This is a genomic window from Olsenella uli (genome assembly GCF_016900775.1).
Taxonomy (GTDB): Bacteria; Actinomycetota; Coriobacteriia; order Coriobacteriales; family Atopobiaceae; genus Thermophilibacter; species Thermophilibacter uli_A.
Genome location: NZ_JACJKN010000001.1, coordinates 1 through 54,548, shown reverse-complemented (window position 1 = coordinate 54,548; position 54,548 = coordinate 1). Strand labels below are relative to the sequence as shown.

General features: G+C 66.9%; 64 protein-coding genes and 1 tRNA gene (1 of these 65 running past the window's edge). 5 read left to right on the top strand and 60 right to left on the bottom strand.

Translation table 11 applies throughout. The features are described 5' to 3' along the window. Nucleotides 1–264: the start of a hypothetical protein gene (locus H6A23_RS00320; protein ID WP_204830212.1), read on the bottom strand. Its footprint begins 282 nt before the window's first position; the window shows 264 of its 546 coding nt (coding positions 1–264); the start codon lies at nt 262–264; the stop codon falls past the left edge of the window. A 380-nt stretch (nt 265–644) separates the two neighbouring features. Between H6A23_RS00320 and galE the strand changes: the two genes are divergently transcribed. From galE to H6A23_RS00305, 3 genes are read left to right on the top strand one after another with little or no spacing between them, the layout of a single operon-like run. Continuing rightward, nucleotides 645–1,700 (top strand): UDP-glucose 4-epimerase GalE, encoded by a 1,056-nt coding sequence (gene galE / locus H6A23_RS00315; protein ID WP_204830211.1) that lies wholly within the window; start codon nt 645–647, stop codon nt 1,698–1,700. A 15-nt stretch (nt 1,701–1,715) separates the two neighbouring features. Further along, entirely contained in the window at nt 1,716–2,759 is a 1,044-nt protein-coding gene (locus H6A23_RS00310; RefSeq protein WP_204830210.1) for a polyprenyl synthetase family protein, read from the top strand. A 35-nt stretch (nt 2,760–2,794) separates the two neighbouring features. Beyond that, nucleotides 2,795–3,715 (top strand): peptidoglycan-binding domain-containing protein, encoded by a 921-nt coding sequence (locus tag H6A23_RS00305; RefSeq protein WP_204830209.1) that lies wholly within the window; start codon nt 2,795–2,797, stop codon nt 3,713–3,715. Nucleotides 3,716–3,857: 142 nt separating this feature from the next. Here H6A23_RS00305 and H6A23_RS00300 read toward each other — a convergent pair. From H6A23_RS00300 to guaA, 7 genes are all read right to left on the bottom strand, one after another. After that, nucleotides 3,858–3,932, bottom strand: a tRNA-Gln gene (locus H6A23_RS00300). A gap of 48 nt (nt 3,933–3,980) precedes the next feature. Then, nucleotides 3,981–6,140: a Tex family protein gene (locus H6A23_RS00295; protein WP_204830208.1), complete on the bottom strand. Its 2,160-nt coding sequence runs from the start codon at nt 6,138–6,140 to the stop codon at nt 3,981–3,983. A gap of 194 nt (nt 6,141–6,334) precedes the next feature. Then, nucleotides 6,335–6,706 carry a Fic family protein gene (locus H6A23_RS11770; protein ID WP_435793488.1) on the bottom strand — a complete coding sequence of 124 codons (372 nt, stop codon included), beginning with the start codon at nt 6,704–6,706 and terminating at the stop codon, nt 6,335–6,337. Then, nucleotides 6,706–6,945 (bottom strand): hypothetical protein, encoded by a 240-nt coding sequence (locus H6A23_RS11765; protein ID WP_435793487.1) that lies wholly within the window; start codon nt 6,943–6,945, stop codon nt 6,706–6,708. Before H6A23_RS11765 ends, H6A23_RS11770 begins: the two co-directional genes overlap by 1 nt. An 83-nt stretch (nt 6,946–7,028) precedes the next feature. After that, nucleotides 7,029–8,078: an alcohol dehydrogenase gene (locus H6A23_RS00285; RefSeq protein ID WP_204830207.1), complete on the bottom strand. Its 1,050-nt coding sequence runs from the start codon at nt 8,076–8,078 to the stop codon at nt 7,029–7,031. 829 nt (nt 8,079–8,907) lie between these two features. Beyond that, complete coding sequence (locus tag H6A23_RS00280; RefSeq protein ID WP_204830206.1) at nt 8,908–10,176, bottom strand: ATP-binding protein; 1,269 nt, start codon at nt 10,174–10,176, stop codon at nt 8,908–8,910. A 103-nt stretch (nt 10,177–10,279) separates the two neighbouring features. After that, nucleotides 10,280–11,869, bottom strand: coding sequence for a glutamine-hydrolyzing GMP synthase (guaA, locus tag H6A23_RS00275; protein WP_204830205.1), 1,590 nt, complete (start codon nt 11,867–11,869; stop codon nt 10,280–10,282). Between the two features lie 193 nt (nt 11,870–12,062). Here guaA and H6A23_RS00270 point away from each other — a divergent pair, with 193 nt between their 5' ends. Beyond that, nucleotides 12,063–13,616, top strand: coding sequence for an LCP family protein (locus H6A23_RS00270; RefSeq protein ID WP_204830204.1), 1,554 nt, complete (start codon nt 12,063–12,065; stop codon nt 13,614–13,616). A 196-nt stretch (nt 13,617–13,812) separates the two neighbouring features. Here the strand turns inward: H6A23_RS00270 and ychF are convergent, their stop codons facing one another. The 3 genes from ychF to H6A23_RS00255 all read right to left on the bottom strand — a co-directional run bounded on the left by ychF (nt 13,813) and on the right by H6A23_RS00255 (nt 17,299). Next, nucleotides 13,813–14,889, bottom strand: a complete 1,077-nt coding sequence (ychF, locus tag H6A23_RS00265) for a redox-regulated ATPase YchF (RefSeq protein WP_204830203.1) — start codon at nt 14,887–14,889, stop codon at nt 13,813–13,815. Nucleotides 14,890–14,899: 10 nt separating this feature from the next. Further along, a complete protein-coding gene (locus H6A23_RS00260) occupies nt 14,900–16,207 on the bottom strand; it encodes a 4Fe-4S dicluster domain-containing protein (protein WP_204830202.1) in 1,308 nt (435 codons plus the stop codon). 99 nt (nt 16,208–16,306) lie between these two features. After that, nucleotides 16,307–17,299, bottom strand: coding sequence for a glycosyltransferase (locus tag H6A23_RS00255; RefSeq protein ID WP_204830201.1), 993 nt, complete (start codon nt 17,297–17,299; stop codon nt 16,307–16,309). Between the two features lie 94 nt (nt 17,300–17,393). Here H6A23_RS00255 and H6A23_RS00250 point away from each other — a divergent pair, with 94 nt between their 5' ends. Next, complete coding sequence (locus tag H6A23_RS00250) at nt 17,394–18,512, top strand: glycosyltransferase family 2 protein (RefSeq protein ID WP_204830200.1); 1,119 nt, start codon at nt 17,394–17,396, stop codon at nt 18,510–18,512. A gap of 94 nt (nt 18,513–18,606) precedes the next feature. Here H6A23_RS00250 and H6A23_RS00245 read toward each other — a convergent pair whose 3' ends face one another. The 49 genes from H6A23_RS00245 to accB form a co-directional block, all read right to left on the bottom strand. After that, a complete protein-coding gene (locus H6A23_RS00245; RefSeq protein ID WP_204830199.1) occupies nt 18,607–19,458 on the bottom strand; it encodes a radical SAM protein in 852 nt (283 codons plus the stop codon). 23 nt (nt 19,459–19,481) lie between these two features. After that, nucleotides 19,482–21,818 carry a formate C-acetyltransferase/glycerol dehydratase family glycyl radical enzyme gene (locus H6A23_RS00240; protein ID WP_204830198.1) on the bottom strand — a complete coding sequence of 779 codons (2,337 nt, stop codon included), beginning with the start codon at nt 21,816–21,818 and terminating at the stop codon, nt 19,482–19,484. 36 nt (nt 21,819–21,854) lie between these two features. Beyond that, nucleotides 21,855–22,919 (bottom strand): glycosyltransferase family 2 protein, encoded by a 1,065-nt coding sequence (locus H6A23_RS00235; RefSeq protein ID WP_204830197.1) that lies wholly within the window; start codon nt 22,917–22,919, stop codon nt 21,855–21,857. A 159-nt stretch (nt 22,920–23,078) separates the two neighbouring features. Beyond that, entirely contained in the window at nt 23,079–23,864 is a 786-nt protein-coding gene (locus H6A23_RS00230) for a hypothetical protein (protein WP_204830196.1), read from the bottom strand. 36 nt (nt 23,865–23,900) lie between these two features. Beyond that, on the bottom strand, nt 23,901–24,800 hold the full coding sequence (locus H6A23_RS00225; RefSeq protein WP_353652983.1) for a putative manganese transporter: 900 nt from the start codon (nt 24,798–24,800) through the stop codon (nt 23,901–23,903). Nucleotides 24,801–24,834: 34 nt separating this feature from the next. Further along, nucleotides 24,835–25,632 (bottom strand): tRNA pseudouridine(38-40) synthase TruA, encoded by a 798-nt coding sequence (gene truA, locus H6A23_RS00220; protein ID WP_204830194.1) that lies wholly within the window; start codon nt 25,630–25,632, stop codon nt 24,835–24,837. Between the two features lie 56 nt (nt 25,633–25,688). Then, on the bottom strand, nt 25,689–26,447 hold the full coding sequence (locus H6A23_RS00215) for an energy-coupling factor transporter transmembrane component T family protein (RefSeq protein WP_204830193.1): 759 nt from the start codon (nt 26,445–26,447) through the stop codon (nt 25,689–25,691). After that, nucleotides 26,440–28,002, bottom strand: coding sequence for an ABC transporter ATP-binding protein (locus H6A23_RS00210; RefSeq protein WP_353652987.1), 1,563 nt, complete (start codon nt 28,000–28,002; stop codon nt 26,440–26,442). Before H6A23_RS00210 ends, H6A23_RS00215 begins: the two co-directional genes overlap by 8 nt. 132 nt (nt 28,003–28,134) lie before the next feature. Continuing rightward, entirely contained in the window at nt 28,135–28,599 is a 465-nt protein-coding gene (gene rplQ / locus H6A23_RS00205; RefSeq protein ID WP_204830191.1) for a 50S ribosomal protein L17, read from the bottom strand. Nucleotides 28,600–28,626: 27 nt separating this feature from the next. Next, nucleotides 28,627–29,568 (bottom strand): DNA-directed RNA polymerase subunit alpha, encoded by a 942-nt coding sequence (locus H6A23_RS00200; RefSeq protein ID WP_204830190.1) that lies wholly within the window; start codon nt 29,566–29,568, stop codon nt 28,627–28,629. A 24-nt stretch (nt 29,569–29,592) separates the two neighbouring features. After that, on the bottom strand, nt 29,593–30,186 hold the full coding sequence (rpsD, locus tag H6A23_RS00195; protein WP_204830189.1) for a 30S ribosomal protein S4: 594 nt from the start codon (nt 30,184–30,186) through the stop codon (nt 29,593–29,595). A gap of 15 nt (nt 30,187–30,201) precedes the next feature. After that, complete coding sequence (rpsK, locus tag H6A23_RS00190; protein WP_075279274.1) at nt 30,202–30,603, bottom strand: 30S ribosomal protein S11; 402 nt, start codon at nt 30,601–30,603, stop codon at nt 30,202–30,204. 10 nt (nt 30,604–30,613) lie between these two features. Continuing rightward, nucleotides 30,614–30,985, bottom strand: a complete 372-nt coding sequence (rpsM, locus tag H6A23_RS00185) for a 30S ribosomal protein S13 (protein WP_075279273.1) — start codon at nt 30,983–30,985, stop codon at nt 30,614–30,616. Between the two features lie 15 nt (nt 30,986–31,000). Then, nucleotides 31,001–31,114 (bottom strand): 50S ribosomal protein L36, encoded by a 114-nt coding sequence (gene rpmJ, locus H6A23_RS00180; protein ID WP_013252436.1) that lies wholly within the window; start codon nt 31,112–31,114, stop codon nt 31,001–31,003. Between the two features lie 84 nt (nt 31,115–31,198). Then, complete coding sequence (gene infA / locus H6A23_RS00175) at nt 31,199–31,417, bottom strand: translation initiation factor IF-1 (RefSeq protein WP_072374229.1); 219 nt, start codon at nt 31,415–31,417, stop codon at nt 31,199–31,201. Nucleotides 31,418–31,533: 116 nt separating this feature from the next. Continuing rightward, nucleotides 31,534–32,325, bottom strand: coding sequence for a type I methionyl aminopeptidase (map, locus tag H6A23_RS00170; RefSeq protein ID WP_204830188.1), 792 nt, complete (start codon nt 32,323–32,325; stop codon nt 31,534–31,536). After that, nucleotides 32,322–32,948, bottom strand: a complete 627-nt coding sequence (locus tag H6A23_RS00165; protein ID WP_204830187.1) for an adenylate kinase — start codon at nt 32,946–32,948, stop codon at nt 32,322–32,324. Before H6A23_RS00165 ends, map begins: the two co-directional genes overlap by 4 nt. Before the next feature lie 45 nt (nt 32,949–32,993). After that, on the bottom strand, nt 32,994–34,271 hold the full coding sequence (gene secY, locus H6A23_RS00160; RefSeq protein ID WP_204830186.1) for a preprotein translocase subunit SecY: 1,278 nt from the start codon (nt 34,269–34,271) through the stop codon (nt 32,994–32,996). After that, nucleotides 34,265–34,714, bottom strand: coding sequence for a 50S ribosomal protein L15 (rplO, locus tag H6A23_RS00155; protein WP_204830185.1), 450 nt, complete (start codon nt 34,712–34,714; stop codon nt 34,265–34,267). Before rplO ends, secY begins: the two co-directional genes overlap by 7 nt. Before the next feature lie 9 nt (nt 34,715–34,723). After that, nucleotides 34,724–34,909: a 50S ribosomal protein L30 gene (gene rpmD, locus H6A23_RS00150; RefSeq protein ID WP_075279269.1), complete on the bottom strand. Its 186-nt coding sequence runs from the start codon at nt 34,907–34,909 to the stop codon at nt 34,724–34,726. A gap of 2 nt (nt 34,910–34,911) precedes the next feature. Further along, nucleotides 34,912–35,433: a 30S ribosomal protein S5 gene (gene rpsE, locus H6A23_RS00145; protein ID WP_075279268.1), complete on the bottom strand. Its 522-nt coding sequence runs from the start codon at nt 35,431–35,433 to the stop codon at nt 34,912–34,914. Nucleotides 35,434–35,442: 9 nt separating this feature from the next. Continuing rightward, nucleotides 35,443–35,811: a 50S ribosomal protein L18 gene (rplR, locus tag H6A23_RS00140; protein WP_075279267.1), complete on the bottom strand. Its 369-nt coding sequence runs from the start codon at nt 35,809–35,811 to the stop codon at nt 35,443–35,445. A 62-nt stretch (nt 35,812–35,873) separates the two neighbouring features. Continuing rightward, nucleotides 35,874–36,410: a 50S ribosomal protein L6 gene (gene rplF, locus H6A23_RS00135; protein ID WP_204830184.1), complete on the bottom strand. Its 537-nt coding sequence runs from the start codon at nt 36,408–36,410 to the stop codon at nt 35,874–35,876. Nucleotides 36,411–36,438: 28 nt separating this feature from the next. Beyond that, nucleotides 36,439–36,837 (bottom strand): 30S ribosomal protein S8, encoded by a 399-nt coding sequence (gene rpsH / locus H6A23_RS00130; RefSeq protein ID WP_204830183.1) that lies wholly within the window; start codon nt 36,835–36,837, stop codon nt 36,439–36,441. Nucleotides 36,838–36,926: 89 nt separating this feature from the next. Then, the gene (locus H6A23_RS00125) at nt 36,927–37,112 is read right to left on the bottom strand and encodes a type Z 30S ribosomal protein S14 (RefSeq protein ID WP_075279264.1); all 186 of its coding nucleotides are present in this window, start codon (nt 37,110–37,112) and stop codon (nt 36,927–36,929) included. 64 nt (nt 37,113–37,176) lie between these two features. Continuing rightward, complete coding sequence (gene rplE / locus H6A23_RS00120; RefSeq protein WP_075279263.1) at nt 37,177–37,734, bottom strand: 50S ribosomal protein L5; 558 nt, start codon at nt 37,732–37,734, stop codon at nt 37,177–37,179. 623 nt (nt 37,735–38,357) lie between these two features. Continuing rightward, nucleotides 38,358–38,675 (bottom strand): 50S ribosomal protein L24, encoded by a 318-nt coding sequence (gene rplX / locus H6A23_RS00115; RefSeq protein WP_075279262.1) that lies wholly within the window; start codon nt 38,673–38,675, stop codon nt 38,358–38,360. A 13-nt stretch (nt 38,676–38,688) separates the two neighbouring features. Continuing rightward, nucleotides 38,689–39,057, bottom strand: a complete 369-nt coding sequence (gene rplN / locus H6A23_RS00110) for a 50S ribosomal protein L14 (RefSeq protein WP_075279261.1) — start codon at nt 39,055–39,057, stop codon at nt 38,689–38,691. A 79-nt stretch (nt 39,058–39,136) separates the two neighbouring features. Continuing rightward, nucleotides 39,137–39,403, bottom strand: a complete 267-nt coding sequence (gene rpsQ / locus H6A23_RS00105) for a 30S ribosomal protein S17 (protein ID WP_204830182.1) — start codon at nt 39,401–39,403, stop codon at nt 39,137–39,139. Between the two features lie 17 nt (nt 39,404–39,420). Then, complete coding sequence (gene rpmC, locus H6A23_RS00100) at nt 39,421–39,636, bottom strand: 50S ribosomal protein L29 (protein WP_204830181.1); 216 nt, start codon at nt 39,634–39,636, stop codon at nt 39,421–39,423. A gap of 3 nt (nt 39,637–39,639) precedes the next feature. Further along, on the bottom strand, nt 39,640–40,065 hold the full coding sequence (gene rplP / locus H6A23_RS00095; RefSeq protein WP_075279258.1) for a 50S ribosomal protein L16: 426 nt from the start codon (nt 40,063–40,065) through the stop codon (nt 39,640–39,642). Further along, nucleotides 40,065–40,775, bottom strand: coding sequence for a 30S ribosomal protein S3 (gene rpsC, locus H6A23_RS00090; protein WP_204830180.1), 711 nt, complete (start codon nt 40,773–40,775; stop codon nt 40,065–40,067). The genes rplP and rpsC overlap by 1 nt, the downstream gene beginning before the upstream one ends. 7 nt (nt 40,776–40,782) lie before the next feature. After that, nucleotides 40,783–41,145: a 50S ribosomal protein L22 gene (gene rplV / locus H6A23_RS00085; protein ID WP_204830179.1), complete on the bottom strand. Its 363-nt coding sequence runs from the start codon at nt 41,143–41,145 to the stop codon at nt 40,783–40,785. 16 nt (nt 41,146–41,161) lie between these two features. After that, nucleotides 41,162–41,422 (bottom strand): 30S ribosomal protein S19, encoded by a 261-nt coding sequence (rpsS, locus tag H6A23_RS00080; RefSeq protein WP_072374173.1) that lies wholly within the window; start codon nt 41,420–41,422, stop codon nt 41,162–41,164. Nucleotides 41,423–41,452: 30 nt separating this feature from the next. Then, nucleotides 41,453–42,289, bottom strand: a complete 837-nt coding sequence (rplB, locus tag H6A23_RS00075; protein ID WP_204830178.1) for a 50S ribosomal protein L2 — start codon at nt 42,287–42,289, stop codon at nt 41,453–41,455. A gap of 139 nt (nt 42,290–42,428) precedes the next feature. Beyond that, entirely contained in the window at nt 42,429–42,728 is a 300-nt protein-coding gene (gene rplW / locus H6A23_RS00070) for a 50S ribosomal protein L23 (protein ID WP_204830177.1), read from the bottom strand. Next, entirely contained in the window at nt 42,728–43,354 is a 627-nt protein-coding gene (gene rplD / locus H6A23_RS00065; protein WP_204830176.1) for a 50S ribosomal protein L4, read from the bottom strand. Before rplD ends, rplW begins: the two co-directional genes overlap by 1 nt. A 37-nt stretch (nt 43,355–43,391) precedes the next feature. Then, nucleotides 43,392–44,012, bottom strand: coding sequence for a 50S ribosomal protein L3 (gene rplC, locus H6A23_RS00060; RefSeq protein WP_204830175.1), 621 nt, complete (start codon nt 44,010–44,012; stop codon nt 43,392–43,394). A gap of 311 nt (nt 44,013–44,323) precedes the next feature. Then, nucleotides 44,324–44,932: a histidine phosphatase family protein gene (locus H6A23_RS00055; RefSeq protein ID WP_204830174.1), complete on the bottom strand. Its 609-nt coding sequence runs from the start codon at nt 44,930–44,932 to the stop codon at nt 44,324–44,326. Nucleotides 44,933–45,161: 229 nt separating this feature from the next. After that, entirely contained in the window at nt 45,162–45,767 is a 606-nt protein-coding gene (gene thrH / locus H6A23_RS00050; protein ID WP_204830173.1) for a bifunctional phosphoserine phosphatase/homoserine phosphotransferase ThrH, read from the bottom strand. A 195-nt stretch (nt 45,768–45,962) separates the two neighbouring features. Next, a complete protein-coding gene (gene rpsJ / locus H6A23_RS00045) occupies nt 45,963–46,271 on the bottom strand; it encodes a 30S ribosomal protein S10 (protein ID WP_072374151.1) in 309 nt (102 codons plus the stop codon). 39 nt (nt 46,272–46,310) lie between these two features. Continuing rightward, nucleotides 46,311–48,407 carry an elongation factor G gene (gene fusA, locus H6A23_RS00040; RefSeq protein ID WP_204830172.1) on the bottom strand — a complete coding sequence of 699 codons (2,097 nt, stop codon included), beginning with the start codon at nt 48,405–48,407 and terminating at the stop codon, nt 46,311–46,313. A 21-nt stretch (nt 48,408–48,428) separates the two neighbouring features. Continuing rightward, a complete protein-coding gene (gene rpsG / locus H6A23_RS00035) occupies nt 48,429–48,902 on the bottom strand; it encodes a 30S ribosomal protein S7 (protein WP_204830171.1) in 474 nt (157 codons plus the stop codon). Between the two features lie 42 nt (nt 48,903–48,944). Further along, nucleotides 48,945–49,316: a 30S ribosomal protein S12 gene (rpsL, locus tag H6A23_RS00030; protein ID WP_075279247.1), complete on the bottom strand. Its 372-nt coding sequence runs from the start codon at nt 49,314–49,316 to the stop codon at nt 48,945–48,947. A 510-nt stretch (nt 49,317–49,826) separates the two neighbouring features. Then, nucleotides 49,827–50,651, bottom strand: coding sequence for a DegV family protein (locus H6A23_RS00025; RefSeq protein ID WP_204830170.1), 825 nt, complete (start codon nt 50,649–50,651; stop codon nt 49,827–49,829). Further along, on the bottom strand, nt 50,636–52,360 hold the full coding sequence (accD, locus tag H6A23_RS00020) for an acetyl-CoA carboxylase, carboxyltransferase subunit beta (RefSeq protein WP_204830169.1): 1,725 nt from the start codon (nt 52,358–52,360) through the stop codon (nt 50,636–50,638). Before accD ends, H6A23_RS00025 begins: the two co-directional genes overlap by 16 nt. Next, entirely contained in the window at nt 52,353–53,690 is a 1,338-nt protein-coding gene (gene accC / locus H6A23_RS00015; protein WP_204830168.1) for an acetyl-CoA carboxylase biotin carboxylase subunit, read from the bottom strand. The genes accD and accC overlap by 8 nt, the downstream gene beginning before the upstream one ends. A gap of 109 nt (nt 53,691–53,799) precedes the next feature. Next, nucleotides 53,800–54,213, bottom strand: a complete 414-nt coding sequence (gene fabZ / locus H6A23_RS00010) for a 3-hydroxyacyl-ACP dehydratase FabZ (protein ID WP_204830167.1) — start codon at nt 54,211–54,213, stop codon at nt 53,800–53,802. Between the two features lie 60 nt (nt 54,214–54,273). After that, on the bottom strand, nt 54,274–54,548 hold a 275-nt coding region (gene accB / locus H6A23_RS00005; protein ID WP_204830166.1), incomplete at its 5' end, for an acetyl-CoA carboxylase biotin carboxyl carrier protein.

Sequence of the window (54,548 nt, the reverse complement as noted above, 5' to 3'; positions counted from 1 at the left end):
ATCGCCCGAGACATAACCCATGCCCAGGCGGGAGAACGCCCGCTCCACCCATGCCGCGCAGAGGTCCTCCCCCGTCGGGGCGGTTCCGTGGGCGCACTCAACCAGGCGGCGCTGCAGCGGCGCCGCGTCAAGGAGCGCCTGCGGGCCGCGCCCGTCCGGCACCTCCCTCCAGGAGGGCTGCCCAAAGACGGTCGTCTCGCCACCATCGACAAGAAGCCCCCGCGCCGCAAGCGCGTTCAGCAGGCTCTGTCTTGCATCGCCCATATCCCCTCCCCGGCGCCTCGCCCACACAGCAACCCTATCGCAAGGGATTGCCCGCGCAAAAGTCCCCTTGGTGCGAAATAGCGCCGGCTCCGCGCGCAATCACCGCCTTGGTGCGAAGGCATTTCCGGGCATCCCCAAGTAGCCAACTGGCCTTTCTCAGGAACAGCGCCGCCTGATGCCCGTCAAAACCGCCTTTCCGCCCAAAAACGCTTCGCACCAAGGGGGCTTTTGCACAGCGGGCGCCCCGAATTTCGCGCCAAGGAGACTTTTGCAGAATGCGCCGCCCTCGGCCGGAAACGTTCCCGGCCGACGCGTGCCCGACGTATACTTAGCACTAGGGGAACTACGGGGAAGTATCCACCACAACCGAAAGGACTTCCATGAGCGAGAAGATCGCGCCCCAGGACACCTGCGTGCTCGTCACCGGCGGAGCCGGGTTCATCGGCAGCCATACCGTCGTCGAGCTGCTTACGCGCGGCTATCAGGTCGTCATCGTCGACGACCTCTCCAACGCCTCCGCCAAGGTCATGGACCGCATCAAGACCATCGTCGGCGAGGACGCCGCCGCCAACCTCACCTTCTACGAGGCCGACGTCAACGACCGCGCCGCCCTCACCAAGATCTTTGACGCCCATCACCCGAGCCGCGTGATCCACTTCGCGGGCTACAAGGCCGTGGGCGAGTCCGTCCACAAGCCCATCGAGTACTACTCCAACAACATCGGCAACACCCTCACGCTCGTGGACGTCATGCGCGAGCACGGCTGCAAGTCCATCATCTTCTCCAGCTCCGCCACCGTCTACGGCGACCCGGACAGCCTGCCGCTCACCGAGGAGAGCCCCAAGAAGCCCGCGACCAACCCCTACGGCTGGACCAAGTGGATGATCGAGCAGATCCTCACCGACCTCCACACGGCAGACCCGGAGTGGAACGTCGTGCTGCTGCGCTACTTCAACCCCATCGGCGCGCATCCCTCGGGCCTCATGGGCGAGGACCCCAAGGGCATCCCCAACAACCTCGTGCCCTACGTCGCGCAGACCGCCATCGGCAAGCGCGATGCCGTCCACGTCTTTGGCAACGACTACGACACGCCCGACGGCACCGGTGTGCGCGACTACATCCACGTCTGCGACCTCGCCTCCGGCCACGCCGCGGCGCTCGCCTGGATGAACGGCCGCACGGGCGTGGAGATCTTCAACCTCGGCACCGGTACGGGCACCTCGGTCCTCGAGATCATCAAGGCGTTCTCCAAGGCCTGCGGGCACGAGATCCCCTACGTGGTGGACCCGCGCCGCCCCGGCGACGTCACGGCCAACTACGCCGACTGCTCCAAGGCCAAGGCCGAGATGGGCTGGGAGGCCAAGTTCAACATCGAGGACATGTGCCGCGACTCCTGGAACTGGCAGTCCCACAACCCCGACGGCTACGAGAGCTAGACGGCGAGAAGAACCATGGAAGAGCTCTTCGTCACCTACCTAAAGGCGCGCCTTCCCCTCGTTGAGCGCGCGCTCGCGGATGCCGCCGCGACGCCCCTCACCGAGGGGCCCGCCGCCGCGGACCTGACGCGCTACCTCTACGCGCCGCTCGCGCGCTTCACCGCATCGGGCGGCAAGCGCGTGCGCCCCGTGCTCTGCCTGCTTGGCGCGGAGGCCGTGGGGGGACGCGCCGAGGACGCGCTCTCGTGCGCGGCTGCCGTCGAGCTCTTCCAGAGCGCCGCCCTCATTCATGACGACATCGCCGACGAGGGAGAGCTGCGCCGCGGCGAGCCGTGTCTCCACCGCGTGGAGGGCGAGGGCCTTGCGATAAACGCCGGCGACCTGGCGCTCACCCAGGTCTTCGAGGTGGTCCTGCGCGACGAGTCGCTCTCCGCGGAGCGAAAGCTCCGCGCGCTCGGCGAGCTCGTCCGCATGGAGCGCCACACCCTCGAGGGCCAGGCGCTCGACCTCGGCTGGGTTCGTGACGGCCGCTGGGACGTGACCTCGGAGGACTACCTCTACATGGTCACGAGCAAGACGGCCTGGTACTCGGCGGCCATCCCGCTCTACGTGGGCGCAATCGTGGGCGGGGGCTCCGACGAGGCCGCGCGCGGCCTGCTCGACCTGGGGCTCACCGCCGGCGTGGCCTTCCAGCTCGCCGACGACCTGCTCAACCTCGTGGGAGACGCCGAGGCCCAGGGGAAGGACTTCCGCTCGGACATCACCGAGGGCAAGCGGACGCTTGCCGTGGTGTGGGCGCTCGAGCACCTCGGGCGCGCCGACCGAGAGGAGCTCGTGGCGCTTCTCGGCAGCTCCGCCACCAATGCCTCCGAGCTCGCGCGAGCCGTCGAGCTCATCGAGCGGGGCGGCGGCATCGAGCACTGCCGGATGCTCGCCGAGCAGATGGCGGGCCGCGCCAAGGAGATGGCCATCGGGCTCGCCGATGCGGGTCACATCACGGTTGAGGCTCGCGACCTGCTGCTTTCTATGTCAGACTTTTTCGTGGAGCGCGCGAGCTAGGCGCGCGCCATCCCGTGTTCGCTTGAGGAGAGGCGATGGACGCTATCAGGCAAGGTGCGGCGGGTGTCGCCGTCGAGGACATTCAGGAGCGGCTCGGGTCGCTCGGCTATGCGATTGACGCCGTCGAGCGCGAGCACAGCTCGTTTGGGCCCTCGACCTCCACGGCCGTCGCGCGCTTTCGCATCGACCACGGCCTCCCCCTCGGCGACGAGGTGGACACCGCAACGTGGTCCCTGCTCGTCGACGAGTGCTACCAGCTCGGAGACCGCACCCTCTACCTGCGCCTCCCCAACTTTCACGGCAACGACGTCCGTCAGCTCCAGGAGCGCCTCAACATCCTCGGGTTCTCCTGCGGCGAGCCCGACGGCACCTACGGCGTCCACACCGAGGCCGCGGTGAAGCTCTTCCAGGAGAGCATCGGCGTGCTTGCGGACGGCATGGCCTTCCCCGACACCTTCGACGCCATCGAGCGCCTCCGTCACGTCTGGGCCGGCAAGCCCGCCGACGGCCCCCACCCGATGGGCGGCATGGGCTTCGCACGCGCGGCCAGCGTGCTCGAGAACGCACGCATCGCCATCACCGCCGAGGACCCGATCTCCCGCAACGTCGCGGGACGCATCTGGAACCTCGCGCACGCGACGATCGACTCCTGCGGGATCGACCTTCTTGGCGCACCGGAGGCCGCAAGCCCCGACGCTCAGGCCCTTCTCGTCCTCTCCGCCTCCGCGCTGCCCGAGAACGTGGCGTCCGGCGTCGGGAACGTCATGCTCGATGACTTTGAGACGCTCCCTCCGCGCCTGCGCACCGCGATCCAGAGCTCGCACGCCACGCCGCCCACGGCGCGCATCGAGCTCCCCGTTGGCAGCTCGGCCTTCACGGTGGGGGACGCCCAGACCTTCGCCGTCATCCTCCTCGACGCCATCTGCGCCGCCCTCGACGGACTCGAGCTCACCTGACAAAGGTGCCAGGGGCGTTTGTCATCATCTCCGCCGACGAGTGACGCGCGGGCGCCATCCGCGGACAAAGAAAGCCGAGGCACGCATCATCCCCATCGCAAAGCGGCCCCGCCTCCCAACGGAGACGGGGCCGCGCTACGTCTGGCAGGGGTAGTAGGATTCGAACCCACATTGATGGCACCAAAAACCACTGTCCTAACCATTGGACGATACCCCTGTGCCTGCGCATTGTACCAAGAAACGGGAGCGGCCGAGAAGGACGGCGCTACCGCTTCCCCGGCACCATGGTAAGCGAGATCTTCCCCCGGTCGCGATCCACGCGCTCAACCCAGACCTTCACGGTGTCCCCCACGGCAACCACGTCGCTCGGGTGCTTGACGAAGCGGTTGGCCAGCTTGGAGATGTGCACAAGGCCGTCCTGGTGCACGCCCACGTCCACGAACGCGCCAAAGTCGACGACGTTGCGTACCGTGCCCGTGAGCTCCATGCCAGGCTGGAGGTCGTCAATCGAGAGCGCGGCGCGGCTGAAGACGGGCTCCGGAGCGTCATCGCGCGGGTCGCGCCCCGGCTTCTTGAGCTCGGCCACGATATCAATGAGGGTGAGCACGCCGCAGCCCAGCTCGCCGGCGAGTACGCCCACACTGCCCACGCGGCGCTCGATGTCGGGCACGCCGCCGCGCGTGAGCTCGTCCGCGCCCACGCCCGCGCGCTCGAGCAGCGCCGTGGCCACGTCGTAGCTCTCCGGGTGCACGGCCGTGGCGTCAAGCGGGTTCTTGCCGCCCGTGATGCGCAGGAAGCCCGCCGCGTTCTGGAACGCCTTGGGGCCGAGCTGGGGCACCTTCTTGAGCTCGCGGCGGTCCGTGAAGGCGCCATGTTCTTCTCGGTACGCCACGATGTTGCGCGCCACGGCGGACGTGATGCCGGAGACGTAGCCCAAAAGGCTCGCGCTCGCGGTGTTGACGTCCACGCCCACGCGGTTGACCACGTCCTCCACCACGTAGCCCAGCGTGCGCGCGAGCTCCGTCTGGTCGAGGTCGTGCTGGTACTGACCCACGCCGATGGACTGGGGCGGAATCTTCACGAGCTCCGCGAGCGGATCCTGCAGGCGCCGCCCCAGGCTCATGGCGCCGCGCGTGGTGACGTCGAGGTCCGGGTACTCCTGGCTCGCGAGCTCGGAGGCCGAGTAGACCGAGGCGCCCGCCTCGTTGACGATCGTGTAGCGCAGCTCCGGCGCGGACTCGGCGATGAACTCGGAGACGACCTCCTCGGTCTCGTGGCTGGCCGTGCCGTTGCCGATGACGATGGTGTTGATCGCGTACTTCTCGGCCAGACGCCTGAGCTCGCGCTTGGTGCCCGCGACGTCGTGGCGCGGCTTGGTGGGATAGACCACGCCGTGGTCGAGCAGCTTGCCCGTCTCGTCAAGCACCGCCACCTTGCAGCCGGTGCGGTAGCCCGGGTCGAGCGAGATGATGCGCGCACCGCGCACCGGCCGCGCGGAGAGCAGCCCCTCGAGGTTCTTGGCAAAGACCTTGATTGCGTCCGTCTGGGCACGCACGGTGAGGCGGGCGCGGACCTCGCGCTCGAGCGAGGGTGCCATCAGGCGCTTGTAGCCATCCGCGATGGCGGCATCAAAGACCGGCGCAAAGACGCCCTGGCGGCGCGGCCAGCGCGCGCCGAGGCGGGCCACCGCCGCGGCCTCGTCCACGCGGACGCGCACGCGGAGCTTCTCCTCGCGCTCGCCGCGGTCGATGGCCAGCACGCGGTGGTTGGGAATCTTGGCGGCGGGCTCGGCGAAGTCGTAGTAGGGCTCGTAGGGGGTCTTCTCGTCCGCGTCCGTGGCAACGGAGACGATGTCGGCCGTGGCCTCGGTGAAGGCGCGCAGGTCGGCCACGTTCTCGGCGTCCTCGGCCACGACCTCCGCCACGATGTCCTGGGCTCCGGCGAGCGCCTTCTCCGGCGTGTCAAAGCCGGCCTCGGCCGCCTCCGGCGTCACGAAGCGCGCGGCCTCGTCGAGCGCGGAGCCCTTGGTGGACATCTGCATGAAGATCATGTTGGCCAGCGGCTCGAGCCCCGCCTCGCGCGCCTTCTGCGCGCGCGTCATGCGCTTCTTGCGGTAGGGCTTGTAGAGGTCCTCCACGCGCTGGAGCTGCGTGGCGGCCATGATCTCTGCCTCGAGCTCGGGCGTGAGCTTGCCCTGGGCGTCAATGAGGAGAAGGACGTCCTGCTTGCGCTTCTCGAGGTTGCGCAGATAGGAAAGGCGCTCGTCAAGGGCGCGCAGGGCGACGTCGTCCATGCCGCCCGTGGCCTCCTTGCGGTAGCGCGCGATGAACGGGATGGTGTTGCCCTCGTCGATGAGCTTGACGGCAGCCTCGACGGCCTCCGGCTTGAGGTTGAGCTCCTCTGCGAGCGTGGCGATAAGGTCCATGTGGTTGCAGCTCCCGTGGTTGCATGCGTGCAAGAGTCACCTAGCATAGCGGTCTGACGTTCCTCTCGCCCGCCAAACCTCGCAGGTGGTCTGAGTTTCAACGCTTTTACATTAATCTCATTAACCAGAAATTGATGCAAGAGACACTAGGTGTGAGGTTTTGAAGAGACGCGGGCGAGAAGAACGCGCAAATCCTAGCGATCCAGCTCTTCCATGGAGTAGGTCGCATACCCCTCGTAGCGATAGCTGGCGTCGATGCCCTTCATGTAGACCTGGCGGTCAACAACGGCGTCCGTCAGCGCCTCTTTGAGCGGGAGCTTTATCTCCCTATCGCGCACGGGACTCCGCTCCATGGCAAGCGGGCAGTCCCCTCGGTCCACCTGGCTCCAATCAACGACTACGCCAAGCTCATGTTTGAGCATGCAGTCGAGCCAGATGCGAGCGCTCCGTCCGTTGCCCTCCCGGAAGGGGTGGGCAACGTTCATCTCCACGTACTTCTCGACAATCTGGTCAAACGTGGACTGGGGCATCTTGTCGATTGCCCTGAGGGCCGAGTCCAGATACATCACGGATGCAAAGCGAAAGCTGCCCTTGGAGTGTTCACCGTGCGCGGCTCGCCGGCAAACTCGTAGATGTCTTGGAGCAGATAGCCGTGAATCTTGGCGATCCCGGCAAAGGTCCCGACCTCAAGGGAGCTAAGAAGCCCCGTGTCGTACAGCTCGAGGGCACGGAGCTTGGTCAGGCGCTCCCCCTCACGAGCGAGCTCGACGTCACTGGTAATCCCGAGCTTGCTCTCAAGGATCATCGAGCACACCTCCGAGGCCGCACGCTGCGAATGCTTGTATCTACTGTACCTTGCGAGGCCCAGCGAGAAGAACGCCAGCCCCGTTACTCCCGCGGCGTGATGACGACCTTGAGGCAGCCGTCCTCGTGCGCCTCGAAGGCACGATAGGCGTCCAAGATATCGTTCAGCGGGTAGCGACGCGAGATGAGGAGGCTTGTATCCAGCTTGCCCGCGGCAATGAGCGCCATCACCTCGTCGAGGCCGCACGCGTCCACGCCGCCGGTCTTGAACGTGAGGTTCTTGCCGTACATGCTCGGCAGTGGCAGGGTCTGGTCACGCTCATACATGGCGGAGAGCACCACGGCGGCGTTGGGCCGGGCGATGCGCCACGCCATCTCGAAGGTGTCGTCGCCGCCCGCAGCCTCGATCACGGCATCCGCGCCGCGCCCGCCGGTCGCCGCGCGCACGAGGCGCTCAACATCATCGAGGTCTTTCTCGGCAGGGCTGATGGCAACATCCGCAAGGCCGCGCTCCCGCGCGAGCTCAAGACGCGGCTCGTCCACATCAAGGGCAATGACCTGCGACGGGCTGGCCAGCCGCGCGCACATCATGGTGGTGAGCCCCACCGGGCCCGCCCCGATCACCGCGACGGTGGAGTCGGGCTCTATCTCCGCCAGACGCGCTCCCCACCAGCCCGTGGCCAGGATGTCACCCAGAAAGAGCGCGTCCTCGTCCGAGACGCCGTCCGGAATGCGCGTAAAGGCGTTGTCAGCATACGGCACGCGCACGTACTCCGCCTGGCAGCCGTCGATGGTGCAGCCCAGAAGCCAGCCGCCGCGCTCGCAGTTGTTGACCCAGCCGCGCCGGCAGAAGAAGCACTCGCCGCAGAAGGTCTCGCAGTTCACGGCCACGCGGTCGCCGGGCGAGAAGGACCTCACGCCCGAGCCCACCTCCTCGACCACGCCCACGAACTCGTGGCCAAGCACCGTGTCCGGCTTGGCGCGCGGCACGGCGCCGCGCATGATGTGCAGGTCGCTCGTACAGATGGTCGAGCGCGTCACCCGCACGATGGCGTCCGTGGGCTCCGCCAGCCGCGGACGCGGCCGGTCGAGAAGCGCGATGTTTCCCTGGCCGTCATGCACCAGCGCTTTCATGAGGTCCTCCTTGGCAGGATGGGCTTTGGGGCATCGTAGCACGCTGCCGGGCGGCCGAGCTGAGACGCAGTTGAAATCGCCCCGGATACAAATAAGATATTTTATCTACTTCTAGAGAATGTACCAACCGTGACTAATCGGTCATTTCCGCGCTCCGGAGTCTGATTACCACATGGTTTTGAATGTGATAAATTGTAAAATCAAATCAGCTCTTGTCCCGGGAGCACTCACCAAGGCCAGCCGCGGCGCGCACGAGAAGACCCGTGAGTGGTCGAACCTGCCGGATTCAGCCTCGCCAGCATCAGAAAGTAGAAAAGGAGGCTGCAGAACTTCCGCGACTCCCTGTCAACGCACCTAATTTGGTTAAATTTTCTATTCCTACTCAGTAATCAAATCGTGCATGCCCATGGTCTCTCGTCTACGTGGTGTGCTGTCGTCTCCCCATTTACCAAAATCAGGCGGTTTTCGGATGCCTGAACTAAACTCAATAATAAACTCAACGGAGCCGCTTCTTCTCATTGGCTTGCGGAGTTGGGACCGCCGAGCAGCGCGTCAATCGGCGTGATACAATAATCACATTGTGAAAAGCCTTTGGGCTTTTAGCGGTCGTGGGCGCCTGCGCCTTCGACCGCATTTTTGTGGCATCCACGAGCTTTTACCTACTCGGCCCAAAAGGCAGAGAGGTAAAAGTAGGTTCGAGTGGGTAAGGGTGGCCAGTAAACAACCCGACCATCATCAGAATAGAAGCCCGCAGCTCAGCTCCATGACATGCCGTCTTGCAAAGCGATTGGAGCGGGTAAGAGTAGGACAAGTAGGTAAGAGTAACTTCCTAGTAGCCTGCCCCCACTGAAACGTTCGGTTGCGCCGGCCCGAACGTCCGGCCCTCCCTGATCAGCTCCGTCACGTTCTCGTGCACGATGCCGCCGCGGTGCTGAATGGGGTCGCTACGCGTGATGACGAACTTAGGCCAGTTGTCACGAATCTGCTCGAGCGGACGGTACTCGCGGTCCTCGGTCTTCCGATCGTTCATTATGGTCATCGCCACCTGCACGTAGGCGTACTCCATCTCGGGCGACCGCAGGACGAAGTCGCACTCGAGCTTGCCGATGCGCCCCACGCTCACCTCGTAGCCCAGGCTCCGGGCGTAGTTGTATACGATGTTCTCGAGCACGGACCCATAGTTGATGCGGTTGTCCGTGTTGAGCGCGAAGTAGAAGCTGAGGTCGGCGAGGTAGTACTTCTGCTCGCCCTGGAGAGACTTGCGCGACTTCATGTCGAAGCGCGCGCATTTGCTGATGATCTTGGCGTCCTCGAGTATCTGGAGGTAGCGGTTGAGCGTCTCGCGCTTGATGCGAATGCCCTGCTGCTCGAGGTCCGAGAGGATGTTCGTGAGCGAGGTTGTCGCGCCGAAGTTGTTGATGACGTAGTCGCGCACCCGGTTGAAGACCGAGACGTTCTTCACCTTCACGCGCCGGCGGATGTCCTTCTCGAAAATCTCCCTGATGACGGAGCTCACGTAGACGCGCTTGTCGGCCATCTTGGGATAGTCGAGCGCCTTGGGAAAGCCTCCCTCAAGGATGTAGCGGTCGAGCTCGGCCACGGGGTTGGAATCGACCGCCTGCCCAAGGAAGCGCTTCATCTCTTGGTACTCCTTGAAGCTGAGCGTCTGCACCTCGAACTCGACGTAGCGCCCCGTTAGCTTGGTGGCCAGCTCGCCAGAGAGCAGGTAGGAGTTCGAGCCGGTAATGAAGATGGAGAATCCACCCTCGGCGCGGAACTCGTTCACGACCTCCTCGAAACCCTCGACGTTCTGTATCTCGTCGATGAAGAGGTACTTTATGCCATCGATCTTGAGCGCGGGCTTAATCAGCGCCTCGAGTTGGTCTGGCGTCTTCACCGAGTGGAAGCCATACCGATCGAGGTCGAGGTAGATGATGCGGTCCTCCCGGACCCCTGTCTCCTTGAGCTCCTCGGCGATGGTCTGCATGAGGCACGACTTGCCGCACCGGCGCACTCCGGTGAGCACCTTTATCACGCCGTCATCGTGATAGAACCCGCGGATCTTCTCGAGGTAGTTATCTCGCTTGAACAAACGCATACTGGCCCCAATCTCTCAATTGGGGCCAGTATAGCGAATGCCGAGTTTATCGGGGTATTTTTATCAGAATTGACGATTTATACCCCCATAACTGACAGATTTGCTATTCCCACTCTATCGTGGCGGGCGGCTTGGGCGTGACGTCATACACCACGCGGTTCACGCCCGGCACCTCGGCCACAATCCGCGAGGAGATGCGGCCGATCACATCGTACGGCAGCTTCGCCCAGTCCGCGGTCATCGCGTCGCTCGACTCCACGGCGCGCACGATCACCGGGCGCGCGTAGGTGCGCTCGTCGCCCATGACGCCCACGCTGCGGATGTCCGGCAGCACGGCAAAGTACTGCCAGCAGCTGTGCTCGGAGTTGCGCTCGCCGGTCTCCTCGAAGAGGCGCTCGTTGTAGGCGTCCAGCTCCTCGCGCACGATGGCGTCGGCGTTCTTGAGAATCTCCAGCTTCTCGGAGGTCACCTCGCCGATGATGCGGATCGCCAGGCCCGGGCCCGGGAACGGTTGACGGTAGACCATGCGGTCCGGCAGGCCCAGCGCCACGCCCAGCTCGCGCACCTCATCCTTGAAGAAGTGATCGAGCGGCTCGATGAGGTCAAAGTGCACGCCCTCGGGGAAGGGGATCAGGTTGTGGTGGCTCTTGATCGTGGACGCCTTGCCGCCCGTCTTGCGCGCGCCGGACTCGATGATGTCCGGGTAGATGGTGCCCTGCGCGAGCATCTCCACGCCGCCGATGCGCTGCGCCTCGTCGAAGAAGACCTTCCAGAACTCGGAGCCAATCCGACGGCGCTTCTCCTCCGGCTCGGTCACGCCGGCGAGCAGGCGCTCGTAGCGCTGCTCGGCGTGCACGTGCACGAGCGGCACCTGGAACTGGTCGCGGAAGACCTCCTCGACCATCTCCGGCTCGCCCTTGCGCAGCATCCCGTGGTTCACAAAGACGCAGGTCAGCTGGTCGCCAATCGCGCGGTGCACGAGCGCGGCCACCACGGAGGAGTCCACGCCGCCGGAAAGGCCCAGAATGACCTTGCGGTCGCCCACCTGCGCGCGAATCTCCGCGACCTTCTCGTCAATGATGTTGTCCATGGTCCACGTGGCCTCAAGCCCGCAGATGCCAAAGAGGAAGTTCTCCAGCAGCGTGCGCCCGTGCTCGGTGTGGCGCACCTCCGGGTGGAACTGCGTGGAGTACAGCTTGCGAGAGGCGCACTCCATGGACGCCACCGGGCACACGTCCGTGGACGAGGTGACAACAAACCCCTCGGGCACGCGGCTCACGGCGTCGCGGTGGCTCATCCACACGGTCTGCTCGTCGGGCGTCCCCGCAAAGAGCGCGGACTCGCCGCTGCGCACGACCTGCGCCGGCCCGTACTCGCCCACCTCGGAGTGCGCGACCTCGCCGCCCAGCGTCACTGCCATGATCTGGTGGCCGTAGCAAAAGCCCAGCACGGGCACGCCCAGCGAGAAGATCTTGGGGTCCACGCTCGGCGCGTCCTCGGCATACACGCTCGCCGGGCCGCCGGAGAGGATCAGCGCGGAGGGAGCCATCGCCGCAAGCTCCTCGGCCGAGATGTCGCAGGGCACGATCTCCGAGTACACGTGCAGGTCGCGCACGCGGCGCGCGATCAGCTGCCCGTACTGGGCGCCAAAGTCCAGGACCGCCACGAACTGCTTGGGCGTAGCCTCGCTCATAGAACCTCCGGTCTTCTCGCCACGCGCCGCCGGCGCGCGATGGGCACAAATCTTTACCATTATTGCATTTTCGTAAGAGTCCGCACGATTCCGCTGGTCTTCATGCGCCTTACATCTTGCTTTCGTATCATTCTGAGATTGTATCTATGCCGCTTGCGGGGCCCTCACGCCCCCTACGACAGAAGGGTCCCTCGTGCCCGACAGGAAAAAGCACAAGCGCATGACCAGCGCGGAGCAGGCGCGCCTCTCGGAGAGCCGCTACGGAGGGGTGTCGCAGCCGCAGCCCGTCGTGCAGACCCACGGCTCCGGCCGCCGCTCCGCCCCTGCGGGCAGCGCGGTGAGGAGCGCGCCCTCGCGCGCCGACGGCGTTGACGCCTACAAGCGCCGCCAGCGCCGGAAGGGCCGCGGGCGCGTCCTGAAGGTCTTCCTCATCACCGTCCTCGTTCTTCTCGCCGGCGCGGGCAGCGCGCTCGGGCTCTACCTGGCGGACATCAACAGCCGCCTCAACGAGGGCGTCTCCGCGGAGCTCCGCCAGCAGCTCGTGGCCGTGGAGCCCCAGGAGCCCTTCTACATGCTGCTCCTGGGCGTGGACAAGAGCGAGGGCCGCTCGGAGGAGTGGGGCGCGGACGCCTCCAACTTCCGCGCCGACACCATCATCCTCGCGCGCGTGGACCCGCCCGGGCAGAAGGTGACGCTCGTCTCCATCCCGCGCGACACGATGGTCGACATGGGTGCCAACGGCGAGCAGAAGATCAACGCCGCCTACTCCTTCGGCGGTGCGGCCTACATGGTCGACGTGGTCTCGGACTTTGCGGGCGTCGACATCTCCCACTATGCCGAGATTGACTTCGAGCAGCTCATCTCCATCGTCGACACCATCGGCGGCATCGAGGTCACGCTGCCCGTCGCCGTGCAGGACGACTACGCCGTCATCGACCTTCCCGCCGGCACCCAGACCCTCAACGGCGCCGAGGCGCTCGGCCTCTGCCGCGCGCGCCACGCCTACGACGAGTACGGCGGCGGCGACTTCTACCGCGCCGCCAACCAGCGCATGGTCATCGGCGCCATCGTGAAGAAGGTCCTCTCGCTCGGCGACCTCACCACCATGGCCGCCACGGTCTCGGAGCTTGCCAACAGCGTGACCACGGACTTCGGCGTGACCGACATCGTGGGCCTCGTGGGCCAATTCCGCAGCTTTGACGTGGACAACAACATGTACTCCGGCCAGGTTCCCACCATCTCCGAGTACATCAACAACCTCTGGTACGAGATCGTGGACGAGGACGCCTGGGACACCATGATGGAGCGCGTCAAGGCCGGCGAGTCCCCGTACTCGGACGCCAGCCAGGACTTCACCGCGGGCGTCGCGGGCTCCATCGGCGGCGGCACCAACATCTCGGACGGCAGCGGAACCTCCGCGGACTCCAATGACTCCACCGACGCGGGCGAGCCCTCGGTCGAGCCCACCTACTCCGGGGACGTCATCGTCCTCAATGCGGCCGGCATCGCCGGGCTCGCGGGCAACACGGCGACGGACCTCGCCGTGGCGGGCTTCGACGCGGTCTCCGGCAACGCGGACGAGAGCGGCGTCACCACTACCAAGATCTACTACAACGGGGACGCCGAGGACGTCGCCGCGGGCGTGGCCAAGACGCTTGGCCTCAGCACCTCGCAGATTCACAAGAACGACGGGACCTACTCCACGGAGTACGACGTCGTCGCCATCCTGGGCTCCGACCTCGGGTAGCGCCAGACGAGAAGAACGGCGACTCGCGCCCCGCACGCACACAGCGTGTGGGGCGCACTCATTTTTCCCAGACGGTAAGGCCCGCCACTACGACGAGGCCCCGACGGCCCCACTCGCAAAGGTTCCTGAGCGCCCAGCGCGAAGCACCTTTGCGAGTGGGGCCGTCGGGGCCAACCCGCGGCGTAAATGACGGCCGCTACACGTTGAAGCGGAAGTGCATCACGTCGCCGTCCTGCACCACGTAGTCCTTGCCCTCCATGCGGAGCTTGCCGGCGTTCTTGCACCCAGCCTCGCCGCCAAGCGTGACGTAGTCCTCGTAGCTTGCCACCTCGGCCTTGATGAAGCCACGCTCAAAGTCGGAGTGGATGACGCCCGCGGCCTCGGGGGCCTTGGCGCCCACGCGCACGGTCCAGGCCTTGACCTCCATCTCGCCCGCGGTGAAGTAGCTCTGGAGGCCCAGGAGGCGATACGCCGCCTGGGCGAGCGTCTCCAGGCCGGAGCGCTCAAGGCCAAGGTCTGCCAGGTACTCGGCGGCCTCCTCGGGCTCGAGCTCGGAGAGCTCGGCCTCCACCTTGGCGCAGATGGGAATCGGCGTCACGCCGTCGATGGGGGCGAGCTCCTCGCCCAGCTGGTCCTCGTCCACGTTGGCCACGTAGAGGATCGGCTTCATCGTGAGCAGGAAGAGGCCCTTGGTCTCGGCGCGCTCCTCGTCGGTCATCTCCATCGTCGCGGCGCGGTTGCCCTCGTTCAGCCAGTCCAGCAGGCGGCGCGCCACGTCGGCCTTGGCCGCAAGCTCCTTGTCGCGCTTGGCCTCCTTCTCCAGGCGCGGCAGCTGCTTCTCCAGGGACTGGATGTCCGCGAGGATGAGCTCGGTCATGATGGTCTCGGCATCGCCCGCGGGGTCGACGAAGTCGCCCACGCGCCCCACCTCGCGCATGACGTTGGGGTCTGAGAAGTAGCGCACGACTTCGCAGATGGCATCGGCCTCGCGGATGTTGGCCAGGAACTGGTTGCCCAGGCCCTCGCCCTCGTTGGCCCCCTTCACGAGCCCCGCGATGTCCACGAACTCCACCGTGGCCGGCACGATGCGCCCGGGGTGCACGATCTCGGCGAGCTTGCCCAGGCGCTCGTCGGGCACGTCGACGATGCCCACGTTGGGGTCGATCGTGGCGAAGGGGTAGTTGGCCGCGAGGCCGCCCTTCTTGGTGAGCGCGGTGAAAAGCGTCGACTTGCCCACGTTGGGCAGGCCCACGATGCCAATGGAAAGCGACACGTCCTTCTCCTTACTTCTTGCTCTTCTCGGCGGCGAGGCTGGCGGGGGCGTCGGAGTCGTCAAGCTTCTCCAGCACGTCCGCCACGCGGTTCAGCTGCTTCTTCCCCTGGTCGAGGTACTTTGCCGCCTGCTCCTTGGCCTGCGCCTTCTTGCGCGCGACCTCCTCGGCCACCTTGTCCGGCACCACGAGCTCGTGCACGTCCATCGGCTCCATGGAAAGCGCCCCGTCCGCGCACACGGCCACGCAGGCCCCGCAGCTCACGCAGTAGGGGCTGCGTACCGTGACGCGGCCCTTCTTGTCGAGGTCGATGGCACGGGTGGTGCACGCCTTGGCGCAGTCCCCGCACATGGTGCAGAGCGACGAGTCGCACACCGGGACCTCGAGCCTCACCAGGTCGGCAAGCCCCTCGTCGTGCTGGAGCGCGCCCATCATGAGCTTGCGGCTCTGCGTGAGCATGCGCTGGCGGTTGGCGGACGTCTTGGCGCCCACGGCGGCCTCGAGCTCGCGCTGCAGGCGGTCGAGCCGCTTGGAGTGGTCGGAGATCTTCTGGGCCACCGCCTTGGCGCCGGCGAGCGCCGGGTTGGTCCGCGTGACGAGGCGCTCGGCCGAGTGGATGGCCCCGCTCACGAACTGGCTGCGCTTGTAGGCGCGCGTGAGCTCGTGCGTGAGCGCCGCGTCCTCGACCTCGAGGCCAAGCGCCGCGTCCGCCCACTCCTCCGCAGTGCCGATGGCGTCGGTGTAGACCTCCTCGCCCGTGGTGGTGCGGCAGCGATCGCAGATGCCCACCGGCAGGTAGACGTTGATGTTGTCGTAGTCCGCAAGGAGCGAGAACCACAGGTCGCGCGGGACGGCCCCCACGCACGCGAGCACGATCTCGTTCTCCTTGGGCACGCGCCTGAGCGCGCGCGTGCACGTGACGTAGCACTGCTCGTAGGCCGAGGCCGCGCGGGCGATCTTGTCATAGACCTGGCGCGGCGTGTGGCGGCGCGTGGAGAACGTCTCGGTGGGGCACACCGCGGCGCACAGCCCGCACTTGCGGCAGTCGTCGCCGAGAAGGACGGACTGGTTGTGAATCGTGATCGCGTGAACCGGACACGCCTCCAGGCAGCGCGAGCACACGTCCTCGCGCCCGGACGCCACGCGCAGGCACCGGTTGGAGTTGGCGAAGGGCTTCTCCTTGTAGTCCGCGGGGTTGAAGACCTTGCGCTCGGTCTCGCCCGTAATCGAGCTCACCATCGAGCTGGGCAGGTCCGAGAGCGCGCGCCAGTCGCTCTGCAGGTCGATAAGCTCGTCCAGAAAGTCGCGCTTCTCCGCCACGTGAGTCCTCTCCACTCGGGTCAGCGCCCCGGGGCAAGCGTCGCCCGGAGCAACATTTGATTGTACGCCATGCAGGGCCCACGGGCCCGCGCGGCGCCCCTATCCGAGCGGCGGCATCGGCTCCCAGGTGGGGTCGTGGAGGATCCGCCGGGCCTCGCGGTGCCCCGCGAGGAGCCGCCGCATGCCCGAGGCCATATGTGAGCGGTCCACGATCAAGATCCGGCAGAGCTCCTTCGCAAAGGTGAGCAGCGTCCCCAGGGCAAAGCCGGGCGCGCTGTAGTCCCCGTGGAGCATGAAGTAGCGCGCCAGGTAGCCGCGGTTGCGCGTGATGTAGTAGCGCGTCATGTCCGAGGTCGAGTTGAGCTGGCGCACGGACCCCACGGCCTGGTTGGCCACCTCGCGGCGGCGCGAGAGCACGTAGTCCGGCACGTAGTAGACGGGCGTCACCTTGCTGGCCAGGTAGCCGTAGAGGGCGTCGTCCAGGTAGATGAAGAAGCGGGCGTCCGGCAGGCCGATCTTCTCGACCACCCCGCGCGAGAAGAACCCGCCCTCAAAGCAGAGGGCGTTGCACAGCTTGTAGCGCTCGCCGGGACGCCAGCCGTCGCGCGAGAAGGGGTTGTAGATCGCCAGGCGCGGCCAGAAGCGGTGCTGCCAGAAGAAGTGCCCGTCGTCGAAGTCCCGGCGCAGGCCCATCACGGCCTCGGCCTCCTCGCTCCAGCGCCCGAGCGTCTCCAGGCCGTCGGGCTCCACGGCCACGTCGTCGTCCATGACCCAGAACCACTCGGCGCCCAGCTCAAAGGCCCGACGCACGCCCTCTGAGAAGCCGCCGGAGCCGCCGGTGTTCTCCTCCATGGGGTCGTAGGCCACGCGCGAGACGCCGCCCTCGGCGTCCGGGTCGTCCGTCGTGTCGCCCCAGAGCGCGCGGGCGCGCTCCGAGAACCCCTCCACGATCCGCGCCGTCTCGGGGGAGTTCTCGTTGTCCACCACCACCACGCGCCACGGCGCCACGGTAAGCCCCAGGATGGACTCGAGAAGGCCCGCGAGAAGGCCCTGGCGCTTGAAGGTCACGATGACGATTGCGGGACGCCTCATCCCCCCACCTCTCACTCCGCCGCGGGCCAGCGCCCGGCACGACACAGTCCGTATAGTATAGGGTACGTCTACTCGGCGGATGACAGGGGGGCACATGGGCGATTTCCAGACGCGCGGCGGGGGCGGCCTCGTCTCGGTGGTCATCCCCATCTACAACGTGGCGGAGACGCTCGACGAGTGCCTGGCGAGCGTCGAGGCGCAGACGCACGAGGAGCTCGAGATCATCTGCGTGAACGACGGCTCCGCGGACGGGTCGGCCGCCATCGTCCACGAGCACGCCGCCCACGACTCGCGCATCGTGGTCGTGGACAAGCGCAACGAGGGCTACGGCGCCTCCTGCAACCGGGGGATCTCCATCGCGCGCGGAACGTGGGTCGCCATCGTGGAGCCCGACGACGCGCTCGAGCCCACCTGGTTCGCCGACCTCGTCGCCTGTGCCGAGGCGCATGGCGGCGCCGAGGGCGTCGACGTGGTGAAGGCCCCGTACTGGCGTGAGCTCCCCGCCCAGGGCGGCGGCGCGCCCACGCGCGTGGTCTGCCCCTACGCGGGTCGGGTGCGGCCCAAGTCGCAGCCCTTCCCCATAGGCGACGGCATCGAGCTTCTGCTCCACCACCCCGCCATCTGGGCCGCGCTCTACCGGCGCGGCTACCTTGTCGAGAAGGGCATTCGCTTTCTCGAGGTCCCCGGCGCGGGCTGGGCGGACAACCCCTTCCTCGTGGAGACCCTCTGCCGCACGAGCCGCATCGCCTACACGGAGCGTCCCGGCTACCGCTATCGCGAGCGCGACCTCAACGAGGCGGAGGCCTTCGCCGCGCGCTCGCCGCTCGTCCCCCTCACGCGCTGGAACGACATGATGGACACGGCGGCGCTCGCCAACGTGAGCGACCCGCGCGTCCTCGACGCGCTCGCCGTGCGCGGCGTCAACTACGCGCTCATCACCGTCAGCGCGGTCGGCGAGAGGGACGAGGAGGTCAACGCCCTTCTCGCCAGCTCGATGGAGCGGCTTGACGAGGGCCTGGTCTTCCGCAGCGCGCGCATCAGCCCGGCCGGCAAGCGCCTCTTCGCGCGCGTGCGCGGGCTCGAGGCGCCGCGCGCGGCCAACCTCCCCTACTACGCGCACCTCGTCGGCGAGGCGGCCTATCGCCTGCGCGCCAACGGGCCCGCCTTCGTGCTCGAGACGCTGCGCCGGCGCCGCGAGGGCGGCCGGGTGTAGTCGCGGCAGGCGGACTGGCCAGGTCTCGGTCGCATAACCTGACAAATCGGGGCAATTTCGCGCGGAAATGTCGCCTTATGCGACCTCGCGCCCCCTACTCCCCGCGCACCACCGTCCTGAGGCCGGCCGCCTCGCAGCGCGCGACCACCTCCGCCACGTCCCGCTCGGAGAGCTGCGGCACGTCGCGCAGGCCGTAGGCGCGGCCGAGAGAGTCGTACTTGCCCTGCCCCAGCTGGTGGAATGGGAGCACGTCAACGCGCGTTATGCCCAGCTCGCAGATGCGCGCCACGTTGGCCTCCACGCAGGCGGTGTCGTCGGTGAACCCGGGGATGACGGGCATCCGGGCGACCACGCGCCCGCCGGCGCCAAGAACGGCGCGCACGTTGGCATCGCGCACGTCGGGGTCGATGCCCGTCGCCTCGAGGCTGCGCGCCCGGTCTGCGATCTTGAAGTCCACGAGGAACGCGTCGCACGCCGCCACGAGCCGTCCCACGTCGGCCAGCGGCACGGCAAGCGTCGACTCGATGGCCGTCGAGACGCCCTCCTCGTGGCAGGCCTCCAGAAACGCGCAGAGGAAGTCCTGGTAGAGCAGGCACTCGCCGCCCGAGACCGTCACCCCGCCGCCGCTCTCCTCAAAGAAGGACCGGTCGCGCACCACTTCGGCCACAAGCTCCCCCACGCCGCGCGTCCGGCCAAGAAGCTCCTTGGCGCCCGTAGGGCAGTCCTCGGGCGGGGTCTGGCAGAGGCCGCCCCCGACGCGCGGCGAGCAGCGGATGCAGAGCCGCTCCTTGAACGAGACCTCCGGCTCGCCCGAGAGGTTCTCGGGGTTGCAGCACCACGGGCAGCGGAAGGGACACCCCTTGAGAAAGACCACCGTGCGGATGCCCCCGCCGTCGTGAAGCGAGAAGCGCTGCACGTTGGTGATGGTGGCCACAACGGGTTTCATGACAATCGCCCCTGTCACCTTTGTCAGGAAAGCTCGTGCTCGGTGCGGTTGATGATGTCGTCCTGGATCGCCTTGGCGAGCTCGACGAACATCGCGGAGTACCCGGCGACGCGCACCACGAGGTCGCGGTGGTTCTCGGGATGGGCCTGGGCGTCGAGGAGCGTGGCGCGATCCACCACGTTGAACTGGATGTGCTGGATCTTGAGCCGGCAGAAGGCGCGCAGGTAGGCCACGAGGCGCGCGATGCCCGCCTCGCCCTCGAGGGTGGACGGCGAGAACTTGACGTTGAGGAGCGACCCGTTGGTGTCGAGCACGTTCTCCAGCTTGGAGACGGAGAGCAGGCTCGCGGTGGGGCCGTTCTTGTCGCGCCCCACCATGGGCGAGAGGCCGCCGTCGGCGAGCTGCTCGCCGGCGCGCCGACCGTCCGGCGTGGCGCCCACGGCGGCGCCGAGCGGAATGTGCGCGGAGACCGTGTAGCTGCCGGGCTGGAAGCGGCCGCCGCGCGCGTTCTCGTAGCGCGCGACCTCCTCGCCGTAGTGCGCGAGGAAGCGGCGGCCTATCTCGTCCACCTCGTCGACGTCGTTGCCGTACTTGGCGTAGCGGTTGATGAAGCGCTGGCGCCACACCTCGTCGCCCTCGCCCTGCCAGTCGCGCTCGAGCATCCCGAGCAGCTGGCGCCACGTGAGCGCGCCCTCCTCGAAGACGGCCCTCTTCACCACGTAGAGCGAGTCGGCAAGGTTGGCCGTGCCCACGCCCTGCACGCCGGACGGGTTGTAGCGGGCGCCGCCGGAGGTGATGTCCGCGCCACGCTCGAGGGAGTCGTGCACGAGCACGGAGAGCAGCGGCGTGGGTGAGGTCTCGCGATGCGCCTCGTCGCAGACGTTGCAGCCGCGCACCATGAGGGCCACGTAGTGATCGATGGTGCGCTCGACCTCGCGCTCCAGCTCCTCGAAGGAGGCAAGGCCCTCCGGGTGCGCGCGCATGGCCAGCTCCAGGCAGCGCATCATGTTGAACATGCAGATGTCATGCAGGCCGTACATGCGCCCGGGGATGGAGAGCTCCACGCAGCCCACGACGGCATAGTCGCGCGCGTCGGCAAGGCTCACGCCTCGGCGGGTGAAGGACTCGACGTTCACCTCGTCGTTGAAGCACTGCGGCAGGCCGTCCCCCAGGCGGATGATCTCGGCCGCCTTGGCCAGGAGCGCGTCGGGCGTGCCCGCGTGCAGGCGCACGCTGAGGTTGGGCTGCGGCAGACGCGTATCCCTCTGGAGGTCGAGCAGCAGCGCGGAGAGCTCATTCGAGGCGTCGCCGCCCTCGGCGTCCACGCCGCCCACCACGAGGTTGTAGCCCGTGGGAAAGCCCGCGAAGAAACGGGCGCTGTCCGTGGAGCGCACAAAGACGACCGTGTTGGTCTTGAGGTAGAAGCACTGCAGGAGCTCGCGGACCTCCCCCTCCGAGGCGCCCGCCGCGACGCTCGCGTGATAGTACGGCAGCAGGTACTGGTCCATGCGCCCCAGGGAGATGGAGCTCGCGTTGGACTCGTGCTGCAGCGCCACGCAGAGAAGCCAGGTGAGCTGGAGCGCGTCATAGAGGTCGCGGCAGGGCTCCGTCGCCACGTGGGCGAGCACGTCCGCCAGGCGGGAGAGCTCGCGAGCGCGCTCGGGCGTCGAGGCGGGCGCCACGGAGGCATTTGGATCTGCCACGGAACGCCCCAGCGCCGCGTCCCTCACAATGCGCTCGTAGCGGCGGACGTAGTCGATGACGGCACGCACGCACAGGGCGCCCGCCCGGAGGAAGTCGTTTGCGGGCGCGGCGTCGCGACGCGCCTCGACCTCGGCGAGAAGGACCCCGAGGCCGCGGTCGAGCACCTCGCCCACATCCGCGATGATGTGCCCCTGCCCCTTGTCCGTCTGCGCCACGGCGAAGACGCGGTCCCTCTCGGCGGCCGCCACCTCCTCGGGGCGGTGCGCGCGATACCAGTCGTTGAGCGAGCGGCCCGCCCAGAAGGGGTAGAGCACCTCGCGATAGGTCCGCTTGTCCTCCTCGGACACGTCGAAGGTGTCCTGCGGGCGCACGGGAAACTCGTCGAGCTCGTCGAGGATCCAGTACGGCGACATCTCGGGCGAGACCACGCCGGCGCGCGGCTCCTCCGTGCGGTTGCCCGCGAGCAGGTCGTCCCCGTCGATGACGATCCTGTGGCGCTCGAGCACGCGCCGGAACGCCTTCGCCCGGCGCATGACCACGGGCTCGCCCTCCGTCTCAAGATAGCTCTCTCGATAGAGCAGCGCCCGCTCGAGCGAGATCCGGCGCGGGCGGGCGAAGAGGGAGTCCTTGATGCGCTGCGTGCGAGGGGTGAGCATGGTTCCTCCGGCTTTCGTACGTAACCTGAAATAATTCTATACAAAGAGATCAGGCGTGACGTCCGCAATCCCGGGACGAATGAGGGAAATCAGGCGCGTCTGCGCACACACGAGGGGGATGTTCCGCGCCCGTATGGGGGCGAGCATGGCCCGAGCCGCGCTGCCCCGCGGGCGGGCAACGCTCGCCGCTACCTGGGCGCGGTCGGTGTCAATCATCTGCGCCACCAGGCGGCGCTGGTCGGCGGAGCCCATGCGGCTCCCCCTCCCGCAGATGCGCTCGACGCAGTCCATGAGCTGCTCGATATAGCGGTCCTGAATCGCCTCGACGCTTGCGGCGTCCCCGTCGAGCCCCCAGCTCTCGTAGAGGGCGAGAAGGGCGGCGTGCTCCTCCTCGAGCCGCCGATAGCCGTCCACGACGTCCCGGGGGCCGTGCGGGATGCCCCGGGAGACGTGGTAGCGGGCGCCAGCGACCACGGCAACCCGCTCGACCTCGGCGAGGCAGCGCGTCACGAAGGAGTGGTCTGACCCGCTCCCCTGCGAGAAGCGCGCGCCGCTTCGCTCGACGAGCGCGCGCGAGAAGAGCTTGCCGCTTGCGGGGAGGAGCTGCCCCTCCGCGAGGAGCTTCCAGGCGTAGGAGCGAAAGTCATGCTGCGTGGGAAAGGTGCGCGCCTCCGAGGAGACCTCGGCGCGCGCCGAGCGACCTCCGCCGATGGAGAGCGAGAGCGAGAACCCGCCGATGACAAGCTCAAGCGAGCCCGACTCCGCCCGGTCCGCGAGCTCCTCGAGCATCGTGGGGTCGGCCCAGCCGTCAGCGTCAAAGACGAGCAGGTAGTCGCCGCGGGCGCGATCGAGCGCGAGGTTGAGGGCGTCCTGGCGCCCGCACTCCCCCGCCTGCGCCACCGAGACGCGCATGTCCCGGTCCGCAAGCGCCGAGAGCAGGCGCGCCGTCTCGTCCGCCGAGCCGGCGTCCACGACGACAAGTTCGAAGTTTTGGAAGGTCTGGTTCTGGAGGCTCTCCACGGCGCGTCGCACGGTCTTCTCGGCGTCATGGGACACCATGAGCACCGAGACCTTCGGCGATGTCGGCGTGTAATGCGTCATGCCCGCGTCCTTCTGCCCCGTCGCGGGGCAACGTGCCAGACCACGAAATCTAGGGTATCAGGCACGGACGCGCAGCTGAACGCACGCGGAACGCCTTGGCAAAATGAGCACAGTGATGGACGCCGCGTGGACGTCGGGCGCCCCGCGAAAGCGACGGCCCTACGCCGCCGGAACGATGAGCCCGAGCGCGGCACAAAGCTGCACGCGGTCGACGAGCTGAAGCCCGGTCTCGGCCACGTTGCCCTCCTCGTCCGTGACGGTCTCCGGGGCAACCGGGGCCTCCACCACGGAGATGTTGGCCGTCCCCACGGAGGAGAGCGCCTCGGCGAGGGCGAGAAGGCCCGTCGCGTCCATGTCCGTCCGCATCTTGGAGAGCAGGTCGGAGGCCGAGCGCACGAGGTCGGAGGCCCCCGTCCCCGCAATGGCCGCGGCCTCCTCGACAACGTCTCCCGTCGCCACGACCACGTGGTCAAAGCCGGCGCCCGTCGCCTGTGCGAGCGGCGCCACGCACGCGGAGCCGCCGGAGGCGGCGTAGAGGTCCGCCACGGAGTAGGCCGTGTCGTTCGAGGTCACCCGCGTCGCCACCGGCACGTTGGCGAGCACGGCCGTGCCCTGGGTCCGGTTGACGTCCAAGATCCTCACCGCGGAAAGCGATCCCCCGTCGAGGCTGTCCGTCGTGAGGAGAAGGACGGTCTCATGCTCGTCCGCGGAGGCTACGTAGGAGGTTCCCTCGGTGACGTCCGAGGTGGCCTGCCCTGAGAGCGCGTCCGAGAGGCTCACGTCGCCGAGGCGGCTCTCAAGGCTCACGCGCTGCCACACGAGGCTGACCACCAGCGCCGTCGCGGCAAGCGCGACCACGCACACGATGGCGCCGACGATGTTTCGGTACGGGCTTGCCTCCGGGACGTCGGTCCTCTCGAAGCGCCCCCTCTTTCGCAGCGGCATGGGCCTCGCCCTCCCTCATCGCAGCGTTCTTCTCACCTACAACAGGATACCCGAGGCGCCCGCCACGAGGCCAACGGCCACGGCCGCGGCATACACAAAGGCCGTGATCGCCGCGTTCTGCCGCGCGTCCGCGTTGGTGCGCCACAGCACGAGCAGCCCCACGCCGCCGGAGGCGAGAAGCCCCGCGAGCATGGGGCCCGCGCCGAGCACGCCGTCGAGGTAGAGCTCCGTGATCGCCACGCTCGCCCCACAGTTGGGGATCAGCCCCACGAGCGCGGCCACGAAGGTCGCGCGCACGGGATGGTCGGCGAGAAGCGCCCCGAGGGCGTCTTGCCCCACGAGCTCTATCACCAGGCCAAAGACGAAGGTCACCACGTAGATGAAGAAGGTCACCTGTACCGTGTGGACGAGCGCGGAGCGCAGGATGGCCCACCTGCCGTGGCCGTGCTCGTGGCCGTGCCCCTCGTCGTCGCAGTGGCAGTGCTCGCGCTCGCAGAGCTCGTGGATGTGCAGGTGGCCGTCTCCCGCGCGGTGCCAGAGCCGCAGGGCAACGTCGACGAGCAGCCCCACCGCAACGCCCACGGCCACCTTGACCCCAAGGATCGCGAGCAGGCGCGCCGGGGGCTCCTGGTGCGCCAGAAACACGGGCACCATCTCGTCGGAGGTCGAGAGTATCACCGCGACGAGCGTGCCGGCCGTGACCACGCGCCCCGCGTAGAGCGTCGCCGCCATCGCGGAGAAGCCGCACTGCGGCAGCGCCCCCAGGATTGCCCCCACGACGGGGCCCGCCTTGCCCGAGCGCTCCACGGCGGCCTGCACGTGCGCGCTCGCCGAGTGCTCTATCGCCTCCATCGCAAGGTAGGTAATCAGCAGAAACGGAACGAGCTCGAGAGTGTCCCAGAGGCTGTGCTCGAGCACGTGAACGATGAGTTCCACGACGTCCTCCAAACAGGCGCGCGCCCGAAGGAGGCTACTCCCAGGGCGTCAGAGTTAGCTCGGGGTATTCTACCCCGACGAAGGTCAGTCCTTTCGCAGGCGCGCAGGGGCCGGCGGCGGCACGGTCGCGCGCCGCGAGCGCGCCCTCGACCCACGAGGGGTCCCGATGCCCGCGCCCCACCTCCACGAGCGTCCCGGCGATGGTGCGCACCATGTTGTGCAGAAACGCGTTGCCGGTCACGTCGATGGCCACGAGCTCCTCGCCCGCCTCCTCGACGCGCGTCACGTCGAGCGCGGCCACATAGCGGCACGTGGGCTTGTCCACGGCCGAGGACGCCTTGCAGAAGCTCTTGAAGTCATGCTCCCCCAGAAGGGGCTGCGCCGCCTCGGCCATGGCCTCGACGTCAAGCTCCCCCCGATACCACCACGCATGGTCCCAGGCGAGCACCGGGCGCGCCTCCGTCGTGGCGATCCGATACCGGTAGCTGCGGCTCACGGCGTCAAAGCGCGCAGAGAAGCCCTCGCGCGCCCGGTAGAGCCCCCGTATGGAGAGGTCGTCCGGGGTGAGCGCCACGAGCGAGCGCACGAGCCGTCCGGCCGGCAGCGCGAGCTCGTCCGCCGTCACGGGAACGCTCACGTACTGCGCGAGCGCGTGCACGCCGGCATCCGTCCTGCCCGCGCAGGTGAGCTCGCAGGGGCGGCGTAGCGCGGTCTCGAGCGCGCGGCGCAGCTCTCCTGCGACGGTGCGCACGCCGCCCGGCTGCTCCGCAAAGCCCGCGAAGCCCGCCCCGCGGTAGCCGAGCCGTATGACGAGGGTCCCGCCGCCTGACATAGGTCTCCTTCCTTCCCCTGCAAGGGTAGCACGGCCGCCGGACGCCTTCGGGGCGCCTAGAGCAAAAGCGTGCACACCGCCCACGCGGCCACGCCGAGAAGGACCATCCGCTCGCGGGCGGGCAGGGGCCCCTGCATCGAGGTCTGCTTGCCCGTGAAGCAGCGGTCCTCCATCGCGGCGGCAAGCTCGTCCGCGCGCCGGAAGAGGCTCACGATGAGCGGCACGAGCACCTGGCCCCATCCGGCGAGGCGCCTGATGACGCCGCCCTCGTCAAGGCGCGCTCCCCGCGCCCGCTGCGCGCACCGGATGCGCTCGACCTCCTCCGAGGCGAGCGGGATGAAGCGCAGGGCCACCGAGACCGCCATGGAGAGGCCCCCCACGGGCACCCCCAGGCGCCCGAGCGGCGCCATCAGCGCGGCAAGCCCGTCCGCGATGGCGGGCGACATGGTGGTGGACGAGAACACGAGGGCAAGCCCCACCACGATCACGATCCGCGCGATGGCGGTTGCCGAGCGCACGAGCCCCTCCGCCGAGAGCCCCGGCTGCCCCACGAGCACCACCCCGTTGGCCAGAAGCGAGATACCCAGCAGGACGAGCGCGGGCCGCAGGGCCATGAGCACCCGCACGGGCGCCGTCCCGCTCGCCTCAAGCGCCACGAGAAGCCCCGCCGCAACGAGCGCAAGGCCGAGCGGGGCGGGCGCCGCAAACGCCGTCACGGACGCCACGAGCAGCGCCACGATCTTCGTGCGCGCGTCAAGCCGGTGCACGGGCGTCGCGCCCGGACGGTACGCCCCGGGGGCGAGCGGCCTACGCATGGGAGGCTCCCTCGGCCATCGCGCGCGCCCGGACCATGAGCGGCGGCTCCATTCCCGCCGCGCGGAAGAGCTCAGGCGAGCGGAGGGCCTCCGCGGCCGCGGCGCGCCCGACCACGCGCCCGCCGGCGAGAAGAACCACGTCATCGGCAACGTCGAGCCATTCCGCGGCGTCATGGGTCACCACGAGGACCGCCACCCCCTTCCGCGCGAGGGCGCAGACGAGCTCGCGCAGCCCGTGCCGGGCGGGCGCGTCAAGCCCGGCGGACGGCTCGTCGAGGACGCAGGCGCGCGGACGGGCGGCAAGAACGCCGGCAAGGGCCACGCGGCGCATCTGCCCCCCGGAGAGCTCGAAGGGAGAGCGCCCAAGGAGGTCATCCCCCACCTCAAGCAGCGCCGCGGCCTCGCGCGCCTGGGCCTCGGCCTTATGCGCCTCAAGCCCGAGCGCGCGAGGCGCGAAGGAGAGGTCGTCGAGCACGGTGTCGGCAAAGAGCTGGTCCTCGGGGCGCTGGAAGCAGAGGCCCACGTCGCCGGCGCGCACCGCGGCGTCGTCGAGCGACGCTCGGCCGGAGTCCGGCTCGAGGACGCCGGCCAGGACGCGCGCCGCCGTCGTCTTGCCCGAGCCGGATGCGCCGAGCAGGAGCGTGACGCCCGCGCAGGAGAGCGTCACGTCGTCGAGCGCCACGAGCTCGTCGTAGCTGACGCCCGCGCCCTCGAGGGCAAGCCGATGCGCGCCCCGGCCCGCGCGGAGGCCGCCGCCAGACCGCGGCGGCGGGAGGACCCGGGCGAGCGCCGCGGCGTCCGGCCGACCGCCCAGCGTGCCGCCCTCCGCCACGAGCCGCGTCAGCGGCGCGGCGAGCGGGTCGTCCGCAAGGCCGCTCGCCGCGAGCGCCCGCTTCGAGCGCAGGAAGTCCTCGGGCGACCCCTCCCATGTCACCCACCCGCCCTCGAGCACGACGATGCGCGCCGCGCCGTAGAGGGCCTCAAGGCCGTGAGCGATCTCGAGAACCCCCACGCCCTCGTCCACGAGGCCCCTCACGAGCTCGGCGATCGCGGCGCGAGACGCCTCGTCCAGGTGCGACCCCACCTCGTCGAGCACGAGGTAGCGCGGCCGCATGGCCAGGACCCCGGCAAGCGAGAGGAGCTGCTGCTGGCCGCCGGAGAGCTCATCGGTCATACGCTCTCGCAGGCCCCAGATCCCGCAGGCGCGCAGCGCCCGCTCGGCGCGACCGTGCACCTCGCCCCTGTCGAGCCCGAGGTTTCGCGGGCCAAAGGATGCCTCGTCGAGCACGAGCGGGCTCACGATCTGGTTTCTGGGGTCCTGGCGCACATAGCCCACCACCTCGGCAAGCAAGCGCCTCGAGGACGGGGATGACACCACGCCGTCCACGACGACTCGCCCCGAGCGCGCCGTCAGGGCGCCGTTCAGAAGGCGGGCGAGCGTGGACTTGCCCGAGCCGTTGCGGCCCAGCAAAACGACGCGCTCCCCCGCCCGCACGCTCAGCGAGACGCCACGCAGCACCTCATCGCTGCCATAGGAAAAGTGCGCGTCGCACACCTCGATCAAGCGTCTCGCCTCCCGTCCGTTCTTCTCGGCTGCCGCACTTCTCGTCCCTCCCAACTCGGGAGGCACTCATACAAAGAGCCCCGGCGGTGCCGGGGCTCGAAGATGCCATCTCTGAGAGGGGCGCTACTCGGCGTCCTTCTCCTCGGTCTCGGCGGCCGCGGGCTCCTCGACGGGAGCGGCCTCGACCTTGGTGACCTTGGCCTTGGGAGCGGCCTTGGGGGCCACGGGCTCGGTCACGAGCTCGAGGATGACCACCTCGGCGGCGTCGCCCTTGCGGGGGCCGAGCTTCATGATGCGGGTGTAGCCGCCGTTGCGGTCGGCCCACATGCCCTGCGCGGCCTTCTCGAAGACCTCGCGGACGAGCTCCTTGTCGCCCACCTTGGCGATGGCGAGGCGACGGCTGGCGATGTCGCCCTTCTTGGCCCAGGTGATGACCTTGTCAACGTCGCCGCGGACGGCCTTGGCACGCTGGTCAAGGGTCTTGATGCGGTCGTTCTCAAACAGGGCACGGATGAGGCTCTTCTTCATGGCCTTGGTGTGGCTGGCGTCGGTGCCGAGCTTCATGCCCCTCTTCTTGTTGTGTCGCATTTCTTGCTTCTCCTAAATCCGGCGCGCCTAGGCCTTGAGGGACAGGCCCATGGTCTCGAGCTTGTCCTTGACTTCCTCGATGGACTTGACGCCAAAGTTTCTGATGTTGAGAAGGTCGTTCTCGGAGAACTCCACGAGCTGGCGCACGGAGTGGATGCCGGCGCGCTTGAGGCAGTTGTAGGAGCGGACGGAGAGGTCCAGGTCCTCGATCTGCTTGTCGAGCTCGACGTTGTCCTCGACGGTGCCCGTAGCGAAGATGGAGGCGTCCTCGACCGGCTCGTCCTCATCGGCCAGGCTCATGAACGCGGTCATGTGCTGGTTGATGATGTTGGCGGCCTCGACGACGGCGTCGCGCGGGGTGATGGAGCCGTTGGTCTCCACCTCGAGCACGAGACGGTCGTAGTCGGTGTGACGCCCAACGCGGCAGGCCTCGACGGACTTGGCGCAGCGCTTGACGGGCGAGTAGAGCGAGTCGACGTGGATGATGCCGATGGGGTCGCTCTCGCGCTCGTTGTCCTCGCCGGACACGTAGCCGCGGCCCACGCCGACGCGCATCTTCATGGTGAGGTGGGCGCCCGCCCCGAGCGTGCAGATGACGTGGTCGGGGTTGACGAGCTCGAACTCGGCCGGGATGTCAAAGTCGCCGCCCGTGACGGTCATCGGACCGTCAACGGAGAGGGACGCCTCGGCCTCGTCGCCGGTTCCCATGGAGCGGAAGACCAGGCCCTTGACGTTGAGCACGATGTCGGTGACGTCCTCGTAGACGCCCTCGACAGTCGTGAACTCGTGCTGCACGCCGTCAATCTGGATGGCCTCGACGGCCGCGCCAGACAGCGACGAGAGCAGGACGCGACGCAGGGAGTTGCCGAGCGTGTCACCATAGCCGCGCTCGAGCGGCTCGGCGCTCACGCGCGCGAGGTTCTCGCTGATCTCCTCTACCGACACCTGCGGTCGGATGAATTCGGACATTGCTACCTCCAAATCTGGTCGGGCTTACTTGGAGTAGAGCTCGACGATCAGCTGCGCGTCGATGTCAAGGTCGATCTGATCGCGCGTGGGGAGCTGGAGGACAGTGCCCTTGAGCTTCTCGATGTCAACCTCGAGCCAGCCGGGGACGGCCATGTGCTCGGAGGAGATGAGGGCCTCCTTGATGGGGAGCAGGTCGCGGGCCTTCTCGGCGACGGCGACGACGTCGCCGGCCCTCACCTGGAAGGAGGGGATGTCGACGCGGCGGCCGTTCACGGTGATGTGGCCGTGGCGGACGGTCTGACGGGCCTCCTTGCGGGTGCGGGCAAAGCCGAGGCGGAAGACGACGTTGTCGAGACGACGCTCGAGCAGCGCCATCAGGTTGTCGCCGGTGATGCCCTCGAGCTTGAGGGCCTTCTCGTAGTAGCCGTGGAACTGCTTCTCGAGAACGCCGTAGATGAACTTGGCCTTCTGCTTCTCGCGAAGCTGGATGCCGTACTCGCTCTCCTGGCGACGACGACGCTTGGGCTCGCGGTTGGAGGTCTTGTTGATGCCCATCACAACGGGGTCGATGCCGAGCTGGCGGCACCTCTTGAGGACCGGGGTCCTATCGATAGCCATTGATACTCCTCCTAGCTACACGCGACGACGCTTGCTCAGACGGCAGCCGTTGTGCGCGATGGGGGTCTTGTCCTGGATGCCCGAAACCTCGAGGCCGGCGGCCTGGAGGGAGCGGATGGCGGTCTCGCGGCCGGAGCCGGGACCCTTCACGAAGACGGCGACCTTGTGCAGGCCGTGCTCCATGGCCGCCTTGGCAGCCGCCTCGGCGGCGAGCTGAGCGGCGAACGGCGTGGACTTGCGGGAGCCCTTGAAGCCGACGGTACCGCCGGACTGCCAGGAAATCACGTTGCCCTGGGGGTCGGTGATCGAGACGATCGTGTTGTTGAACGTGCTCTTGATGTGGGCCTGGCCCACGGCGATGTTCTTGCGCTCGGAGCGGCGCACGCGGGTGGTGCGCTGGTTCTTCTTCTGCGGCATTGTCTACTCCCTAGCCCCTCTTCTTGGCACCGATCTGACGCTTCTTGCCCTTGCGGGTGCGAGCGTTGGTGTGGGTGCGCTGACCGTGGACAGGGAGGCCCTTGCGGTGACGGAGGCCGCGGTAGCAGCCAATCTCCATCAGGCGGGCGGTGTTCTGACGCACCTCGCGGCGAAGGTCGCCCTCGGTGGTGTAGTTCGCGTCGATGAAGTCACGAATCTTGGTGACCTCGTCCTCGGTGAGGTCCTTGACGCGGGTATCGGGGTTCACACCGGTCTCCGCGCAGATCTTGGTGGCGCGGGTCTGGCCGATGCCGTAGACGTAGGTGAGTCCGACCTCGACGCGCTTGTCGCGCGGCAGGTCGACGCCGTTAATACGGGCCAACTTGGAGCTCCTTCCTTAGCCCTGACGCTGCTTGTGGCGCGGGTTCTCGCAGATGACGTAGACCTTGCCGTGGCGACGAATGATCTTGCACTTGTCGCACATCTTCTTGACCGAAGGACGTACCTTCATGAGACTTTCCTTCCGGTTAGTGCTGATACGAACCTATCTCCTCGCCCAGCCGCTGGCGTGAATATCCCAGGCTGTGTGGGGGACCTACTTGTAGCGGTAGGTGATGCGCCCCCTCGTGAGGTCGTAGGGAGAGATCTCCACGACGACCCGGTCGCCGGGGAGGATGCGGATGTAGTTCATCCTGATCTTCCCCGAGATGGTGCAGAGAATGGTCTTGCCGTTCTCAAGCTCAACGTTGAACATCGCGTTGGGCAGTGGCTCGACGACCTTGCCCTCGAGCTCGATAGCGTCCTGCTTGCTCAAAATCACACCCTTCCCCGCTCTTACAGCGACCAACAATCATACCTAAAATTCACATGTGCGTCCACGCTGCACCAGACGCACACAACAGCGCCTGGAACAGCGCGGACGATGGACCACTAGTCCTCGACGCCGCCCTCCATGGGACACCACGGGCCCTTCTCGTCCTGGGTGAGGATGACGGGGCCGTCCTCGGTGACGGCGACGGTGTTCTCATAGTGCGCGGCCGGCTTGCCGTCACGTGTGACGACGGTCCAGCCGTTGGCGAGCGTCTCGCAGCGATAGGTGCCGAGCGTGATCATGGGCTCGATGGCGATGACCATGCCGGCCTGCAGGCGCACGCCGCGGCCACGCCTGCCGTAGTTTCTGACCTCGGGGTCCTCGTGCATGACGCGGCCGACGCCGTGGCCCACGTAGTCGCGGACCACGCCATAGCCATTCGACTCCGCGAGCTCCTGCACGGCGGCGCCGATGTCACCAAGGTGGTTGCCGGGAACGGCCTGCTCGATGGCGGCCTTGAGGCAGTCGCGCGTGCACTCGCACAGGGCGCGCCACTCCTCGGAGGGGGTGCCCACGTAGAAGGTCCACGCGTTGTCCCCCACCCAGCCCTGATAGGTGGCGCCGGTGTCGATGGAGATGATGTCGCCCTCCTGCAGCACGACCGCGGGAGACGGAATGCCGTGGACAATCTGCTCGTTCACCGAGGAGCAGATGCTGCCCGGAAAGCCGCCGTACCCCTTGAAGGTGGGGACGGCGCCGTGAAGGCGGATGAACCCCTCCACGACTTGGTCGAGCTCCTTGGTGGTGACGCCGGGGCGCACGAGGGCCCCGGCACGACGAAGGGCCGCCTTGGACAGAGCCCCGGCGGCCTTCATCTGCTCGATCTCAACAGGTGACTTGATGTTGATCATAGAGCGAGGAGCGTCTTGACGTCGGCGTACACCTCGTCGACGGGACGGTCTCCGTCAACCTCCTTGAGGATTGCGTGTCCCTTGTAGTACTCGATCAGCGGCGACGTCTGGGTCTCGTAGACGTCCAGGCGGTGCTGGATCGTCTCGGGCTTGTCGTCATCGCGCTGGTACATCTCGCCGCCGCAGCGCGGGCAGATGTCCACGCCGGCGGGAGCGGTGTAGCCGCAGCCGCGGCAGGTGCGCCGCGAGCTCAGGCGCTCCACGATCACGCTCGGCTCAACGGAGATGAGCAGCGCCGCGTCAAGCGTGCGACCCATCGCGGCGAGCTCGGAGTCAAGCGTCACGGCCTGCGCGGTGTTGCGCGGGAAGCCGTCGAGGATGAAGCCCTTCTGCGCGTCGTCGGCCTCGAGGCGCTCCTTCACGAGGTCGACGACCAGGGCATCTGGTACGAGCTGGCCGGCATCCATGTAGCCCTTCGCCTTCTTGCCCAGCTTGGACCCCTCCTTGATGGCAGCCCTCAGAAGGTCGCCGGTGGAGATGTGCGCAAAGCCATACTCCGCGACGAGCTTCTGGGCCTGCGTGCCCTTGCCAGAGCCGGGAGCGCCGAGAAGAACGATGTTCATGATGCCGACCGCCTTTCTTTTTGCCTTCCTACCCTTCCACGACCGCTACTTGAAGAAGCCGTCGTAATTGTGCATCTTGAGCTGGCTCTCGATGGAGGAGAGCGTGTCCATGGCAACGCTGACCATGATCAGGACCGAGGTCCCGCCAAAGGCCTGGATGAGCGAGTTGCCGGTGAACGAGAAGATGATCGTGGGCACCACGGCCAGGACGGCCATGAACAGGGCGCCCGGAAGCGTGATGTGGTCGATCGTGCTCTTGATGTAGGCGGCGGTGGCGGCGCCGGGACGCACGCCCGGGATGAAGCCACCCTGCTTGCGCAGCTGGTCAGCCGTCTCCGTGGGGTTGAACACCATGGAGGAGTAGAAGTAGGCGAAGGCGACGATCAAGACGACGGACAGCACCCAGTTGATCCAGCCGGCGGAAAGGGCGTTGGCAAAGGCCTGGACCCAGTCCACGTTCGGGAAGAAGACCGCGAGCTGTGCCGGCAGGTACAGAATCGCCGAGGCGAAGATGATTGGCACGACACCCGCCGTATTCACCTTAATCGGGAGGTAGGTGGACTGCCCGCCCATCATCCTGCGGCCGACCACGCGCTTGGCGTACTGGATGGGAATGCGGCGCTGGCCGCGCTCCACGTACACAATGAGCGGGATGACCGCGATGATCACCACGAAGGTGACGACGGTGAGCACGATGTTGCCCACGCCGGTCACCGAGGTGATGAGCGCGGTGGGGATGCCGGACATGATGTTCGCGAAGATGATGAGCGACATGCCGTTGCCCACGCCGCGCTGGGTGATGATCTCGCCGAGCCACATGATGATCATCGCGCCGACCACCATGGTGAACACGACGATGATGTCGAGAAGCAGCTCGGGGGCGGCGATGCCCTCGAAGCTCACGCCATAGCTCCTGAAGAGGAACAGGTAGCCGATGGCGTTGAGCAGGGCGAGGCCGATCGTGAGATAGCGCGTGTACTGCGTGATCTTACGCTGGCCGGACTCGCCCTCCTTTGCGAGCTCGCCAAGGGACGGAATCACGGCCTGCAGCAGCTGCAGAATGATCTGCGAGGTGATGTAGGGCATGATGCCGAGGCTGAACACGGACATGCGGGAAAGCGCGCCACCTGAGAAGAGGTTGAGCACGGCCATGGCACCGCTCGAGGAGAGGCCGGCCTGATAGGCACCGAGCATCTCCTGGAACGGCGCGCCCGGAACGGGCAGATACGCGCCGAAGCGATACAGCAGCAGGATGCCTGCCGTCAGCAGGAGCTTCTGCCTCAGTTCCGGAATGCGAAACGCATTGGCGATTCCCTTTAGCACGCCTGCTCGACCTTTCCTCCGGCCGCCTCGATCTTAGCCTGGGCAGAGGCGGAGACCTTGTCCACCTTGACGGTGAGCTTCTTGGTCAGCTCGCCGTCGCCGAGGACCTTCACGGGAATATAGTTGTGCTTGATGACGCCCTTGGCAACCAGGGAATCGGCGTCGACGGTCTCACCGTCGGAGAACAGCGCCTCGAGGCGGGCGACGTTCACCGGAGCGTACTCGACGCGGTTGTGGTTGGTGAAGCCGGGGAGCTTGGGGAGACGCATCGCGAGCGGCTGCTGACCGCCCTCGAAGCCCTTGCCCTTGCCGCCGCCGGAACGGGAGAGCTGGCCCTTGGTGCCGCGGCCGGCCGTGGTGCCGTGACCGGACGAGTTGCCGCGGCCGATGCGCTTGCGGTTCTTGCGCGAGCCCTCCGCGGGGCGCAGATCGTTGAGCTGCATGAGTGACTCCTAGTTCTCTTCCACGGTGACAAGGTGCTTGACCTTGAAGATCATTCCACGAATGCTCGGGTTGTCCGGCTGCTCGACGACGTCGCCGATCTTGCGGAGGCCGAGGGCGCGGCAGGTGGCCGTCTGGTCCTTCTTGACGGAGGCAACGGCGCTGCGCACGAGCTTGATCTTGAGGGACTGAGCCATCGCTAGTTCTCCTTCCCGACAAACATCTCGCCCACGGTCATGCCGCGGCGCTCGGCGGCCTGCTCGGGGCTGGAGAGCTCCTTGAGGCCCTCGGCGGCGGCCTTGATGATGTTCATCGCGTTGCTGGTACCGAGGGACTTGGAGAGCACGTTGGTGATGCCAGCGAGCTCGAAGAGCGGGCGCACGGGGCCGCCGGCGATGACGCCGGTACCCTCGATGGCCGGCTTGATGAGCACGCGGCCGGCGCCGTAGTGGCCCTCGACGGTGTGCGGGATGGTGCCGTGCTCGGTCACGGGCACGTGGAACATGTTCTTCTTGGCGTCCTCGATGCCCTTCTGGATGGCCAGGGGCACCTCGGCGGACTTGCCCATGCCAAGGCCGACGTTGCCCTTGCCGTCACCGACGGCCACGAGGGCCACGAGGGACATGCGACGGCCGCCCTTGACGGTCTTGGAGACGCGGTGGATGTAGACGACGCGCTCCTGAAGATCCGTGTCCTGCTGGCGCTTACGATCTCGTGCCATTGAATCCTCCTAGAACTTCAGGCCCGCGTTGCGGGCACCGTCTGCCAGAGCCTTGACACGGCCGTGATAGATGCGACCACCGCGGTCGAAGGTGACCGTGGTGACGCCCTTCTCGACGGCACGCTTACCCACGAGCTCGCCAACGAACTCGGCCGCCTCCTTGTTGGAGCCGATCTTGCCCGTGGCGCGGAACTCGGGGTCGAGGGTCGAGGCAGAGCAGATGGTCTTGCCGTCGGCGTCGTCGATGACCTGAGCGTAGATGTTTGCGTTGGTGCGGTGCACGCTGAGGCGCGGACGCTCAGCGGTGCCGAAGATCTTGGCGCGGACGCGGCGCTCGCGGCGCTTGAGACCGGCCTTCTTCGCCTGCTGCTTGTTCATTCCTTCTCCTTAGACGTGCCATCACCTGACGGGGTGATGGTCTTTCGCTGCCTGGCCGAAGACTACTTGGCGGCCTTGCCGAGCTTCCTGCGAATGTGCTCGCCCACGTAGTGGATGCCCTTGCCCTTGTACGGCTCGGGCGGGCGCTTCATGCGAATCTCGGCGGCCACCTGGCCGACCTGCTCCTTGGAGATGCCCTTGACGTTGATGTGGGTGTTGTCGGGCACCTCGAAGGTGATGTTCTCGGGGGCCGGGTAGACCACCGGGTGGGAGTAGCCGAGCGAGAGGTCGAGGTCCTTGCCCTTGAGCGTGGCACGGTAGCCGACGCCGGTGAGCTCGAGCTTCTTCTCAAAGCCCTCGGAGACGCCGATCACCATGTTGTGGAGAAGGGTGCGGGTGAGGCCCTGCTGGGCGTTGGAGGCGGTGGACTCGTCCACGCGGACGACGAGGAGCTCCTCGCCCTCCTCCTTGATCTCGACGAGGTCGGAGAAGGTGCGGGTGAGCTCGCCCTTGCCGCCCTTGACGGTGACGGTGGTGCCGTTGACTGTCACAGTGACTCCGGCGGGAACCTGGACAGGCTGCTTACCAATACGAGACACGGTTGTCTCCTTTCATTCCTGCCGTGAGTTACCAGATGTAGGCGATGACCTCGCCGCCGATGCCGAGCTTGCGAGCATCGCGGTCGCACATCATGCCCTTGGAGGTCGAGATGACGGCGGAGCCGAGGCCGCCGAGCACGCGCGGAAGCTTCTCCGCGGTGGAGTAGATGCGCAGGCCGGGCTTGGAGATGCGGCGGATGCCACGGATGACCTTGGCGTGGCGCGCGCCGTACTTGAGCGTGATGTGGAGGGTCTTCTGCGGGGTCGTGTCCTCGACCTCGTACCCGGCGATGTATCCCTCCTCGCAGATGACGCGGGCGATCTCAACGAGCACCTTGGTCGAGGGCATGGAGACCTCGGCCTTGTTGGCGGCGTTCGCGTTGCGGATGCGCGTCAGCATGTCAGAAATGGGATCAGTGATCTTCATGGATCATTCTCCTTCGGTAATGATGAACCTGCGTGTCCGGTTCGCTCGCACCCGTGGCGCAAGCGCCTGGACGCCAGAGCCCCGGGGTCCTACCAGCTCGCCTTGCGGACGCCGGGAAGCTCGCCTTTGCTCGCAAGCTCGCGGAAGCAGACGCGGCAGAGGCCGAACTTGCGATAGACGGAGTGGGGACGCCCACAACGCTGGCAGCGGTTCTGCTTGCGCGTCGAGAACTTCGGCTCGCGCTGAGCCTTGACGATCATCGATGTCTTAGCCACAAATCCTCCTTCATTGCAATCCGGGCGCCCCGGCCGAGCCGAGGCGCCTTTGTTGGTATTTGACCTACTCAGCCTTGAACGGGAAGTGGAAGGCCTTGAGCAGCGCCTTGCCCTCCTCGTCGGTCTGAGCGGTGGTCACGATGGTGATGTCCATGCCGCGGGTGTGGTCGATCTTGTCGAAGTCAATCTCCGGGAAGATGAGCTGCTCGGTGACGCCCATGGAGAAGTTGCCACGGCCGTCGAAGCTCTTCGGGGAGATGCCGCGGAAGTCGCGGATGCGCGGGATGGCGATGGAGATGAGGCGATCGAAGAACTCCCACATGCGGTCGCCGCGCAGGGTGACCTTGGCGCCGATCGGCATGCCGGCGCGCAGGTGGAAGGTCGCGATGGACTTGCGGGCGTGGGTCACGAGGGGCTGCTGGCCGGTGATGGCGCGCAGGTCGGCGACGGCGCCGTCGATGGCCTTGGCGTCCGTGGCGGCCTCGCCGACGCCCATGTTCACGACGATCTTCTCGATCTTCGGGATCTGGTGAACGTTCTTGTAGCCAAACTGCTTCTGGAGTTCGTCACGCACGGTGGCGAAGTACTGCTCCTTGAGACGCGGTACGTACTTGTCTGCCATGTCCACTCCTTTGACTCTTGGGGTTCTCAGCACGGGGTTTCCAACCTCGTACCTCCCTGCCTTGGCGGGGCCGGGAGCCTTGTCACACGCCCGGGGCAGAATCCTCCCTACCCAGAGACGCAAGGAAACATAATACGCCCTTTCTCCACAAAAGGAAAACCGAGAAGAACGACGCACCGTTTATGCACATTCGTCTCCGCCGGCCCACGCGATACCACGTCCTTCTCACCCGCTCTTCTCGCCACTCAGTTGCGGTTCTGAGCATCACTCCCCGCTCAAATCCGCATCTGAGCACCGCTCTGTACTCATTTCCGCATCTGAGTGCCAGAGGCTGAGGGGCGACGTGCTTGAAGGCGCATTTACGCATCAACATCACGCTGATTGGCCGCTCAGATTCGCATCTGAGTCACAGCCAGTACGCACCTCCGCATCTGAGTACCGCCACCTACTCAAATCAGCATCTGGGCGCATGTCTCCAGACGGAGCACAGACCAGGGCGGCGCCAAGCGGGGCTGATGCGGCTTCGCATATGCAAGGAGGCCCCGGTTTTCCGGAGAGAAGTTTCGCGAAGCGCACTTCTCGGAGGAAAACCGGGGCCTCCCGGGCAGAGCGTCGTCAGTCCCTTAGAACTTGGCGCCGCACTTCTTGCACACGCGGACCTTCTTGCCCTCGTCGTTCACGTCGTGACCGACGCGCGTGGGCTTGCCGCAGCTCGGGCAGACGAGCATGACGTTGGAGGCGTCGATCGCGGCCTCCTGCTCGACGATGCCGCCCTGCTGGTTCTGCGCGTTGGGGCGCACGGCCTTCTTGACCATGGCGACGCCCTCAACGATGACCTTGCCCTCGGCGGGCTTGGCGCGGAGGATCTCGCCCTCCTTGCCCTTGTCCTTACCGGAGAGGACGACGACCTTGTCGCCCTTCTTGACATGCATCTTAGCCATTCGTCCTCACTCCCTAGAGCGTCTCAGGCGCGAGCGAGACGATCTTCATGTACTTGTGGTCGCGCAGCTCGCGGGCGACGGGCCCGAAGATACGGGTGCCCTTGGGCTCGCCATCCTTGTTGACCAGGACGCAGGCGTTCTGGTCAAAGCGGATGTAGCTGCCGTCCTTGCGACGGGTCTCCTTGACCGTGCGCACGATGACGCAGCGGACGATGTCGCCCTTCTTCACGGAACCGCCCGGGGTAGCCTCCTGCACGGCGCCGATGATGACGTCGGCCAGGCCGGCGTAGCGACGCTTGGAGCCACCGAGGACCTTGACGCACTTCACGCGTCGAGCGCCGCTGTTGTCAGCGACGTTGAGCATGGTCTCCATCTGAATCATTGGTGTTCCTCCGAACGTGTGCCCACCCAGAGGTGCGTCCTTTCGTGCGACGCACGTGGGCAGGGCTCGTCACTGATACTTACTTGGCGCGCTCGACGATCTCCACGAGACGCCAACGCTTGGTCTTGGACAGCGGACGAGTCTCCATGACGGTGACGGTATCGCCGATGCCGCACTCGTTCTTCTCGTCGTGAGCGTGGAGCTTCTTGGAGATGGTCATCATCTTGCCGTACTTGGGGTGACGCTTGCGGTAGTCGATCTTCACCGTGATGGACTTGTCGCCAGAGATGGAGACGACCGTCCCGGTGACGACCTTGCGCGCGTTCCTCTTCTCGGTCTCAGCCATAGTCATTCTCCTGCGATCTAGTTCTGCGCGGCGGACTGCTCAGCCGCGATCTGGCGGGCGCGCTGCTCGGTGAGAACGCGCGCGATGTCCTTCTTCACGGTCTTGACGCGAGCCGTGTTGTCAAGCTGGCTCGTGGCCATCTGGAAGCGGAGGTTGAAGAGCTCAGCGCGGCCCTCCTCCAGCTTCTTGGCGAGCTCGTCGTCGCTCATGGCCTTGATCTCGGTGTACTTCATTGCCTATTCCTCCCCGTCCTGGTCGGTGCGGGCGACGATCTTGGTCTTGATCGGCAGCTTGTGCTGGGCCAGACGGAGAGCCTCGCGAGCCACCTCGTCGGACACGCCATCAATCTCAAACATGATGCGGCCCGGCTTGACGACGGCCACCCACTCCTCGGGGTTGCCCTTGCCCGAGCCCATGCGGGTCTCGGCGGGCTTCTTGGTGATGGGCTTGTCCGGGAAGATCGTGATCCAGACCTTGCCGCCACGCTTCATGTAGCGGGTCATGGCGACACGGCAGGCCTCGATCTGACGGTTGGTGATCCAGTGGGCCTCGAGGGCCTGGATGCCGTAGGAACCAAAGTGCAGCTGGGTGTTGCCCTTGGCGTGACCCTTCATGGAGCCACGCTGGACCTTGCGGTGAAGAACGCGCTTAGGTGCGAGCATTAACGGCCCCTCCTCTCATTGCGACCGCGGCGAGGACGGCTGGAGCCCTCGAGCGCCGGGCGAGGCGTGGCCTGGCCGGGGAGCTTCTCGCCGAAGTAGATCCAAACCTTGATACCGCAGGCGCCCATGGTGGTGCGAGCGGTGGACTGGCCGTAGTCGATCACGGCGCGCAGGGTGTGCAGGGGCACGCGACCCTCGCGGTACCACTCGCGACGGCCCATCTCGGCGCCGTTGAGGCGGCCGGAGCACTGGATGCGGATGCCCTTGGCGCCGGCCTTGCGGGCGGACTGGACGGCCTTGCGCATGGCGCGACGGAAGGCGACGCGGCCCTCGAGCTGCTCGGCGATGGACTGGGCGACGAGGTTGGCGTCGAGCTCGGGGCGCTTGACCTCGATGACGTCCACGGCGACCATGCCCTTGGAGACGCCCGCGACCTTCTCGAGGTCGGAGCGCAGGACGTCGATGTCGGCGCCCTTCTTGCCGATCACGATGCCCGGGCGGGCGGTGTAGATCGTGACCTTGACCTTGTCGCCGGCGCGCTCGATGTCGACGCGGGAGAGGGCGGCCTTGGCGAGGCGCTTCTCGAGGTAGGCGCGGATGGCGAGATCGTTGCCGAGGTTCTCGGCGTAGTTCTTATCGGCGTACCAGCGGGAACGCCACTCCTCGGTGATGCCGAGACGGAAGCCAGTCGGCTGAACCTTGTGACCCATGCTTTCCCTACGCCTCCTTTCGAGGAGCGACGACGACGGTGATGTGGCTCATGCGCTTGTTGATGCGCGACGCGGAGCCCTTGGCGCGCGGGCGGATGCGCTTGAGCGTGGGGCCCTCGTCGACGTAGGCGAGCTTCACGTAGAGGCTGTCGCCGCGCAGGCCGTTGTTGTTCTCGGCGTTGGCGATCGCGGAGCGCAGGACCTTGGCCACGTCCACGGCAGCAGCGCGGGTCGAGAACTGCAGGACCTCGAGGGCCTTCTCGACGGGGAGCTCGCGGATCAGCGAGACGACGGCGCGAGCCTTGCGCGGGGCGACGCGGACGTACTTGGCCGTCGCGCGGACCTCGTTGGTGTTGGTGTTCTGAGGCATGTTCTTTCCCTACCCCCTACTTTTCCTTGTGACCACGGAAGGTGCGGGTGGGGGCGAACTCGCCCAGCTTGTGCCCGACCATGGACTCGGTGACGTACACGGGCACGTGCTTGCGACCGTCGTGGACGGCGATCGTGTGGCCGACCATCTCGGGGAAGATGGTCGAGGAGCGCGACCAGGTCTTGATGACCTCCTTGGTGCCGGCCTCGTTCTGAGCGGCGACACGCGCGAGGAGGCGAGTCTCCACGAACGGGCCCTTCTTGAGACTTCTGCTCATGCTTTCTATCTCCTACTACTCGTGTTGCGACTACTTGGACTTGCGGCGACGGATGATCAGGCGGTTGGAGGCCTTCTTCGGGTCGCGCGTCTTGTAACCCTTCGTCGGCTTGCCCCACGGCGTCACGGACGGACGGCCGGAGGTGTGGTTCTTGCCCTCGCCGCCGCCGTGCGGGTGGTCGACCGGGTTCATGACGGTACCACGGACGGTCGGGCGGACGCCGGCCCAGCGGCTGCGGCCGGCCTTGCCGACGACGATGTTGGAGTGCTCGGCGTTGCCGACCTCACCGATGGTGGCGCGGCAGGTGAGCAGCACGCGGCGAAGCTCGGAGGAGGGCATGCGCAGGACGGCGTAGCCGTTGTCCTTGCCCATGAGCTGGACGGAGGTGCCGGCGGCGCGGGCCATCGCGGCGCCCTTGCCGGGCTGGAACTCGACGGCGTGCACGAGGGTGCCGACGGGGATCTCGGAGAGCGGCATGCAGTTGCCGGGCTTGATGTCCACGTCCTTGGTGCCGGACAGGACGGTGTCGCCCACGTGCAGGCCCTCGGGGCACAGGATGTAGGCCTTGGCGCCGTCAACGTAGTGGAGCAGCGCGATGCGGGCGGAGCGGTTGGGGTCGTACTCGATGGTGGCGACCTTGGCCGGGACGTCGTCCTTCACGCGCTTGAAGTCGATCTTGCGGTACTGGCGCTTGTGTCCGCCGCCCTGGTGACGGGTGGTGATGCGGCCGTTGTTGTTGCGGCCCGCCTTCTTGGGCAGGGGCTCGAGAAGCGACTTCTCGGGCGTGCTGCGGGTGATCTCGGAGAAGTCCGAGACCGTCTGGAAGCGACGGCCCGCGCTCGTGGGCTTGAGGTGCTTGACTGCCATTGACTCTTTCCCTTCTTCTTCCGTTGGCCGACCGCTCAGGGATTGGCGGGCGACACCGGATTACCACGGTTCCGCGCGTATCCATCACGCGCGGCACAAAAGCCCGGCCCCCTTCTGGGGGCGCGGGCGAGGTGCTGACCTACTCGGCGGACTGCTGGCCGAAGATCTCGATCGTCTCGCCAGCGGCGAGGGTCACGACGGCCTTCTTCCAGGAGCGCGTGGTGCCAGGGGTCTGGTAGCGGACGCGCTTCTTCTTGCCGGAGACGTTCATGGTGTTGACCTTCACCACGTGAACGTCGAAGAGCTTCTCGATGGCGGCGGCGATTTCCTCCTTGGGAGCGGCCTTGGCCACCTCGAAGGTGTACTTGCCCTGCTCCATGAGGTCAAAGGAACGCTCGGAGACGATCGGGCGGATGATCACGTCGTAGGCGGAGTTCATTATGCGAGCACCTCCTCGAAGTACTTGGCGATGTCGGCGGTCATGACGAGGGCGCCGTTGTCGATGAGGTTGCGGGTCGTGGCCTCGGACATGCCGATGACGTTGACCTTCTCGAGGTTGCGGAACGAGAGGTAGGTGTTGACGTCGTCGTCGGAGACGACCACGGTCACGCGCTTGCCCTCGATGCCGAGGCCGGCGAGAAGCGCCTTGGCCTGCTTCGTGGACGGCTTCTCAAAGGAGAGGGCATCGACGAGGACGAGCTCGTTGTCGGCGACCTTGCCGGAGAGCACGGAGCGCATGGCGAGCTTGACCATCTTGCTGTTGATGCGCTTGTTGTGGGTGCGCGGGGTGGGGCCGAAGACGACGCCGCCGCCGGTCCACTGCGCGGCGCGCGTGGAGCCCTGGCGGGCGCGGCCGGTGCCCTTCTGGCGGTAGGGCTTGGCGCCGCCGCCGGAGACCTCGTGGCGGTTCTTCACGGCGTGGGTGCCCTGACGGGCGCAGGAGGCCTGGCACACCACGACCTGGTGGATGACGGGGATGTTCGGCTCGATGCCGAAGACGCCGTCGGCGAGCTCGGCCTCGGCGACCTGAGCCCCCTCAGCGTTCTTGATAGCGTACTTGGACATTCTGTCCTCCTTGTTAGCCTAAGAGATTTCCTGGCACTTAGGCCATGCGGACCTGGACGAGGGCGTTCTTGCCGCCGGGGACAGCGCCCTTGACGAGCATGAGGTTCTGCTCGGCGTCAACGCGGACGAGCTTGAGGTTCTTGACCGTCACGCGCTCGTCGCCCATGTGGCCGTACATGTGCAGGCCCTTGCGGACGCGCGCGGGGTAGGCGCACTGGCCGATGGAGCCCGGACGGCGCTGGTTGCGGGAGCCGTGGGTCATGGGGCCGCGGGAGAAGTTCCAGCGCTTGATGGTGCCCTGGAAGCCCTTGCCCTTGGAGGTGCCGATGACGTCGACGGCCTTGACGTCGGCGAAGTCGGCGACGGTGACGACGTCGCCCGTCTTGTGCTCCTCGCCGTTCTCAACGCGAACCTCGCGCAGGTAGCGCATCGGCTCGACGCCGGCGGCCTTGAAGTGGCCGGCCATGGGCTTGTTGACGTGCTTGGCGGAGATGTCTCCGAAGCCGATCTGGACGGCGTCGTAGCCGTCGGTCGCCTTCGTCTTGACCTGCGAGACGGTGCAGGGGCCAGCCTGGATGACGGTGACGGGCACGACGTTGTCGTTCTCGTCCCAGATCTGCGTCATCCCAAGCTTGCGGCCAAGGATCGTGCTGACCATGCTCTTTCCTAACCTTCGGTGGTCATGGGACCTGTGGGGCACCCTTTGCCCCTCCCCAGCGGACCACGTCCTGTATCTGCTGCGTCCTGGCTTGACGCATAGTTCTCCCCATTAGCGCAGCCTGTCTAGTCTACACGCGCCTACCTGAATTCACAATGTCTCCGCAAAAGTTTTGTAGGCCCTGACCTGCGGCTCGAGTTTCCGCGCCTCCGGGCGTATCCATCCCATGACCTGACAAGGGTGACGGGGGGTTTGTCACGAATGGCTTCATGACAAACTCCCCCGTCACCCTTGTCAGGTCCGTCATCCGATCAGAGGGACTGGTTCACGATTTGCTCGCAGATAAACTGCCCGGAAGCGCGGTCGAACTCGTAGACGAGCACGCAGCAGTTTCCGAGCGGCACGTCCTGCGGGCAGCGCGCGAGCTGCTCCCACGCCTTCTTGAACTGCAGCGTGGCCGAGCCATGGCAGACGGCGAGCGCCGTCTGTACCCCCAGGGCATCCACAACCTCGGTCATCGCGGCGACGATGCGCCGGCGAAGCGCGGCGCTCCCCTCCCCGCCGAAGGGCACAAGCGCCTCGCCGGGGTCCCACAGCTCCGCCGGCACATCGGCGGCAGGACCTCCCTCGAAGGGGCCGTAGCTCCGCTCCATAAGGGCGTCCACCGGTTCGACGGGAGGGAGGTCCCGCTCGCCGCGCACCCTGAGCTCCTCTCGGACAACCTCAAGGGTCGCGACGGCCCGCCCGAGCGGCGATGTGCACATGCGATCGAAGTGCACCCCCTGATCAGCAATCCAGCGCGCCGCCGCGTGCGCCTGCTCCACGCCGAGCGGCGTGAGCGGCGAGTCACAGTGACCCTGGACCCGATGCTGAAGGTTGAACTCGGTCTGGCCATGCCGAAGGATATAGAGCGTCGGCATCTTGCCCCCTTTCATCGGGCATATGATACCCCGGCGCGCCATGTGCGGCATTAGCCCCAACTACATTCCGTTTCTAGGTGTTATTTGACGGAGTCACGAGGTAACCCTCTTCGTGTCACTCCATTTACCTGCGAGTCTATCGCACGGAGTGTTTAACCTAGTCAAGCCCTCGCTCAAAAAACACCTAGAAACGTCACCTAAGCCATGCGGGCAGCCTGAGATGGCCCAGCTACCCCTCCAAAACCGCGGCGATCCCAGCGAGCAGTTCCTCGTAGGTCTCATACGCGGGGAGGTCAGGGTTGGCCTTCTGGATGGCTGGGGTGCTGCGGAAAAGGAAGCCCGCCTTGCTCGCGCGAATCATGGCAAGGTCATTGAAGGAGTCGCCCGCGGCAATGGTGTCGTAGCCGCAGGACTGCAGCGCACGCACGGTGGTGAGCTTGGAGTTCTCGCAGCGCATGCGATGGCGGAGAATCTCGCCCTCGGAAGACACCTCGAGCGAGTTGCAGAGCAGCGTGGGCCAGCCAAGCTTTGCCATGAGCGGGCGCGCAAACTCCTCGAACGTGTCGGAGAGAATCACGGCCTGCGTGCGCTCGCGCAGCGCGTCGAGAAACGCGCGCGCCCCGGGCAGCGGGTCAATGCGCGAAATCACGGCCTGGATCTGCGGCAGCCCCAGGCCGTGCTCATGCAGCGTCTCAATGCGGAAGGCCATGAGCTTGTCGTAGTCAGGCTCGTCCCGCGTGGTGCGCCTCAGCTCCGGGATGCCGGACTCCTCCGCAAACGCGATCCAGATCTCCGGCACGAGCACACCCTCAAGGTCAAGGCACACGATGTTCATGGCGAGTCCCCTCTCAGAGCAACCGTCCTTCTCGCCATAGTAGCTTCCCCACATTACAGGTTGGCAACAGGCCCAACCCGACGGTTGGGCCTGTTGCACCGACAGCAGAGGCCCCGGCCTTGCTAAGCGGAAGTTTCACGAAGTGCACTTCCGCTTGCAAGGCCGGGGCCTCCCCACTGCTAAGAGCTTACAGCCTTAGAGCTTGATCTCGATGTCAACGCCGGCGGGAAGGTCGAGGCGCATGAGCGAGTCGACCGTCGAGGGCGAGGGGTCGAGGATGTCGATGAGGCGCTTGTGAGTGCGCATCTCGAACTGCTCGCGGGAGTCCTTGTCCTTGTGCGGCGAGCGGATGACCGTGTAGAGGTTGCGCTCGGTGGGCAGGGGGATGGGGCCGGACACGCGGGCACCGGTCTTCTGGGCGGTGTCGACGATGAGCTTCGCGGACTGATCAACGACCTCGTGGTCGTAGCCCTTGAGGCGAATCCTGATCTTCTGGCTTGACACTGTGGTACCTCCAATGAGCTAGGGCTCGGTGGTCGTTAACTAGGAAGCGTTGCCGCCGTTCTTGGCGACGATCTCGTCACGGACGGCCTTCGGCACGGGCTCGTACGAGTCGAACTGCATGGTGTAGCTCGCGCGGCCCTGCGTCTGGGAGCGAAGGTCCGTGGCGTAGCCGAACATCTCGCCCAGGGGCACCTTGGCGCGGATGACCTTGGTGTCGCGACGGTCCTCCATGCCCTCGATCTTGCCACGACGGCTGGAGAGGTTGCCCATGACGTCGCCCATGTACTGCTCGGGCGTCTCGACCTCGACCTGCTCGACGGGCTCGAGAAGGACCGGGCTGGACTTGCGCAGGGCCTCCTTGATGGCCATGGAGCCAGCGATCTTGAAGGCGGCCTCGGAGGAGTCGACCTCGTGGTAGGAGCCGTCGACGAGCTTGACCTTAATATCGACGACCGGGTAGCCGGCGATGACGCCGCTCTCGAGCGCCTCCTGGATGCCCTTGTCGACGGACGGGATGTACTCCTTCGGGATGACGCCACCGACGATGGCGTTCTCGAACTCGTAGCCCTTGCCCGGCTCGTTGGGCTCCATGTCGATGACGGCGTGGCCGTACTGGCCGCGGCCGCCGGACTGGCGGACGAACTTGCCCTCGACGTGCGTAACGGCCTTGCCGGCGGTCTCACGGTAGGCGACCTGCGGCTTGCCGACGTTGGCGTCAACCTTGAACTCGCGGCGCAGGCGGTCGACGATGATCTCGAGGTGCAGCTCGCCCATGCCGGAGATGATGGTCTGGCCGGTCTCGTGGTCGGTGTGGACCTGGAACGTGGGGTCCTCCTCGGCGAGCTTGGCCAGACCCACGGACATCTTGTCCTGCTCGGCCTTGGTCTTGGGCTCGACGGCGACGGAGATGACCGGGGTCGCGAATTCGATGGACTCGAGGATGATGGGGTGCTTCTCGTCGCAGAGGGTCTCGCCCGTGGTGGTGTTCTTGAGGCCGACGCAGGCGACGATGTCACCGGCGGAGCAGTTGTCGCGGTCGACGCGCTCGTTGGCGTTCATCTCGAGGATGCGGCCGAGACGCTCGCGGTTGTCCTTGACCGAGTTGTAGACGTAGGAGCCCGCCTCCGCCTGGCCGGAGTACACGCGGATGTAGGTGAGCTTGCCGACGTACGGGTCGGTCATGATCTTGAACGCGAGGGCCGCGAAGGGCTCCTTGGGGTCGGCGTGACGGACCTCGGGCTCGCCCTTGAGGTTGGTGCCGTCGATCTCGGTCACGTCAAGCGGGCTCGGCAGGTAGTCCACGACGGCGTCGAGGAGCTCCTGGATGCCCTTGTTCTTGTAGGCGGAGCCCACGAAGACGAGGTTGAGCTCGCCGGCGATGACGCCCTTGCGCAGAGCCGCCTTGAGGTCGTCGACGGGAATCTCCTGCTCCTCAAGCACGAGCTCCATGATCTCGTCGGAGAAGTTGGAGGCGGCGTCAAGCAGCTCCTCGCGCTTCTCCTGGGCGAGGTCCATGAACTCATCGGGGATGGCGTCCATGGGCTCGGGGTAGATCATGCCCTTGGCGTCCTCCTTGAAGTCCCAGGCGGTCATGGTGACCAGGTCCACGAGACCCCAGAAGTTGTTCTCGGCGCCCATGGGGATCTGGGCCGCCACGGCGTTGGCGTGCAGGCGGTCCTTCATGGTGTCGATGGCGTGGAAGAAGTCGGCGCCGATGCGGTCATACTTGTTGATGAACGCGATGCGGGGGACGCCGTACGTGGTGGCCTGACGCCAGACGGTCTCGGACTGCGGCTGGACGCCGGCGACGGCGTCGAAGACCGCCACGGCACCGTCGAGGACGCGCAGGCAGCGCTCGACCTCGGACGTGAAGTCCACGTGGCCCGGGGTGTCGATGATCTGGATGACGTGGTCCTTCCAGAAGCACGTGGTGGCCGCGGAGGTGATGGTCACGCCGCGCTCCTGCTCCTGGACCATCCAGTCCATAGTGGCGGCGCCGTCGTGGACCTCGCCGATCTTGTGGGTCTTGCCCGTGTAGTAGAGGATGCGCTCCGTCGTGGTGGTCTTGCCGGCATCGATGTGCGCCATGATGCCGATGTTACGGAGGTCCTCGAGCTTGTACTTAACCTTTGCCATAAGTAGCTCCCTCGGATCGGCTTAGAAGCGGTAGTGAGAGAACGCGCGGTTGGCCTCGGCCATCTTGAAGAGGTCCTCGCGCTTCTTGACAGAGGCGCCGACGCCGTTGGAGGCGTCGAGGATCTCGTTGGCAAGGCGCTCGGCCATGGTCTTCTCCTTGCGGGCGCGGGAGAAGTTGACCATCCAGCGGATGGCGAGGGTGGTGGCACGACGGGAGTTGACCTCCATGGGCACCTGGTAGGTGGCGCCGCCGACGCGCTTGGGCTTGACCTCGAGGGTCGGGCGGATGTTGTCCATGGCCTTCTTGAAGACGGAGAGGGCGTCCTCGCCGGACTTGCTCGCCACGATGTCAAAGGCACCGTAGACGATGCGCTCGGCGGTGGCCTTCTTGCCGTCGAGAAGGACCTTGTTGATGAGCTGGGTCACGAGACGGTTGTTGTACACGGCGTCCGGCTGGACCTCGCGACGGTGGTTCTTGGATGCACGACGCGGCATGTTATATCTCCTCGGTTCTGATGACGATTGTGCGGCTGTTCACTACTTCGGGCGCTTGGTGCCGTAGCGGGAGCGCGCCTTCTGGCGGTTCTGCACGGCGGCGCAGTCGTAGGCGCCACGGATGATCTTGTAGCGGACACCGGGGAGGTCACGCACGCGGCCGCCGCGGATGAGGACGATCGAGTGCTCCTGGAGGTTGTGGCCCTCGCCGGGGATGTAGGCGGTGACCTCGATGCCGTTCACGAGGCGCACACGGGCGACCTTACGAAGGGCGGAGTTCGGCTTCTTGGGGGTGGTGGTGAAGACGCGGGTGCAGACGCCGCGCTTCTGGGGGTTGTGCTGCAGGGCGGCGTTCTTGGACTTGGCCTTGACGCTCATGCGGCCCTTGCGGACCAGCTGGTTGATAGTAGGCAAAGCTCTCTCCTTCTATACTATCGACGTGCCGTTTTTCTCGTATTCAAGGGCCGAGCAGCACCTCTGCCCCGGATTGACGCGACGATGAACATTACGCGCACGCACTCCTGTTGTCAAAACGCCACGGTCCCGGGCGTATCCATTCTTCACAGGGAGTTCACGCGGCAGGCGGCGCTCAGGGGGCAAGGCTCAGCCACGCCGGTCGCCACGTTAAGGGCAGTTTTGGGTGTTTGCGGCTCTCCCGTCATCACGGATGGCCGCCTCTGCCACGTTCCGCGGGCCATTGGGGCACGAATTTTATGCAGGGGCCCGGGGCGGGGGCTCTTCTCGCCCAAACGGGGCTGTTTCTACCACGCACATCAACGCATTGGGTGGCACCTTTGATGCGCCGGGGAACCCGGCATCAAAGGCGCCACCCAATGGCAGAGGGTTTTGCCAGGGGCGAAAGGGCGGGGCGAGAAGGGCGCGGCGCACGCCTCGAGGCAACAGCCGGCCGAGCCCAGGAGGCACCTACGCCCAGGAAAGCCCCACGGCGCCGAGGCCGAGGTGCTTGGCGAGCACCGGGCCGCCGTCCTTCACGCGCACGCGGGCCTCGGGGAAGCGGGAGCGCGCGGCGAGAAACACCTCGCGCGCCTCGACGCCGCGCGGCCCGAAGTGGGACACCACGAGCTCGCGGCTCCCCTCGGGCGCGCGGCGGACCATCGCGGCGGCCATGCCGCGGGCGCCGCGGCCGTCGCCGTACTTCTCGATGCCGCCCTCGGCAAGCTCCATGACGGGATAGCGGTTGAGCTTGGTGGCCACGGCGCGGCGGATGGCGCCGAGCCGGCCGCTCTTGAAGAGCGCCCCCATGTCGGGCACGCTGAAGACGATGCGCGTGCCGCGCCGGGCCTCGGCGAGCTCGGCCACGGCGTCGGCGAGCGATCCGCCCGCGGCCGCGATCGCGTGCGCGCGGCGGACGAGGAACTCGAGCGCGCCCGCGGTGTTCCAGGAGTCGAGCACGGCCACGTGGCCGCCGTCCGGGTCGACGGACGAGGCGGCCTCCTCCGCGCTGCGAAACGCCCCGGACAGGCGCGAGGAGATGGTGACGCAGAGCACGTCGTCTCCCGCGGCGAGCCGCTCGCGGAAGACGCGCTCGAAGGCGGACGGGTGGACGGCCTCGGTCTCCACGCGGGCGCCGGCGGAGAGCAGCGAGCCGTAGTCGCCGTTCTCGCCGACGGGCGCCTCAGAGTAGCGCACGCCGTCGACCGAGTAGGTCATGGGGAGCACGGTGACGCCCAGCTCATCGGCCTCGACGCGGGTCAGGCCGCAGGTGGAGTCGGTTACGAGCGCGAGCATATCCTATCCCCTCCCATCGCGCGGAACTTGTCGTAGCGAAGGCCCACGAGCTGGCCGGCCTCGAGCTGGCCCAGCTCGTCCAGGGCAAGCTCCACCTCGCGCACGAGGTCGTGGGCGATCTCGGTGTGGGTGAGCCCGATGTCGTTGATGACGCCGTCCACGAGCCCAAGGCCCGAGAGGTCCTCCGCGGTGATGTGCAGGGCCTCCGCGGCGTCGCCCGCCCGCTTGGGGTCCTTCCAGAGGATCGAGGCGCAGCCCTCCGGGCTCACCACCGAGTACGCGGCGCTCCTGAGCATGAGCACCCGGTCGGCGACGGCGAGCGCGAGCGCGCCGCCGCTTCCGCCCTCGCCCACCACGACGCTCACGATGGGCGTCTTGAGCCCGCTCATGACAACGAGGTTGGTGGCGATGGCCTCGCCCTGGCCGCGCTCCTCGGCCCCGATGCCGCAGTAGGCGCCAGAGGTGTCCACGAGGCAGACGACGGGGCGGCCGAACTTCTCGGCCTGGCGCATGAGGCGCAGCGCCTTGCGGTAGCCCTCGGGGTGCGCCATGCCAAAGTTGCGGCGCACGCGCTCCTTGGTGGAGTTGCCGCGCTCGATGGCGACGACCGTCATCACGCGGCCGCCCTTCCAGCCGATGCCGGCCACGACGGCGGCGTCGTCGGCATAGAGGCGGTCGCCGTGGAGCTCCACGAAGCCGTCGAGGCCGCGCTCCAGGAGCTCGAGCGCCGTCGCGCGGTCCGCCGAGCGGGTGAGTTTGACGATGTCGTAGGCGCAGGTCGGCTCCTCCACGCGCTTGGGGCGCGCGCCGCGCTTGCCGCGAGGCTCCTCGTGGGAGAGCGTGTGCGGGGAGCCGGTGGCAGGCACCTCCCCCTCGTGCAGGGCGAGGAGCTCGGTCAGGGTGGCCACCATGTCCTTGCGCTCCACGATGAGGTCGCAGAAGCCGTGCTCGAGCAGGAACTCGGAGCGCTGGAAGCCCGCGGGCAGGCGCTTGTGCGTGGTCTGCTCGATCACGCGCGGACCGGCAAAGGCCACGAGCGCCCCGGGCTCGGCGAGGATGATATCGCCCTCCATGGCAAAGCTCGCGGTGACGCCGCCGGTGGTGGGGTCGGTGAGCACGGTCAGGTAGAGCAGGCCCGCCTCGGAGTGACGGCGCACGGCCGCAGAGACCTTGGCCATCTGCATGAGCGAGGTCGTGCCCTCCTGCATGCGCGCGCCGCCGGAGACGGTGAAGCCCACGACGGGCAGCCCCAGCTCCGTGGCGCGCTCGAAGGTGCGGCAGATCTTCTCGCCCACCACCGAGCCCATCGAGCCCATCATGAACTCGGCGTTCATGAAGAAGACCGCGCACTCGTAGCCGCCGATCTCCGCCCGGCCGCACACGACGGCGTCGGCCTCGTGGGACTTCTCGCGCGCGTCGGCGAGCTTCTCCTCGTAGCCCGGGAACTCGAGGAAGTCCGTGGCGGCCAGCTCGCGGTCCCACTCCTGGAAGCTCCCCGCGTCCACGGTCATGCGCATGCGCTTGCGTCCGGAGACGCGCAGGTGACGCCCGCAGCGCGGGCACACGTCGAGGTTCTCGACGAGCTTCTCCTGGTCGATCACGCGGCGGCAGCCGGGGCACTTGACCAGGATGTGGCGCTCGGGGAACTCGGCCGACACCTCGGTCATCGGCCCCTCGAGCGCGTTGATGCTCTTCTCTCGCTTACTCATAGAGGTGCTCCATCAGGTTGGTGTGGTAGTTCCCCGAGACAAACTCCGGGCTGGCGAGGATGTCGAGGTGCAGCTCGCTGTTCTCGGCCACCCCCTCGATCACGAGCTCGCCGAGGGCGGAACGCATCTTGCGGATGGCCTCCTCGCGCGTGGACGAGCAGACGATGAGCTTGCCCAGCAGCGAGTCGTAGTACGGCGGCACGACCGCGCCCACGTAGAGCGCGGAGTCAAAGCGCACCTGCGGACCGCCGGGGACGTGCAGCATGGTGATGTCGCCGCAGGACGGGAGAAACTCCGGGGTCTCGGCGTTGATGCGGCACTCGATGGCGTGGCCCTGGATGGAGATGTCGTCCTGCGAGAAGGGCAGCTCGGCGCCGGCGGCGACGCGCAGCTGCCACTTGACGAGGTCCACGCCGCTCACGAACTCCGTGACGGGGTGCTCGACCTGCAGGCGCGTGTTCATCTCCATGAAGTAGAAGTTGCCGTCGTCGGCGAAGAGGAACTCGATCGTCCCCACGCCCACGTAGCCCACGGCCGCCGTGAGGTCGCGCGCCGCCTTGTGCATGCGCTCGCGGACGCCGGGGTGGGCGTCCAGGCACGGCGCGGGGCTCTCCTCCACGAGCTTCTGGTTGCGGCGCTGGACGGAGCACTCGCGCTCGCCGAGGGAGACCACGTTGCCGTGGGCGTCCGCCAGGACCTGAACCTCGACGTGGTGCGCCGGCGAGACGAACTTCTCCATGTAGCACTCGCCGTCGCCGAAGGCCGCCTCGGCCTCGGCGTGGGCCTCGGTGAAGGCCTTTCCGGCGTCGGCGGGGTCCTCGACCTTGCGGATGCCGCGGCCGCCGCCGCCCGAGCGGGCCTTGATGAGCACGGGACAGCCGATCCGGGCGGCCTCGCGCTCGGCCTCCTCGGCGTCCTTGAGCAGGTCGCAGCCGGGGACGATGGGCACGTCGGCCCCGCGGGCGGTGCGCCGCGCGTTGTCCTTGTCGCCCATGCGGTCGATGACGTCCGGGTCGGGCCCGATGAACACGAGGCCGCACTTCTGGCACTCGCGCGCGAAGTGCGAGTTCTCCGAGAAGAACCCGTAGCCGGGGTGGATGGCCTTGGCGCCGGACTGCAGGGCCACCGTGAGGATGGCGTCCTCGTTGAGGTAGCTGTCCGCGGGGCGCGGGCCGCCGATGCAGTAGGCCTCGTCGGCAAGGGCGACGTGCAGCGCCTCGGCATCGGCCGTGGAGTACACGGCGACGGTCTTGACGCCCATCTCCTTGCAGGCCCTGATCACGCGGACCGCGATCTCCCCGCGGTTCGCAATGAGAATCTTGTCGAACATCGTCGCCTCCCGGCACGCCGCGCAAAAGGGACAGTCGCTCTTGCGCGGCGCTCTCTTCAAATGCCCCGCACCATGCAAAAGTGACTGCCCCCTTTTGCACGGCCTGTCGTTACATGAGCGCGAAGGACATCTCCGCCTGGCAGCAGAGCTCGCCGTTCACGCGGGCCTCGCCCGTGGCAAAGCGGAAGGGCCCGCGACTCCTGGTGATGCGGCAGGTGAGCTCCACCGTATCGCCGGGGCGCACGGGGTGCTTGAAGCGCACCTTGTCGAGACTCGTGTACATGGGCGTGGCGCCCTTGGCCGAAAGGTCGTCGGCGAGAAGGACGCAGCAGTTCTGCGCGAGCATCTCGCACTGGATCACGCCCGGGACGATGGGGTTGCCCGGGAAGTGGCCCTGGACGAAGAACTCCTCGCCGGTGATCGTAATCTTGCCGTGGGCCTCCCCGTCCACGACCTCGGCCTCGTCGAGCAAAAGCATCGGCTCGCGGTGGGGAAGCAGGTTCTTGAGCTCTTCCTTGTTCATGCACCCTCCGTTCCTGTCGCGCGAAACTTGCCTAAAAGGGGCCGGGCCCCTTTTAGGCATCTAGTAGAGCTTCATGAGGCAGCAGCCGTACTCGACGAGGTCGCCGTCCTTCACGCAGATGTCCACGACCTCGCCGTCGGCCTCGGCGGTGACCTCGTTCATGACCTTCATGGCCTCGATGACGCAGAGGGTCTCGCCCTTCTTGACCTTGGAGCCCACGTGCACGAAGGGCTCGGCCCCGGGCGAGGGGGCCGCGTAGAAGACGCCCACCATCGGCGCGCGCACGGCCGTGGTGTGGGACATATCCATCGGGGCGCTGTCTCTTATACACATCT

Coding starts and splice junctions, on each gene's coding strand:
- galE (WP_204830211.1), top strand. CDS start 645: ATGAGCGAGAAGATCGCGCCCCAGGACACCTGCGTGCTCGTCACCGGC.
- H6A23_RS00310 (WP_204830210.1), top strand. CDS start 1,716: ATGGAAGAGCTCTTCGTCACCTACCTAAAGGCGCGCCTTCCCCTCGTT.
- H6A23_RS00305 (WP_204830209.1), top strand. CDS start 2,795: ATGGACGCTATCAGGCAAGGTGCGGCGGGTGTCGCCGTCGAGGACATT.
- H6A23_RS00295 (WP_204830208.1), bottom strand. CDS start 6,140: ATGGACCTTATCGCCACGCTCGCAGAGGAGCTCAACCTCAAGCCGGAG.
- H6A23_RS11770 (WP_435793488.1), bottom strand. CDS start 6,706: ATGTATCTGGACTCGGCCCTCAGGGCAATCGACAAGATGCCCCAGTCC.
- H6A23_RS11765 (WP_435793487.1), bottom strand. CDS start 6,945: ATGATCCTTGAGAGCAAGCTCGGGATTACCAGTGACGTCGAGCTCGCT.
- H6A23_RS00285 (WP_204830207.1), bottom strand. CDS start 8,078: ATGAAAGCGCTGGTGCATGACGGCCAGGGAAACATCGCGCTTCTCGAC.
- H6A23_RS00280 (WP_204830206.1), bottom strand. CDS start 10,176: ATGCGTTTGTTCAAGCGAGATAACTACCTCGAGAAGATCCGCGGGTTC.
- guaA (WP_204830205.1), bottom strand. CDS start 11,869: ATGAGCGAGGCTACGCCCAAGCAGTTCGTGGCGGTCCTGGACTTTGGC.
- H6A23_RS00255 (WP_204830201.1), bottom strand. CDS start 17,299: ATGAGGCGTCCCGCAATCGTCATCGTGACCTTCAAGCGCCAGGGCCTT.
- H6A23_RS00250 (WP_204830200.1), top strand. CDS start 17,394: ATGGGCGATTTCCAGACGCGCGGCGGGGGCGGCCTCGTCTCGGTGGTC.
- H6A23_RS00245 (WP_204830199.1), bottom strand. CDS start 19,458: ATGAAACCCGTTGTGGCCACCATCACCAACGTGCAGCGCTTCTCGCTT.
- H6A23_RS00240 (WP_204830198.1), bottom strand. CDS start 21,818: ATGCTCACCCCTCGCACGCAGCGCATCAAGGACTCCCTCTTCGCCCGC.
- H6A23_RS00235 (WP_204830197.1), bottom strand. CDS start 22,919: ATGACGCATTACACGCCGACATCGCCGAAGGTCTCGGTGCTCATGGTG.
- H6A23_RS00230 (WP_204830196.1), bottom strand. CDS start 23,864: ATGCCGCTGCGAAAGAGGGGGCGCTTCGAGAGGACCGACGTCCCGGAG.
- truA (WP_204830194.1), bottom strand. CDS start 25,632: ATGTCAGGCGGCGGGACCCTCGTCATACGGCTCGGCTACCGCGGGGCG.
- H6A23_RS00215 (WP_204830193.1), bottom strand. CDS start 26,447: ATGCGTAGGCCGCTCGCCCCCGGGGCGTACCGTCCGGGCGCGACGCCC.
- rplQ (WP_204830191.1), bottom strand. CDS start 28,599: ATGCGACACAACAAGAAGAGGGGCATGAAGCTCGGCACCGACGCCAGC.
- H6A23_RS00200 (WP_204830190.1), bottom strand. CDS start 29,568: ATGTCCGAATTCATCCGACCGCAGGTGTCGGTAGAGGAGATCAGCGAG.
- rpsD (WP_204830189.1), bottom strand. CDS start 30,186: ATGGCTATCGATAGGACCCCGGTCCTCAAGAGGTGCCGCCAGCTCGGC.
- rpsK (WP_075279274.1), bottom strand. CDS start 30,603: ATGCCGCAGAAGAAGAACCAGCGCACCACCCGCGTGCGCCGCTCCGAG.
- rpmJ (WP_013252436.1), bottom strand. CDS start 31,114: ATGAAGGTACGTCCTTCGGTCAAGAAGATGTGCGACAAGTGCAAGATC.
- map (WP_204830188.1), bottom strand. CDS start 32,325: ATGATCAACATCAAGTCACCTGTTGAGATCGAGCAGATGAAGGCCGCC.
- H6A23_RS00165 (WP_204830187.1), bottom strand. CDS start 32,948: ATGAACATCGTTCTTCTCGGCGCTCCCGGCTCTGGCAAGGGCACGCAG.
- rplO (WP_204830185.1), bottom strand. CDS start 34,714: ATGCAGCTCAACGATCTGCGCCCCGCGGAGGGCTCGCGCAAGAACCGC.
- rpmD (WP_075279269.1), bottom strand. CDS start 34,909: ATGGCTCAGTCCCTCAAGATCAAGCTCGTGCGCAGCGCCGTTGCCTCC.
- rpsE (WP_075279268.1), bottom strand. CDS start 35,433: ATGGCACGAGATCGTAAGCGCCAGCAGGACACGGATCTTCAGGAGCGC.
- rplR (WP_075279267.1), bottom strand. CDS start 35,811: ATGAACAAGCAGCAGGCGAAGAAGGCCGGTCTCAAGCGCCGCGAGCGC.
- rpsH (WP_204830183.1), bottom strand. CDS start 36,837: ATGAAGATCACTGATCCCATTTCTGACATGCTGACGCGCATCCGCAAC.
- rplE (WP_075279263.1), bottom strand. CDS start 37,734: ATGGCAGACAAGTACGTACCGCGTCTCAAGGAGCAGTACTTCGCCACC.
- rplX (WP_075279262.1), bottom strand. CDS start 38,675: ATGGCTAAGATGCATGTCAAGAAGGGCGACAAGGTCGTCGTCCTCTCC.
- rplN (WP_075279261.1), bottom strand. CDS start 39,057: ATGATTCAGATGGAGACCATGCTCAACGTCGCTGACAACAGCGGCGCT.
- rpsQ (WP_204830182.1), bottom strand. CDS start 39,403: ATGGCTGAGACCGAGAAGAGGAACGCGCGCAAGGTCGTCACCGGGACG.
- rpmC (WP_204830181.1), bottom strand. CDS start 39,636: ATGAAGTACACCGAGATCAAGGCCATGAGCGACGACGAGCTCGCCAAG.
- rplP (WP_075279258.1), bottom strand. CDS start 40,065: ATGCTCGCACCTAAGCGCGTTCTTCACCGCAAGGTCCAGCGTGGCTCC.
- rpsC (WP_204830180.1), bottom strand. CDS start 40,775: ATGGGTCACAAGGTTCAGCCGACTGGCTTCCGTCTCGGCATCACCGAG.
- rplV (WP_204830179.1), bottom strand. CDS start 41,145: ATGCCTCAGAACACCAACACCAACGAGGTCCGCGCGACGGCCAAGTAC.
- rpsS (WP_072374173.1), bottom strand. CDS start 41,422: ATGAGCAGAAGTCTCAAGAAGGGCCCGTTCGTGGAGACTCGCCTCCTC.
- rplB (WP_204830178.1), bottom strand. CDS start 42,289: ATGGCAGTCAAGCACCTCAAGCCCACGAGCGCGGGCCGTCGCTTCCAG.
- rplW (WP_204830177.1), bottom strand. CDS start 42,728: ATGAACTCCGCCTACGACGTGATCATCCGCCCGATCGTCTCCGAGCGT.
- rplD (WP_204830176.1), bottom strand. CDS start 43,354: ATGTCCAAGTACGCTATCAAGAACGCTGAGGGGGCTCAGGTCGCCGAG.
- rplC (WP_204830175.1), bottom strand. CDS start 44,012: ATGGTCAGCACGATCCTTGGCCGCAAGCTTGGGATGACGCAGATCTGG.
- H6A23_RS00055 (WP_204830174.1), bottom strand. CDS start 44,932: ATGCCGACGCTCTATATCCTTCGGCATGGCCAGACCGAGTTCAACCTT.
- thrH (WP_204830173.1), bottom strand. CDS start 45,767: ATGAACATCGTGTGCCTTGACCTTGAGGGTGTGCTCGTGCCGGAGATC.
- fusA (WP_204830172.1), bottom strand. CDS start 48,407: ATGGCAAAGGTTAAGTACAAGCTCGAGGACCTCCGTAACATCGGCATC.
- rpsG (WP_204830171.1), bottom strand. CDS start 48,902: ATGCCGCGTCGTGCATCCAAGAACCACCGTCGCGAGGTCCAGCCGGAC.
- H6A23_RS00025 (WP_204830170.1), bottom strand. CDS start 50,651: ATGCTCGCGCTCGTAACCGACTCCACCTGCGGCCTGACCCGCGTCGAG.
- accD (WP_204830169.1), bottom strand. CDS start 52,360: ATGAGTAAGCGAGAGAAGAGCATCAACGCGCTCGAGGGGCCGATGACC.
- accC (WP_204830168.1), bottom strand. CDS start 53,690: ATGTTCGACAAGATTCTCATTGCGAACCGCGGGGAGATCGCGGTCCGC.
- fabZ (WP_204830167.1), bottom strand. CDS start 54,213: ATGAACAAGGAAGAGCTCAAGAACCTGCTTCCCCACCGCGAGCCGATG.